The sequence below is a fragment of the Serratia sp. CY76391 genome, from assembly GCF_052166695.1.
Taxonomy (GTDB): Bacteria; Pseudomonadota; Gammaproteobacteria; order Enterobacterales; family Enterobacteriaceae; genus Serratia; species Serratia nematodiphila.
Window position 1 is genome coordinate 56,996 of sequence record NZ_JBJNOJ010000016.1, and the last position, 52,247, is coordinate 109,242.

Here is a 52,247-nt window from a genome sequence, read left to right on the forward strand (position 1 = left end):
ACTGAGGCCCCACTGCCTGCCCTGCTGCGCCGTCTTGTTCGCCTGGCTCTGCTGAATCTCGCTCAGGGTTGACTGGCTGTTATCGATGGCCGTCTGCTGCGCCGCCTGTGATAACGGGCTCAGCAGCATCAGGGAAATTACGCTGTATTTCAGTTTCATCACGCTCTCCTTATTGGGCGCTGACGGTCTGCAGGCGACCGTTCACACGAAACGTCGCCTGCCCGTAGCCGGCACTGACCAGGATCCAGCCGGCGACCGACTCCCCTTCCCCGATTAACCGCACCTGCGACAAATCACTGAACCCCTGCGGCGCCACAGCCGCAAAGGCCGACGTCCCGCGCTGCTCCACACCGGCCAGCACGAATGGTGCTTTGCGCGCCACACGAGGTCCCGCATTACGCGGGGAGGATTTAACTGGCGTGGGCTTGTGCTTTGGGGTGATTTTGGCGGTGGCTGAAGGTGCAGCGGGTACGTCCGTTGATGGGGCTACAGCCGGTACAGGTTTTTCAATCGCTGACTTTTTCACGGACTCAATGCTGTCTTTCAGCGCATTCAACTCAACCTGTTGCGCCTGCAACTGCTGCGCAAGTTTTTCCGGTAACCCATTGGTTAGCGTCAGCGCACCAATCTGCCGCGTGAGCGAGTCCTGGCGTTCAGCCAGGCTTTTAAGCTGTTTCGCCTGCGCCTGCAGCTCATCGGCCATAGAGTTCATGCCATCCTGCGGTGCCAGTGCTTTCTGTGCCTGCTCAAGCAGGGCAATACGCTGGTCGATATGCCTGATAGCCCCTGAACCGACGAGGCCTGCAACCAGGACAACAACAACGCCGGCCGTTGTCCCCCAGAAGGCCCTGCTGCGAAGCAACCCTTTTTTTGCCGGTGTCATCGGCATCATTTCATCATTTTGCTCAGTCATTTTTTCAGCCACCCGCCGGTTGCCGGTACCGTGTTAACGGGCTGAGGTACTATGACCGTCGCAGCAGGATGCGCTGAAACCGGTGCTGAAACCGCCCTGGCCGGCGTCACCGTCACTGGCGGCAGCTGTGTCGCCGGCAACTGATACCCGTCACGCAGGCTGTGGCAGACAACACGTTGCACGTCGTCTACCTCAAGCTGCCACGCGGGGCCTGCCAGTACCTGCAGCGCGGTACGCAAACGCATCGGTCCCAGTTGGTACTGCACCGCCGGCAACGCCTGCCGGTACAGCACGCCGTTTGCCGGTCCGGTCGCGCACAGGGAATAACCAGACTGGCGCAGTGCATAACGCAACGCGTCAGCCACCGTCGGTTTTACTGATGCCGGAATACGGATATCGATGATTTGCGAGAGCGGATCACGCTGAACGGCCGCCGGATCAGTGCTGACCAGTAAATAACGGTCGTAGCGCACCACCTCAGGCGCCTGCCCGTAGGCATCCGGGCTGACCGGCTGAACATTGCGGTTGACGGTGACCGAAGGCGTGACAGGGGAAATATCGCGTTGCTGCAGTGGCTGCTGAGTAACGCACCCGGTCAGCATGAGTGCAGCCAGGGAAGAGAAGAGAATTGTTTTTTTCATCCGGAAGATTTCCTGTTCAGTGACAATTGGCAGGTGTCACTGTGCGGTTACCGTCCAGGAGGCTCAATTAACAACTCTTTATTGCTATTCAAAAAAAAACGCCAACCCGAAGGTCAGCGTTTAGTGTCAGATGACGAGGCACAACATCAGGATAATGAAGGGGTACGAGTAATGCCTTTCGCTCCCATCAACAACCCTTCCGTACTTAAGTCCTCATCCAGATCTGGCCAGTGTATACCCATTCCAGCCCCGCAGAGTTCCCAGTTTTCCCGTTGTGCCTGCGTACCGGCCGCAAGCCGGGGATACCAGGCTAACGGTGCCGAAATAGTTCGGCCATCCATCAAATCAACCGACAAACGGTCATCATCGATGCGGACATTCATTACACGCAGATCATTTTCATTGCGTAAAGTAAGCATCCCAGGCCTCCTGTAAAAGTGTCCGATGTTCAGTCACCAGACGCTGCAGTATACGCAGTTCATGTGATGCAAGTCCCACACTACGCGCAATACTGACATCATGTAACCATATTTTAGCGGTTGCATTGCCCTTATCAATATGGACATGCGCCGGTTCGTTAGGTTCATGACTGTAAAAGTAAAAGCGAAAACCACCTACTCTAAGTATTGTCGGCATAATGTCTCCCGACGATCACAAAGCGTAAATGGCTGATTTTGCGATACCATAACCAAACCCAAGGAACGGTATGTCATCGTCAAAATACATCGGCGCGGCATTTCCACCCGATTGAGCTGGCTGGGGTTGCTGAGCCGGCGTACCGCTGTGCGAAGGTTGCGGTTGCTGAGGTTTCCCCCAACTGCCCTGGCCTGATTGTCCGGCGTTGGTAGGTTGCGAACGCCCCCCCAACATCTGCAGAGTGCCGCCAATGTTGACAACGATTTCAGTGGTGTATTTTTCAACACCGGCCTGATCGGTCCATTTGCGGGTCTGCAGGGAGCCTTCTATGTAAATCTGCGAGCCTTTACGTAAGTATTCGCCGGCAATTTCAGCGAGCTTGCCGAACAGCACGATACGGTGCCATTCGGTTTTTTCTTTCTGTTCACCGGATTGTTTATCACGCCAGGTCTCGGAGGTCGCGAGCGACAGGGTGGCAACAGAACCACCATTTGGCATATAACGGACTTCCGGATCCTGGCCAAGATGACCAATCAATATGACTTTGTTAACGCCGCGAGACGCCATAATCAAAACCTCATAGGGAATAGAGTTAGAAAGGGAAAAACGCCCCGAAAAATCGAGGCGTAGAGGGCGTTATCAGAAAGAGTTTTCCGCGTATTGTTGCTGAGCAGAACCTTGCTGAGGCGGCGTAGAGTCGGATTTCTCAGCCTGGAAGACCTTTTCCTGACCGATTTTGATCCAATCGACCTTGATAAGGCGGGCTTTGAGACTGACGCGCTGTTCACCGGCATGTTCGCCGCTGTTGAGCGTGAAGATGTCCGTTTTGGGATTGCTGAGCACAAAACCAATCAGGACCTTTTTGTCTTCATCAACCGATTTTTGACAGCGGTTTATCAGGCTGCTGGCTTCTTTACCGGCGACCGTTACATCGAAACGCGTGTAACTGGCGTTATCGGTAGGACCGGAGAGTCCATTGACGACACAGCTGATAAAGGTGCCATTCGGCCCATTGACTTGACGAATGTTGCTGAGGTACCCCATGCCCTTGATAGTCAGGTTGAAGTATTCAGTTTTGGTAGATGCTTGCTGAGATTGGGTAGACATGATGTTTTCTCCAGGAGTAAAGATTCGGTGACGGAGAAATACACCTTCCCTGACGGGAAAAGTATTTCCCGTCAGGAGCCAGGTATGGGTATACGCCATATCCTGACAGTCTGATCAGATTGAATAAGCCTTAATCGTTACGCAAAGTCGCGCTCACTATCAACGATATCTACTCTCAAAGGCGGGCAGATGTACCACGCAGCTAAGCTACGTACTCCCTCTCAGGCTAAGGAAGCGTTCTTTTGTTACCACCCGAAGGCGATCCTCTCAGGTAACGGGATCATTAGTGGCTGTCAATTAACAGCAGGGTCACCCGAAGGCGCTCATCACAGACCCACTGAGCATTGGTGGTTGTCCGAAGACAACAAGTAAGCCTGTTCATTTTTAGTTCAGGTGCTGCTGCTGTCAACCAGGAATATCAATTTTGTGAATTGAGGAAACAAAAACGGCACAGTCAAAGACTGCGCCGCGGAGTTTGCACCATAACTGGTAGTAGATCTCATCTGACTTCGAGGAGGGGTAGTAGACTCCTGGCGCGCTTTTCACGAAGTCGCATGCGCTTAATCAATCAACCTGAGTGTGGAGGCCATCGATACGGGCTGAAGCAGAATTGTCCATGCATTAAACTTTCCTGCCATCCGCAGCCACGGGGTGCTCTGCATCAAAGCTCGCCCACATTAGCAAAACTTTCAGCGATAAACATCAGACAATCTCTTACTCCGCACCGGTTGTTTTATTTTTAGCCGGTGATTTTGCTTTATAGCGCTTTGCCTTACGACCACCTTTTGCATCAATGTTGATAATGCCCTGGCAAGTGGGGTAATTACTGCAGCCCCAGAAGGCGCCACCGCCTTTCTTGCCTGCACGCCGGCGCATCGTCCCTCCGCATGTCGGGCACGGCGGTGAAGGAGGCGCAGTGAACTTCACCGCCTGCGTCTTCCCTTTCTCCACCAGATGGCCCGTCCACTGTGCCTGGCGGCTCATGAACGTCTCGAGTGTCATCTGTCCCTGGGCAATCTCGTCCAGTGCCTGCTCCCACAGCGCCGTCATCCCGGGGTTGGTCAGCGCCGTCGGTAACGCATCTATCAGTTCGCCGGCAATCGGCGTGGAGAGCAGGATTTTTCCCTTCTTCTCCAGGTAGCCGCGTTTAAACAGCGTTTCCAGGATACCTGCGCGTGTCGCTTCAGTACCCAGTCCCGCATTCTCTTTCAGCACCTTCTTCAGTTGCGGGTCACTGACGAACGCCGCAGCATTTTTCATGGCGGCGATCAGTGTCCCGTCAGTAAAATGCCCAGGGGGCTTCGTCTGCAGCGTTTTAAGCTCCGCGCCGGCAACCGCGACGGATTCATCTTTTACCAGCGCCGGCAGCCGGACATCATCCGTGTCGGCCGACTCCTCTTTCGCCTCGCTCACGTCATGCTGGAACAGTGCTTTCCAACCTACCACCGCCTCGACCTTGCCACGGGTGCGGAACAATTGTCCGCCGATATTAAAGGTAGCCTCAGTTACATCCACTTCATGTAACGGCAGGAACTGTGCCAGGTAATGCTGACGGATCAGCTGATAGACCTTCAGCTCATCGGCAGACAGCTTGCTCAAATCGAACGGCTGCTTGGTCGGGATAATCCCATGGTGCGCCGTGATTTTTTTGTCGTTCCAGATGCGGGAAACAAAGGCCCTGTCGAGCCTGGCCACGTTTTCGCTCTGCGTTGGATCCGTGCGGGTAACCGCACTCAGCACATCGGCAACCTCTTCCCGCATCGATGTCGGCAGATAGCCGCAATCCGTCCGGGGATATGTGGTCGCTTTGTGCGTTTCATACAGCGACTGCGCGATACTCAGCACCTGGTTTGCGCTCATCCCCCACTTGCGTGAGCAAGCCTGCTGCAGCGTTCCCAGGTCAAAGGCCAGCGGCGCGGATTCTTTCTTGCGCTCGGTCCCTACCTCAAGCACAACGGCATGACCTGTTTGCTGACACAGCTGCACGACGGCCTGCGCCACATTCTGCTGAATACAACGCTTCTCGTCATCACAGTAGTTAGCGGCCGGCACCCAGTTCGCAGGAAAAGTAATGCCATCCTTTTGCAGGTTCGCCCTGACTTGCCAGTACGGCTTGGAAATAAAGTTGGCGATTTCGCGGTCACGGTTCACGACCAGCGCCAGCGTGGGGGTCTGTACCCGCCCGATCGACAACACCTCGCCGTATCCCTGTTCCCGCGCCTTTAGAGTATAAAGTCGGGTCAGGTTCATCCCCGTCATCCAGTCAGCCCGGGCGCGTGCCAGGCCGGCCTCATACAGGGGTGCAGTCTTCTCGCCAGGGAGTTTGTTTGCCAGAGCATGCCGGATACTAGCCTCGTCCAGCGCTGACAACCAGAGCCGCTGGACTGGGCCGGTAAAGTGGCAGTGCTCCAGTAATTCCCGTGCGATCACTTCCCCCTCACGATCCGCATCGGTCGCAATCACTACAGAATCAACCTGCTTGAGCAACCCACGGATGACCGCAAACTGATCGGCAGTGTCTTTTTTTACCGTCATTTTCCACTGAGCAGGAACGATAGGCAGTACAGACTCCCGCCAGGGGTTACCGAACTGTTCACCGTAGGTCTCCGGCTGAGCCTGCTCCAGCAGGTGCCCTATTGCCCAGGTAACGATGACGCCGCTACCCGCCAGATAGCCCTGCTTACGCTGGGTCGCTCCGAGAATGGCACCGATATCTTTACCCTGGCTGGGTTTCTCACACAGGTAGAGCTGCATCAGATAACCTCCCTCAGCCCTGACCTTTGGCAACCTGCTGCAGCTGCGTCATCAGTCTCCCAAGGTAAGCGTCAGTCAGGTGTGACGCATCCGGTGAGCTGTATGTCACTTTCAGACGGCTGCCAACGCCGGACTTGACCACTTCGAGCTCAAGGCGATCATTGCCTTTCCATTCCTGCCCCATCTTGTAATAACTGCCCCGATTTGCCGACCAGACCGGACGTGCTTCATCAATGGAGCTCGCACTCCAGTCACCGTGCTGATCACGCTGGCGCAGACTTTCAAGCTCCTCGGAGGAGATGAACTGATAATGACTTTTCAGGCACGCCGCCGCGGTATCAACGTCCACCGGGAGGCTATACGAATGATGCACGTCCTGCCGGGGCCCGGAAATACCGGCTCGGGTCATCCAAGGCATGCTACCCTCACTGGAGCTACCGCTACCACCGCTTGCCAGCGAATGTGCAGCGTCACTGATTTTCTGGTTCCACTCGCCCAACGCAGTGCCTGCACACCCCGTTAACACCAACGCGGCGCAAAGAACACCTGGCATCAAAAAAGACTTTACCTGTCGATTCATACTCATGATTTAGCTCCTTTTTTAGAGGAAATTAATGCAGAGGTCTTGAGTGGTGGAGAGAAAGAGGAGCGTATTGCGCCCGACATAATATCTTCGTCAGGCATACCAAAACGGGTGATCGCATCCTTACCTGCGGGCGTTTCGAGACGAATATCATCTCGAGTCACCTTCGCGGGACGATAGTGTTGGACGACACCGTAAACGCTACGGATCCAATGCCCCCCTCGGTCCAATAGAGTGTCGCGTTCCGAACGTGATATAAGCCCATAGTGCCAGGCTTGAAAGGCTTTCATCGCAAGCTGGTCATAACCGACCAGAAGGAAAACACAGCGATATCCCACAGGAGTGCGACTAAATACACCAATATTTAGAGGAGACACGGAAGCAACATCTGAAAGAGAAATTTGTGCAGGGATGTTTGCCAGTGTTTTGTCCAGCTCGGCAACAGCCTGTTGAAGTAACTGCGTACCTTTATTTAAGGTCTCTTCCAGGGCGACCATTGCAGCATCGGCATAAGGGTTATCTTCACCAGAAGCCTCATTGATCTGCCCTGCTCGTAGAATAAAACGGGGCATACTATAAATATCAGGGCGTCGCTTCCCCGACGTTTCAGGATCAGCGTTTTGGCTACGTCGCCCTTCCCATAAACGAATGGCATAGAGGGTATGAAGCTCTACGGTAAGAGTGGATTTTAATGCACCAGCGCGTGCAGCCGCCGGTTTTTGTTCGTTATTCTTTGCTGATTCAACCATTAGAAGCATCCTTCCGGGAATGTGTGTGGCTTAAAATAGTCTCGGCAGTCACCATTAGCAGCAATCCAAAACTCTTTTTCATTTCCAAAGGAAAAGTGATGACATGAATTTTGCTCATTTTTTAGCCACTGTTGGCACTGCCAACAGTGGCCGCTTTTTAATCACACAAGTTTTAATCTGAGAGTGTCGAAAATTCTGGATACATACCCAGACCTTAGGTTGTTTATTTTTTAAGCGGTGTTGGCAGTGTCAACACTGTGTATTTTTTAAACACCCCTTCCTGTTTAGATTTATGACTTATTTTTTGCGCGTGCCATTCCCAAACGTAGCTTCGCAACTATGTCGCTGACATGCTCCCGCGACGCCAGGTGTTGACGGACCGAACCTGTTGGTTTTGCTGGCGCCGCAGAGCAAGGTATTTGGCGTCGCGGTACTGGCCTGGCAGGTTCTGGGGATTTGGCACTCGCATACAATTCACCGTTTCTGGCGCGCTTGATGACCGCCAGCAGCCAGCCAGTGGGATTATTCAGGTTACCTTTGGCCATTGCCTGCTCAAGACTCTCCAGCACCTGACGGGAAACCTCTGCAGGCAATGCCTTAAGCTGGACACCAATCTGCCGCTGATCATCCGTCGCTATGATGTTTTGCAGTTCGGCCGGCAACTCAGGTACGTACGTTGTTTTATTCACACTCTGTGTGAAAGAACGTACGTTACAGTTCGGTTTCGTTGATGCACCGTAAGTAACTGATTTCACCATGAGTTCGGAAAGCGAACTTGGTGTTTTACCTCCCTGTTTTACACTGAGTTCGGTATCCGAACCGGGCTTAATTTGACTCAGTTCGGTATCCGAACCCGGGGATTTTTTACTGAGTTCGGCGCCCGAACTGGGGATGTTTTCCTGTCGTTGAGACACTCTGGCAGCCATCTGTTGCGGGGTTTGTGGTGAGCCCAGTCGTTCAGCAATTGCCGCCATCTGGGAATGCTGATGACGCATTGTCGGATCATGCTGAATATCGGTCAGTACCGACCAGGCCGTCTGGCTAACGGTGCGGTTTTTATGCGCGCAGCCCATGGCGACCGTATCCAGCCAGGTCGGATCCAATGTCTCCGCATCACGGGCCGAGAGTGGTTCATCGTGTTGGGCATAGATGTTCCCCCTCACTCGCCCCTTGTCGTCACGCACACGCCGGCACAAACTGAGCCAGCCGGTCAGGCGTAACATCAGCAGCACGCGGCTGACGGTCTCGCGGGACGCCTTACCGTTAAACGGCGAGGCAAGCTGCAGTTGCAGTTCGTCATAGGTCGGGAACACGGCGCCCTGGTTCTGTTGTGCGTACAGGCGGATCATTATCCACGCGGTTTTATCCAGCGGTGACAGGCGGGTGTCCAGGAGCAACCGGCGGGGGATGGAATCATGCACATTGCCCATGTACAGCAGACCGCTGCGCAGATTCGTGACATCGGGACTCCCCGCGTGCTTTTCCGCGCCTATTCGTTCCGCCAGGCGGGCATTCATTTGTTCGAGCGTAAAGGTGATCAGGCTGTCATCAGGGGTTTTATTTATGCTCATCGATTTTGCGCATCCTTTTACGCTGCCTCCGCCTACAGGGCGAAGACATCAAGCGATTGTTGGCCCAACGGCACTCAGGCCTGTACCCGATACCAGGTACAGGGTGAATGTCATCACTTCCACAGTTCGTTGTTGTAGCGTTCATGGGTCAACAACTCCCAGTCATCACCACTGTTTCGGCTGAGCAGTCGCCAGCTGGTACCGATATCAATCTTCATCCAGGCTCGCCCGGGGGCGTGCTTGCCTTTGACATGAAGGTGCTTGTAGTTACGTTCCCCGCGGCGGAAACGTCTGACCTGCTCCTTCGCCTTTCTCTGGCAGGATGGTGGCGCCGAACGGGGGACCTGCAATCCCGGCATTAACATCACAGGCTTCATGCCAGCCTCCTTGTATTTCCTCCCGGCGTAGCGCGTGGCGTACGCACGGCCTGAATGGCTTTTCTGGCCGTCGCAGTTTGAGGGGCATCGAAGCTGCGAACTGCATGCCAGACAGCCGTCAGAGAAACATCCATCTGTTCGGCGGCCAGCATCATGACGTCCAGTCCATCCGCACTGGAGGCGTCATCGATGTCGGCTTTTTGCCACTGGCGCCACAATGCCGCATTCTCGTCGTCGCTGAGCGCTGCACAGCGCCCCTGGCGAATGTTGATACCGGTCATGCGTCGGCGGGCGGCAACTTCAACGGTCGAGAGGCCAAAATAGTGCTGCATCATTTCGATAGAGCCCCCCAACGCCAGTGCACGATCAATCCGCTGCATGCGCTGCTGCTCACGGCGCGCATGTTGCAGCATCAGAGAGAAATTCTCGTGATGGATTTGGAAGGTCAGCACCGATACCGAGCTGTTCATCAGGTAATGCAGGTCTTCAATGGTCAAACCGTGCAGCAGTTGCATCTCCTCCGTGGTCAGCCCCAGAGATTCACAGCGGCGGATATAGCCTGATTTAAGTTCCATTACGAGCTGGGTGAGCAGGCTGTTCGTCGCCTGAGACAAGCTATTACTCATAGTGAAGCCCCCCGAGATATGAAAAAAGGTCGAGATATAAAAAAAGGTTATAAAAAACAGCAAACAAGCAGGCAAATAACACCATTGAAATAAACAAAAAATAAGGACTCATGAGCTACGCCCTCCCTGATAACCAATGCCAGTGTTCACAGCCCCCTGAACACCCTGGTGTAAATGGGCGTTCTGGCCTGCTTCGAATCCACGTAAACGGGCAATATCATCACCGCGGCAGGTTTTCGGGGCGCGCGTTTGCAGCTCACCCATCTTTTGGCTTTCCAGCCAGGCTCCCATCAGCTCGCATTCCTGTTCTGTCACGGTAAACGTCGTGATGACTCTCCGAACGCCGGCAACCCAGCCAGCACGAAACTGCTCTGCTCGGGCACGGCGCGTGCTCATTTTCAGGCGCTTATTCTGGGTTTTCAGGTAGTCTGCAGTCGCATCTTTCAACTGCCGGCTCAGCACATCGAACGCATAAGCCGCAACGGCCGGCCGCTCACTGAAGCCGTAGAACGTCACGTTGCGGCGCGGGCCCGACGCGGTATCCCGCCAGGAAAAATACAAACGGCATCCAAAGGCGCGGGCAATCGCCCACGCCAGCCCGGACATCCATTCAGGCAGTTTTTGTTTCGCTTCGGAAGGTGCTCCCTGGCTCGGTGCCGTCTGAATAGATGACAGGCTGGCCTCCAGCTCGCTGATGCCGTATTTTTCCATCAGTTTTTGCGCCCGGGCTAACGCCAGTCCAGCCTCATGCGCATTACTGTTGCTGCGGGCCAGCTCAAGCAGTTTGCGCACCAGTTTCACCAGGCGCGCCTGTCGTTGTGAATGGCTCATCAGACTTCCTCCCCTGTTGCAGATAAATCACGCTGCAGTTCACGCAGACGGCGTAAGACGCGAATAAGGCGCATCAATTTCACGGCATGAATATCGTCAAGCAAAGGCCAGTCAGCCGCATTTTCCGAACCGATGAGGGCTTCATTGAGGGAGCTTGATGAGGCACCGTCCGGGTTGTTGCCGGCAAGGGTCAGGAGTAACGCGGTAAAGCGAGAGGGACGTTCGGCTGTCAATGCGTAGCCTGCAGCCAGCAAATCAGCTTTGTCGGCTTTGATTTCAGCCTCGCAGCCCGCCACTTCGGCCAGTTCGAATGCCAATCGGAAGGTGACCACCTGCAGGTGCTCGATATCGTCCTGCAGGGCAGAAATAGCCCAGATGGAGGAGACCGGCTCAAGTCCTACCTCAGCGAAGGACACCTCTGCAACAGGGGCTGCAGGCTGTGTCTCGGTATTGTTGTGAGGGGCGGTCGACTCATGAGCGCCTGGCAGAGGGGCTTCATTGACGGTGGTATGCTCACCGCCTAAAACCGTTTCAATGTCACCTGATAACACCGAAGGAGCACCGTATAAATCAGGTTGAGTTTCAACACGTGGTTCAGTTTTAGTTGTAGGCGTTACCTCTTCTTGAGTCTCTTGTGATTTATCATCAGCATCACCTGTCGATTCATGCAACGCGCTGTCCAGCACCAAAGAAGAGCCTTCTCTCTGTACTTCAGGTACCGTCGGTCCGCCGGTATTTCCCTGCTGCAGTGCTGGCGCCAGTTTGACAGTATTGCCTTCGTCTGACAGCTCAGGCGTTAATGCCGGCTCAGGCTCACCGAGGTGCTTGCGACGGTTTTGCTCTTTGGGATCGAGCTCCAGTAGCCAGCGGTCATAATTGAGCAACGGGTGTGGCAAAGCGTTGATGAGCGCACCAATCAACTCATCACGAAACATATCCAGAGAGTAGATTTCGGGGTCATCAAATTGGCGGCAAACTTTGCCAAAGACGCTATCAAACGGTTCTTGAACCTCGACAGTAACACTATGTTCCTCCCAAGTTTTTTCAGCTTCAGCTCGTAAAGCAAGCAATTGACGAATTTGGGGGGCTCCCAATCCCGATTTAAGAAGAGATGGCATGAATGGATATAGGTATTTCACCGTATCTTCCATACGGCTGATACTGGAGAAATGCACCGGATATCCATCGGCACTCATCAAACTTGAGAGCTCACGCAGAGAAACAGCTTTACCCAATTTTTCTTCATACAGGGCACGGGCATCCCGGATCCCCAGAGCTTTTTCGATAAACGCCAGATCTCCCCGTTGTTCGTTCTCGGCCAGATGGCCAAGAAGACAGGACAAACGACCGGGCCATGGCTTGAAAACACAAGAAATGCGGTAAAACCGTTCATCCCCTGTTTCTTGCCATAGTTCTTGCAAGATTGAATAACGGGTGTTGCCACCATCACTGAAAAAATAACCTAGTTCGGGTTGTTCAGGATCAAGAGTAACTAATGGCACAGTTCTCAGGCCGCGAACCCTAATCCCCGCCTTGATTTCATCATATTCAGGATTCCTCGAAATTCGTGGGTTATACGGCGATACGCTTAGCTGGTCGAGAGTAAGCACCAACGGCATATCACTCACTGGCAGTACAGATGATGTCGAAGTTACTGCATGAGTGCCTGCAGCTGTTTTTCCCTGCTGGAGCAAAGCACTATTCAGATCGAGAATCTTGGTTTTAGTACGCGCCATAGTTACGCTCTCCCCGAGTATTGGTCATACTGACCATCGTGGAAGTCACTGAACGCGGTGAATTGCCCTTCAAACTTGACGCGAACGGTGCCCGTTGCCCCCTGCCGCTGCTTACCAATGATAATTTCTGCCGTGCCGGCATCATCAGAGTCAGCGTAATAGACCTCGTCCCGGTAGATGAAGGCGATCACATCGGCATCCTGCTCCAGCGCACCGGAGTCTCGCAGGTCACCATTAAAGGGGCGTTTGTCAGCACGGCTTTCCAACTGACGGTTCAGCTGAGATAGCGCCACAACGGGACAATCAAGTTCTTTGGCCAACGCTTTCAGACTGCGGGAAATTTCTGAAATTTCCTGAGTGCGATTTTCCTGGCCAGGGCAACGCATCAGCTGCAGGTAATCGACCATGATTAAACCCGGATTACCATACAACCGGGTATAGCGCCGTGCCCTGGAACGCAGCAGTGCGGGGGTCAAATACGATTCATCGTCAATAATCAGGCGGTTTTCCAGTGGCAACAACCGCTCCATCGCTTTGGAAATACGCGCCCAATCTTCATCATCCAATTGGCCGCTACGCAACCTTGAAAGTTCAACCCGCCCGTCAACAGCAATCAGGCGTTGGAGCAACTGCTCGCGCGGCATTTCCAGGCTAAAGAAGAATGCCGGTTTCTCCGTGCCTCGAAGTGCGCTGGTGTAGGCGCTCAACGCAAAGGCGGTTTTACCCATCGACGGCCGTGCGGCAAGCAAAACCAAATCTCCCGGCTGCAAACCACACGTCATCACATCGAGCTCTGAGAAGCCGGTCGGGGTTCCTGTGATCCCATTACCGCCATTCACCGTCTCCATAGAGGTCACGACAGCATTCAGCCCATCGGTCAGGCTGACATTCTGCTGTGAGTGGGTTTGCTCTGAGAGCTGGAACAATTGCTGTTCTGCCCTTTCGGTCAGGGCGGCAGAATCTGCGCGGGGATGAGCAGCATCAGCGCTCAATTCACGTCCGAGCTGCAACAGGCTACGCAGTCGACTGCGTTCAGCGACAATCCCGGCATAGGCGACAATATTGGCTGCGCTCGGTGTGTTTTTAGACAACTCCGCCAGATAGGCAAAACCGCCGACCTGCTCGAGTTCACCATTTTGTTCCAGTGACTCATGGAGCGTAATCAGATCAATCGGCTGCTGAACAGCCATCAGGCGAGCCATGGCCTGGAAAATGCGACGATGTACCGCCAGATAAAAATCACGATCTCCAACTAATGGCAGAATGTCATCCCAACGCTCGTTATCCAGCATCAATCCGCCGAGAACGGCCTGCTCGGCATCTGAAGAATAAGGAATATGCAGATCAACCATGGCGCACCTCCGCCCCTTCACCGTCAGTTGTTAACGGGTGCCCAAGAAAAGTCGGGCAGCAAGAACAGACACCCAGCCCAGTTTCACGATTGACCTTGAGCCAACTGCATGGTTTGCTGTTTTTATCCAGGCAAGCATGGCCATCTGTACAACCGCACCCTACGCAAGTTGCCTCTTTTAGGTGAGTATTCTCGGCATCGGCGCCACAGATGTGCTCAAGTACCGCGGCGGCCTCATACGGAGCCTCGGCCATTTCGTGAAGACATTCAGCATCATAGAAGCTGGCAGCATGATTGGTTTTTGCCATCATCAACGCATGCATTTTCAACATGCGGCGCAGCGCATTCTCCGTGGTTTCCAAATTACGGTTAAGCACATTGACGTAAGCCAGTAGCTGTGGTGCTGCAGCGGCCAGATAACCATTAGCCCGTTGCTCCTCAAGACTCACATCACGGCTCCCACCGTTATCCGACCAGTGCTCAAGCCCAAGTTTTTCCCAGTCTGGAACAATCGCGACATTAGGGATTTCCACATGCTCGAAGCCGTTGGTATCCACGACAGTTACTGCATCGCTGTATAGCTCAAGAACCTGCCACGGTGCAGGTGCGGCTAACTCGCGCTGTTCATTAAGAAAAGTCACTAGCTGTTCAATATTCATTGATTTGCCTCCTGACGCAGAACGTCGAAGTCGGCAACCCAGTGAGGGAACAACTCGCAGGCCAGCTCATACATAGTGTCAGCAGCAGCGAGCGTTGATGTACGAGTGGTGGTTCTTTCAAGACGATGGACAGGTTGGCCGGAAGCATGCCCCATTTTGTAAATTTCAAGCTTGGGAATGATGGTGTCGAGAAGGGAGACGTCGAAGGTATCTGCACGCAGATACTGCCCGTTTGCGATAATGCCGCGCAGACTGTTCAAGGTCTGCCAATCCAGATTCGTGTACTCCATGCAGTTCGTCAGAATACGGATACGTGGTAACGCAATACCGTAGCTGGTCAGCGGCAATAGTCCTTCCATCAACCCCAATGTGCCACGCAGAAACTCACGCGTATCCGGCAATATAGGCTTGATAACACCGACAGCGAACTCCGTACTGGCAACCAGAATCAGTTCGAGCATCACAGACGCCGCGCCTTTGGAGTCAATGATGATGACGTCGTACTCGTTGAACAAAGGGTGCTGCAGAACATTTTTCAGCCGCATACGACCATCAGGGGCATGCAACATGGCAGAAGATAAACGGTCGTGGGGATCGTTAGAAACGATGACATCGAGATTAGGGATAACAGAACGGGAGATGATTTCTTCGGGTTGGTTGAGATCGACAGTCTTCATCAACAGTTCATACAAACCGTTGGGTGCCTCGTATTCCAGGGAGAAAATGCTGCTTGCGGTGGGTTGGGAGTGGTCACCATCTATGAGGAGAGTTTTTTTACCTGCATCGGCAAGGAATCCGGCAAGGTTGGCGCTTTGAGTAGATTTACCTTCGCCCCCTTTGGTTGAGACCATAGGGATAACACGAGGTGCCGGGTGGCTAACACCCATAGATGTGGATTTAGCTAATGTATGCATGTTTTACACTCGAATTTATCAATTCGCGTGTAAACGGTTAAATTATATATCCTTTAACAATTTTACAACAAGCACAGGGATTGAAAATCCCCGTGTCCTTGGTTCGATTCCGAGTCCGGGCACCATATTCAGAAGAACCCGCCTATGGCGGGTTTTTCGCTTTCTGGGGTACGGACTCTCCATCGAACTGCGTTCGATTATTCGCTCTCTCGTTTCCTCGGCGGAACCAGCCCAATCACTGCAAGTACGCAAGATTTAGCGGCCAACACCAGATTTAGATGCCCGGGGAAAGCGACGTTAACAAACCAAAAGACCAAGAAGACCGCCAGAGAAATAGGCCAGGCGAGCACGAAGAGCCGGGTATCGCATAGTCGCTGGGCGCAAAACAACAGCGTCAGCACGATCGCCAACAGCCCGAAAGGAAGATACAGAATCAGCCTCAGGTAAGAGGCGATAACGTCGGCGAACGAGGTGTTATTGATGACGGAAATCGTTAACTTCTGAAAGAACAACGTGTCGTTGTTATAGAGATCCAAAAGATTTAGCCACGCAAAGCTGAGCCCTATCGTTAACGACATCCATACTGCATACTCTTTTCGGGATAGGGGGTAGTGATCAAACTCAGTCTCGCATTCAAACAGCCGTTCCGAACCCATGATATAGCACAAATACGCTGAACCGGCGGTAAACGCGATTAAATGCGGCTCCCGTCAGCCACGCCTTTGTTGCCAAAGTTTATCGGCGCAGGCGGCGAATTTGCCGGTCTTGCCAGCCGGCGAACAGCAGCAAACCGTATAGCGCGCCGAGCAACGCGCAGAACATGTCGGACTGGGTATCCCACGGGTCGCCCTGGGTGCCGAGAAACTCGTCGGCGCCCTGGCCCAGCGCCAGCGCCGCCCACCATTCGATCAGCTCATACAGGGCACTGATGGCGAGCGCGATGCAGCACACCACGAAGCCCAGCATCTTGCGCCCCTGTACATAACCACCGCGCAGCAGGATCTCGCGCGCCGCCAGCGCCGGCACCAGCCCCTGGAAGAAGTGCCCCAGTTTGTCGTACGGGTTGCGATCAAGATCCAGCCACTGCTGCACCTCAAACCCCAGTGGCACGCGGGCATAGCTGTACATGCCGCCAAAAATCAGGATCAGCGCGTGGAAGAAAATCAGCGTGTAGAGCAGCGGCGTCAGCGGGTAACGGCGGTGGGTCAGCCACAGCAGCGGCAAAACGATCAAGACCGGCGCCACCTCCAACAGCCAGGTGGTGCGACCGTAAGGGCTGATGCCGCTGTGGATCAGCGCGGCCAGCAGCAGCAGAGTGATAACGGACAACAACAGCGGTGCGCGTGAGACGGGCATAACCAACGTTCCTTCGGGTCAATAAGGCAATCCACACTTTATACCGTAGATCGCACGGCGAAAAAAAAACAGGCGGAGCGTCGCCGCTTCGCCTGTTCGAGGGGGTTTACCCTGCGCGGGATTACTTCAGCGCTACGCGGATCACGTCGTCCGGCGCAGTCGCCTCTTTTTCGCGGCTGGAAGCCTGTTTGACGCTGACGTACAGCGTCTGGCCATCCGGCGACAGCGCCAGGCTGTTCGGGTGGGTCGGCGTCTTGATGGTGTTCAGCACCTTGTAGCTCTTGGCGTCGATCACGCTCACTTCGCCCGCCTGGCGGTGGGTGACGTAGACTTCATTGCGCGCCGGGTTGAACAGCACCGCCAGCGATTCCGGCACGTCGATCTTGCTCAGGATGTTGCCGTTGCGGGTATCCACCACCAGCACCTGCGGCTGCTTGGAATCGGTGATGAAGGCGCGGTGAGTGGCGGTATCCAGGCTGATGTTCAGGAAGAAGTGCTCTTTAGACTCATCCAGCTTCTTGCGCGACAGTACCTTGTTGCTCTGGGTATCGATGGTCACCAGCTCGCCGTCGGCGTTGGTGACATACAGGCGTTTGGCGGCGGCGTCCAGCGCCAGACCGGTGCCGTATTTGCCGGTGTCGGTCACGGTGGCGCGCAGGGTCAGATCCTTGCCGTCCACCACCCACACCACGCTGGAATCCCCCAGCCCGGTGATGTACAGCGTGTCGCTGTCGGCATCCGCCACCAGTTCGCGCGGCGCCAGCGGCTTGACGGTTTCGGAGCGCTGGCGCGCGTCCAGCACCAGGCGGCCTTTCACGTCGCCGGTCTTGGCGTCGATGGCGGTCACCGAGTTATTGACGGTGTTGCCGAAGAACAGCGTGCCGGTCTTGGCGTTGACGGCGGCGCCGAACGGCTTGATGTCGTTATGGATAATTTGGGTCACGTCCAGCGTGGTCGGATCCAGACGGTAAACGATGCCGCCCTTGTCCAGCTTGCGGCTCTGCGAGGTGGCCAGGTAGAGCGCGTTTTCGCTCGGGCTGTAAGCCATTTCATAAGCGCCTTTGCCGACCGGCTTGCGCAGCACTTCCGGCGCGGTTTGCGCCTGCAAGGTGTTGGAGAACAGCAGCGTGGACAGCAGCATCAGCGGAAATGCCGCGCGTTTTCCCTTGGTAATCAAAGTATTCATCAAAATCTCCTTATATCCTTCATACTTGCAGCTACATCGGCGTTGGCTGCGCTCGCTCGCCCCAGTCACTTACCTGAGTAAGCTCCTGGGGACTCACGTTCTTGCCGCCTTGATGCAGCTGCAATTATTTTGGATATGGCTCAAAAGAGCGGCGTTTTATGTCAAACCAGACGGCCGCCGCATTATCGTTATTAAAAATCAGGCTTTCTCTTCGGAAAGCAGCGCCCACCAGCTGTCGATGGTCGGGTTGCGCGCCAGCGCGATAAAGTCGATGTCGCCGCGGATCTTGCGCCAGCGGGTCGCCAACTCCATGATGCGCACCGAATCCAGGCCGTAATCGATCAGGTTTTCATCGTTGCCCATGTCCTCGCTGTCTTCGTCCAGCAGCGGCAGGATCTGCTGACGCAGCGCATCGATGCTGGCGATGCCGGCCGCCGGCAGCAGAGACGCGGTGGTCACCACCCGGCCGCAGCGGCCGGCGGTGTAGCGCAGCGCCATCAGGTGTTCGTCGCGCGAGAAGTCCGCCAGGCCGTCGGCCACCATGAACGGCTGGATGTTGCGCATGAAGGCGTCGATGGCGGTGGTCAGGCAGCCGATGTGCGCATACACGCCGCAGATGATCAGCTGATCGCGGCCGGACTCCTGCAGGATCTCCTGCAGCGGCGAGCGATGGAAGGCGCTGTAGCGCCATTTCACCAGCACCGTGTCGTCTTCGTCCGGCGCCAGCGCAGCGGTCACCGCCTGCTGCTCAGGGTGCTTGTTCAGGCCCGGCCCCCACATATCGTTCAACAGCGCGCGATCTTCATCGCTCTGCTGGTTCGGCTGCGCGGTATAGAACACCGGGATGCCCTGCTGTTTGCAGTAACGGCGCAGGTTGGCGATATTCTCCACCACCTGTTTAATCAGCGCGCTGTCCTCGCCCCAGAAGTTGAGGAAATACTGCTGCATATCGTGGATCAACAGCGCGGCGCGCTGTGGCTCCACCTGCCAGGTGACTTTATTTTGCGGCAGTTCGTCCGCCGTCGGCAGCGCGTAGTCATTAAGTTTTGGAATGGCCATCGATTAATCTCCCTGAGCCTGAGTCTGTAGTTGCGCGTCGAGCTGCTGGCGCAGCCGTTTTTTGTCCACTTTGCCGACCGGGGTCAGCGGCAGGCTGTCCACCTGAATAAAGCGATCCGGCAGCTTGAAGTCCGCCACGCCCTGCTCACGCAGGTGGCGGCGCAGCACCACCGGCTTCAGCGGCGCGTTGGCGATGATATAGGCGCAGCTCTTCTCCCCCATCAGCGCATCCGGCATCGATACCAGCGCGGCGTTGATCACGTCCGGATGACGCAGCAGCAGGTTCTCGATCTCCTCGGCGGCGATCTTCTCCCCGCCGCGGTTGATCTGGTCTTTCTGCCGCCCCTGCACGGTGATGTAGCCGTCTTCGCTGATGCTGATCAGATCGCCGGAGCAGTAGAAACCCTCGGCGTCGAAAGCATCGGCGTTGTGCGCCGGGCTCTGGTAGTAACCGCGGAAGGTGTAAGGCCCGCGCGTCATCAACCGTCCGACCTCGCCCGCCGGTAACGGATTGCCGTCGTCATCCGCCACCCATACCTCGTCGTCCGGCGACATCGGCCGCCCTTGCGTCGCCAGAATGTGGCGTTCGTCGTCGTCCAGCCGGGTGTAGTTCACCAGCCCTTCCGCCATGCCGAACACCTGCTGCAGTTGGCAGCCGATTTCGTTCTGAATGCGTGCCGCCAGCGTTTCACCCAGCTTGGCGCCGCCCACCTGCAGCAGTTTCAGGCTGGCGAGCTGGGCATTGCCGCCCCACTCTTCGATCGCCTGCAGCCACAGCGTGACCGCCGGCGGCACCAGCGCCGTCACGTTGATCTGGTGCTGTTCGATCAGGCGGAAGCATTGCCCGGCGTCCGGATCGGCGGCGAACACCACCAGCCCGGCGCCATAAAACACGCCCAGCACGCCCGGCGAACTCATCGGGTAGTTGTGCGCCACCGGCAGCGCGCACAGATAGCGGGTCTGCGCGTCGAAACGGCAGATCTCCACGCTGCGGCGAATGCTGTAGTAGTAGTCATTGTGGGTGCGCGGGATCAGCTTCGGCGTGCCGGTGCTGCCGCCGGAAAGCTGGAAGAACGCCACCTGATCGGCCGCGGAAGGCTGCGCGACGAAACCGTCGCTCGCTTCGTCCAGCCAGGCGGCCAGCGCCAGCTCGCCCTCGGCCTGGCTGCGCAGCGCCACGACGCGCAGCGAAGGATGCGCATCGCGGAAGGCGTTCAGGAATTGATCGTCGGCAAACAGCGCGTGCTGGCGATCGGCGATCAGCAGCGCCGGTTTGATCTGCTCGGCATAGGCATTCAGCTCGCTGCGCTGATGGCTGAACAGCGCGTTGACCGGCGCCACGCCAATTTTCAGCAGCGCGAAGAACACGATATAGAACTCCGCCACGTTGCCCAACTGCACCAGCGCGGTGTCGCCGGATTTTACGCCGCGGCGCAGCAAAGCGGCCGCCAGGCGATCGGAGCGCTGCTGCAGCTCGCGGTAGGTCAGGCTGCCCTGGGCGTCGATAATCGCCGGGGCGTCGTTGTTGGCCTGGCGGTCGAGGATCTCGGTCAGCGGCTTGTCAGTCCAGTAGCCGCGCTCGCGATAGCGGCTGGCGAACTCCGCCGGCCAGGGGGTAAAGGCAATGCTCATCTTGTCGTTATCCTTGATTTATACCAAAGGCACGCAGAATGGTGCTGAGTTTGGTGCCTGTTTCATGCCATTCAGATTCGGGTGAAGAGTCTTCCACGATGCCGGCGCCGGCGAACAGCCGCACCCGGTTGCCGTCAACGGTGCCGCAGCGGATAGTCACTACCCACTCGCCGTTGCCTTCGTCGTCGCACCAGCCGACGATGCCGCCGAACAGGCCGCGATCGAACGGCTCCAGCTTGCCGATCAGGGCGTGCGCCTCGGCCGTCGGCATGCCGCACAGCGCCGGCGTCGGGTGCAGCAGGCAGGCCAGCGACAGGGCGTTTTCGTCGGGAGACGCCGCCTCGCCGTCGATCGGCGTGGAGAGATGCCACAGCGTGGTGGTGGTCAGCAATTCAGGGGTTTGCGGCACGTTCAGGTAGCGGCAGCGGCCGGCCAGCACGTCACGCATGCTTTCGGTGACGATGCGATGCTCGTGGCGATCTTTCGCCGAGGCCATCAGCCGCTCTCCCACTTCGCGATCGCGCTGCGGGTCGGCCTCGCGCCGGGCGGAACCGGCCAGCGGGTTGGAATAAAAACGGCCGCCGTCCTGGCGCAGCAGCAGCTCGGGGCTGGCGCCCAACAGCGCGCCCTGCTCCAGCGGCACATGAAAATGGAAACCGTGCGGGTTCTGGGCAATCACGCGCGCCATCAGCGCATGGCGATCCACCGGCTGACGCGTTTCGATCTCCAGCAGGCGCGACAAGACCACTTTGTCCAACTCACCGGCCTTCATCGCGTCGACGGCGTCGCTGACCATGTTCATGAACGGCTGCTGTGGCGGCAGTTCCGTTACGCCGGCCAGCTCCGGCCCATCCGCCGCCGGCCTAACGCCGGCCATAAAGGCGGCGCGATCGAACCAGCGGCTCTGCTGCGGAATAAACAGCGCCGAAGGCTGCCGGGTATCGAACGGGATGGCGCCGCACAGCAGCGGTTTTTTGATGCCGGCCTGGCGGGCCTCGGCAAACGCCTGCCGCACGCTGCGCTGGAACTCGCCGTTCAGATCGGCGCCGTCCGCGGCCGGCAGGCGAATGCGGCTGAAACAACCGGTGGTGGTCAAGCTGCGGAAAGGAGAAGTAAAGAAGAAGCCCGACGCGGGAGAAAAATCAGCGGCGAACCGGTGTTCTTCGCGCTCCTGCATTTCCTTTCGATTGATGTCGTTCACGGCAGTATCCATCGCTTCGCCCTCAAGGATTTGAAGTGATAACCAATATAATAATGATTATCATTTGAGTTAATTCCGCGCTAAATTACTCGCCGATATTTGCTATGTCAATAAACGTAAGCACTTCTTTCATTTCGAAATCATGACATAAACGCTGTGGGTTTTACGCATGCCGATGATAAGCATTGCTATTTGATCCCACAGCGTTGTCTTAACGCGTTCGACTACTTTTCTGTGGCAGGCTGCGGCTCCGGTTTGTGCAGCGTAACCTGGCGCAAACCGGTCATGGCGAACAGCAGCAGGATGCCGAGCGCCGCCGCGCCGAAGCCGAAGCCGCTGGCGCTCATCGCCGGCAGCATAAAGGCGCCCATCGCCCCCAGCAGCAACGCGCCCAGCGCATCGCCCACCACGTTCTGCGCCGTCCACAGGCCATTGATGCGGCCGAGGAAGTTGTCCGGCGTCAGGCTCTGGATCAGACCGTATTGCAGCAGCGAGTTCAGCGCGCTCAGGTAGCCGAACGCCACCAGGCACAGCAACGCCAGGCTGTACCACGGCATCAGGCCGAACAGGCCAATGGCGGCGAACGCCGCGATCGCCGTCAGCAGCATCACCCAGCCGGGGCGCGCCACGTGCGCCACGCGCCCGCTGGTGAACGCGCCGATGGCCGCGCCGAGCGGCACGGCGGCGTACATATAGCCAAGGTGGGCAGCGTCGATGTGCCAACCTTCCGCCATCGCCGGGTACAGCACCCGCACCGCGCTGGCCATGGTCAGCAGCGCGCCGATCAGTGCCACCATGCCGATCACCTTGTTCTGGAACAGGAAGGCGAAACCGCCCGCCAGCGCGCGCAGCGGGTGTTCACGCGGCTGCGGCGGCGGCATCAGCTGCGGCAGGCTCAGCAGCGGCAACAGCGTCAGCAGGGTGCCGAACGCCGCCAGGCCGTAGTTCCAGGCGATACCCATATGGGCGATCACCAGGCCGCCGATCGCCGGAGAAAGAATCGAGCCGAAGCGCACCGTCAGCATGCTGATGGCGCCCGCCTGCACGATGTTTTCGCGGCCCACCAGCGCCGGCGTGGCTGCCAGCAGCGCCGTCACCCCCACCGCGCCGAAGAAGCCGTCCCACACCGCCAGCAGATAAATGGCCGCCAGCGAAGGCGACGGCAACAGGGCGTTGAGACACAGGCCGACAAAACCGACGCCGCAGGTGGAACGCGCAAACAGAATCAGCCGGCGTCGCTCATAGCGATCGGCCAATACGCCCCCCATCAGCAGCCCGGCGAACATGCCGCCGCCGGCCAGCGTCACCGCCAGCCCGACCTGCAGGGTGGAACCGGTCAACGCCTGGATCTGCACCGGGATGGCGATCGCCATCAACCCCAGCGCGACAATGGAGATAAAGCGCGCGCAGAACACCGCGCGGAAAGCCCGGTTGGTTTTCAGCAGGCTGAAATCAAGCAGGATGGAGGGTTTGCTACTCATCGGTTGTTCACCACATCTTTAAACGGGGATTCTGCAGTTGCGGGGCGCTATGCTAGCACAGATGACGAAATCAATAATGATAATAAAACTCATTGATATTCAATTGTGAGCGACCGCAAGAAACGCCGCCAAACGCGGGGCAATCCCCGTGCCTGGCGGCGGGATGAGGGCGTCATTACAGCGTGCGCAAGATCCGGTTCAGCAGCGGCCCCAGCACTTTGAACGACGCCGGCGAAACGATATCGACGTGCGCACAGTCCAGCTCGTGCGCCTGCAGCGCATCGACGTACTGCGACCAGGTTTGCTGCACGTCCATCCCTTCCTGCAGCGTGCGTTTGGCGACGAACAGCGTCGCCTGGCCGTGGAAACGGGCGGTCCGCGTGTGCGATAACAACCGCACCGAATCGGCGTAGTTGGCTTCAATATTGTCGAACATCGCCGTGCGCGTTTCGCCCAGCGCCGGATCGAGCGTGTCCTGCGACACCGCCAGGAACTGCTCGCGCTCGCGCTGCACTTCCTTCAACACGTTGTCGTCCAGCATCACGTCCCAGTTTTGGGTCTCCGGCGGATAGGTATCCAGCAGGCCGAGGAACGCCACCTGCTCGCCGCGCGCCTGCAGCCGGGCGGCGATGCCCTGCGCCAGCGTGCCGCCGAGCGAATAACCGATGAAGTGGTACGGCCCGTGCGGCTGCACCTGCAACACCGTCTGCAGGTGGGCCTCCACCACCTGATCCATATCTTCGCTCAGCGCCAGCGGGCCATCCGGCCGCGGCGACTGAATGCCGACCAGCGACCAGTGCTGGTCGAGATAGCGCGGCAATACGCTGAACTGCCAGGAGAAGCCGGATGCCGGATGCAGACAGAACAGCGTCGGCCCCTCGGTGACGCGCAGCGGCAATACGCTGTCGAAGCCGCTGCGATCGGCCTCTTCCTGCGTGCGATCCTCCGCCAGCAAGGCGGCCAGTTGCTCAACGCGCGACGCCACCATCACCTGGCCGACGGACACCGCCTTGCCCAGATCGCGGCGCAGCTCCGCCGCCAGGCGCATCGCCAGCAGCGAATGGCCGCCGAGCGCGAAGAAATCGTCGTCGGCGAACACCTGCTCGCGCTGCAGCAAACGGGCGAATACCGCCGCGATCTCGCTTTCCAACCCGGCCTGCGGCGGCCGCCCCGCCTTGCGCTCACCGCCCTGCGGCTGCGGCAACGCCTTGCGATCCAGCTTGCCGTTGGCGCTCAGCGGCAAATCGCTCATTTCCACCAACGCCACCGGCACCATGTGCGGCGGCAGGCGGTCGGCCAGCGCCGCACGCAAAACTTCCGCATCCCAGCTCGCGCCGGGTTGCATCACCAGATAGCCCACCAGCTGGCGCGCATCGCCGCCGGCGTCCACCGGCGTGCCCTGCAACACCAGCGCGTGCGTCACCGCCTGGCGCACGCCCGGCAGCGACAGCAAGGCGTGATCGATTTCACTCAGCTCGATACGCTGCCCACGGATCTTCAGCTGATCGTCGCTGCGGCCCAAATATTCCACCGCGCCGTCCGGCAGCCAGCGCGCCACGTCGCCGGTGCGGTACATCCGTCCGCCCTCGCCGAACGGGTCGGCGACAAAGCGGCTGGCGGTCAGATCCGGCCGGCCAAGGTAGCCGTGCGCCAGCTGCACGCCGGTCAGATACAGATCGCCCGCCACGCCCGGCGGCACCGGCCGCAGGCGCGCGTCAAGAATGCGCAGCCCGGTGTTCCATACCGGCAGGCCGATCGGCACGTTGGCGCCGGTCACCTTCGCCAGCGCGTCGCCGTAGGCCGGATGCCAGGTTACGTCCACCGCCGCTTCGGTCGGGCCGTAGAGGTTGTGCAACGGCACCGCCGTGCGGCTTTGCCACAGGCGGCACAGCTCCGCCGGCAGCGCTTCACCGCTGCAGAACACCTGGCGCAACGCGACGCAGTTCGCCACCGCCGCGTCGTCGTCCAGGGCGGCCACGAAAGCCGCCAGCATCGACGGCACGAAGTGCATCGTGGTAATGCGGTGTTGCGCGATCAGCTGTTGCAGCTGCTGCGGATCGCGGTGCGCCTCCGGCGGCGCCATCACCAGCCGGGCGCCGACCATCAGCGGCCAGAAGAATTCCCACACCGAGACGTCGAAACTGCATGGCGTTTTCTGCAGCACCGCGTCGTCCGCCCCCAGCGGATACTGATGCTGCATCCACAGCAAGCGGTTGACGATCGCCTGATGGCCGACCAGCACGCCTTTCGGGCGCCCGGTGGAGCCGGAGGTAAAGATGATATAGGCCGCATGATCCGGCGTCGGGCCCGCGATCGCCACCCCATCGGCGTGATCGGCCGCCAGCGGCGCGTCATACAGCAAGATTTCGCCCTTGTCGGCGAAACGCGCCTGCTGCGCCGGGCTGGTGATGACCAGCCGGGGCGCGGCGTCTTCCAGCATCATCGCCAGCCGCTCGTCCGGATAACCGGTGTCCAGCGGCAGGTAGGCGGCGCCCGCTTCCACGATCGCCATCAACGCCAGCGACAGGAACACCGAGCGCGGCAGCGCCACCGCCACGATGTCGCCCGGCCGTACGCCCTGCACAACCAGCTGGCGCGCCAGCGCCGTGACCTGTTCGCGCGTTTCGCGGTAGGTGAAGCTGAAATGCGCATCCGCCAGCGCCGGCGCGTTCGGCGTGCTTTGCGCCTGCTGCGCCAGCAGTTGGCTCAGCGTGGTCGCCGGCACGGGATGCGCCGTGTCGTTGACCCGCGCCAGCAGCGCGCGATCGTCGGCGGTCAGCATGTCGGCTTCGCCGATCGGCAACATTGCCTGCGCGGCGAACTGCGCCAGCAGCAGCGGCAACCGCTGCAGATGCGCCAGCAGTTCCTGACGGCTGTAACGCTCGGCGTTGGCCAGCAGCTCCACCTTCAGCTGATGGTGTTCGTCGATAAACAGCGCAATCTCCAGATCGCGCACCGGCCCGGAGGCCAGATCGTGGGTAATGCCTTCGATACCGGCGAAGTCCAGCTGGTAATCGAACATTTTGAAGTTGAAGACCGTGCCGTACAGCGGTTCGCCGTCGCCGATGCGCCCCAGATCGCGCTGCACCTGTTCGGCGTCGTAGCGCTGATGGCGGCGCACCGTTTTCAGCTCGCGGCTGATGCGGGCTGCGGCCTCATACAGCGTGGCCTGCGGCTCGAGGTGCATCTCCATCGGCAACACGTTGATCACCGGGCCGGCGGCGCACAGGGCGGCCGATCCGGTACGGCGCATGAAGATAAAACCGGCGCTGAAGCTCGGTTGGCCGCTCAGACGCGACACCCACAGCGCCACCAGCGCCACCGCCATATCGGCGGCGTTCAGCTTCTGCTGCGCGCCGCACTGCACCAGTTCGGCGAAGGCCTGCGGATCGCAGCGCTGTTCCAGCCGGTGGATGCGCGGCGTGGGCGTTTGCCCGGCCAGCGGCTGCGGGCAGAGCGTGGCCGGTGGCGGCAGCTGCCGTGCTTTTTCGAGCCAGAAATCGGCGTCGCGCTGCCAGGCCGGGGCCTGCCGGTAAGCCTGGTATTCCGCCACCACGTCGCTGAACGCCGTGAAAGGCGTCGGTTCCAGCGCGTCGCCGCGGCAAAGATGGGTGTAAATCGCCGCCACGCGGCGCGCGATGGCGGTGAAGCTGAAACCGTCCACCAGCAGATGGTGATAGCGCTGATACCAGAACCAGCGGTCATCCGCCAGACGCATCACCACATGACGATACAGCGGCGCGCCGCTGCCGGCGCGCAGATCGCCCGCCAGATCGATGTCCATCAGCGCGCGCGCGGCGGCTTCAGGGTCCGGCGACGTTGTCAGATCGACAAGTTCCGGCTCGTGCACCGCCAGCGCGTCGTCCAGCCATTGCACCGGCACGCCGTCGCGTTCCGCAAAACGCAGGCGCAGCATGTCCACCTCGCCCAGGCCCTGAATGATGGCCTGCAGCAGAGGCTCCACGGCGACAGGGCCGTTGAGTTCGATGGCGTGAGCCACCGCGTAGGCATTGCGATGCGGGGAGATTTGATCGGCGACCCAGATGCCGGGTTGCGCCGCGACCAGCGGCCATTCGCCCGCAAGCGCCGGGCCGCTGAGAGAGTTAGGGGTGTGTGACACTGCTTATTGCTCCCGTGATTACCTGGCGCCGGTCACGCCTCGCGTGCTGCGACCGGCAGAATATCTTGCCAATGCTGTTCCAGCCATTCGGCGCACTCGAGGCGCGCCGCCGGGCCAAAGACGATCGTCCACTCGGACGGAATGGCGCGGAAATCCGGCCACAAACTGTATTGTTGTTGTACGTTGCGCAGCACCAGGCTGCGCTGCTGTTGATCATCGAACGGATTCAGGCTTTCCATCATGTGTTCCTCGTGCCGTCGCCGATGCCGGGTAAGCGGTGGCGAAAGCGGAAGCCCATACCGCCTGCAGCCCATCGGTCAGGCCACTGCGCCAGCACAGCGCATCGTGCCCGCCTTCCACCACCCGGTAGTGCACCCGATGGCCGGCGTCGCTCAGGCGCGCCGCCATTTCGCCACTGACCCGATGCACCAGTTTTTCCTGCGAACCGGCTTCCATAAAGACCTTCAGCGCGCCGTGGTTGCCCAGGCCGTGGCGTTCGACCTGTTGCATCAGCCAGCAGGCGTCGTCGGGAATGCTCGGCAGCTGCAGCATGTCGCGCCGCGGCCACCAGTAGGAACCGGACTGGGTGATCACCGCGCCGAAGCGCTGCGGCCAGCGCAGCCCGGCATACAGGGAGGCCAGGCCGCCAAAGCTTTGCCCCGCCACCACCGTATCGGCCGGCTTGTCGCTGTGCGGCGCCCAGTCGGCCAGTTGCGGCATCAGTTCTTCCTGCACCGCCAGCCAGAAATCGTCCTTGCAGGTTAATTCTCGCGCCCGGTGCGGCAGATCGATGATGTCGATCAGCACATACACCGCTTCCGGCAACGCCCCCTCACGGGTCAGCTGCATCAGCGGCGCCCAAACCGGCATCTGCTTCGCCCAGAACTGGCCGTCGAGCAAGATCGCGAGCGGGCGCTCGGCCGGTTTGCTGTCGCCGGTGGTGTAGATCCAGACATCGCGGCTGTTGCCCAGGCGCTCGCTCTGCCAGGTATGACGCTGCAAACGCGCCGGCAGCGGCGGCGTGCAGCGCCCGCTGGCGATCTCATATTCGTCGAACGAACGCCATACCGGCTGCGGCGGCGCATCCGGCATGTGCAGCCCGGAGACGCTGTGACCGCTGGCGCTTTGCCAGGAGCGATACGGGTTGAGCAGATCGGGGGTAGCGCTGGCGAACACCTGGTGCCACCAGTGACGCAGGTTGTGCATGTTGGCGTACGCATCGTCGCCGCTGAACGCCGGCGGCCGCTCGTCAAAGCAGGGGATAAAGCAGTAGCTGCCGCGCCAGGCGCCGCTCAGTTCAGTCTGCCAATACCACACGTCGGTGCCGGCCAAACGCTGCAGGCTTTGCGGCGGATTCGGCTGATGGTGGTCGGTCAGGCAGTTAATGTTGATCCACACGCGACGGTAGGCGGAGGTCAATTCGCATCCCTGGGGATCGCGCCAGAAAAAGGTGGTGCGCCAGCGGCCGTTACCCGCCGGTTCTACCCATGGCGTGCCGCGTCGTGCCACCGTCAACCACCACCCTGGACTGCCCGCATTGCTGCTGGCCAATAATCTGCTGCTTTCTGACTGTAGTTCTGTATTCACAACGCCTACCCATTTTGTAGTTGGCGGCACCGGGAACGTCGACTTTTCCCTATCGCCGGCCACCGCCCGAACGCACTGTACGCCAAATACTATTGATAATAATTTGCATTTGCAATAGTGTGTAAGGCTTGGAGATCGTGCTGGTATTGCGCGCAACGGACAGGGATCGGGGATACATCAATGGCATCCCTTGCCGCAGCCGATTTTCTATTTCCGACTACACAAAAACTACAACCGCCCTTCCCCCCATTCGGCGAGGGATGGCAGCAAGGTAGGACACTCAGATGAAAAGCAAGCTATCACGTTATTCTTTAGCCACTCTTATCGGCTTGGGATTGGGCGCGTCCGCGTTCGCCAACGCCGCGCAGCAGGCTGATACCACCACCACGGAAGAGAACAGCGGCGCCACGGATAAAAAGCCGCGCGGCGAAGACACCATCGTCGTGACCGCCGCCCGGCAGAACCTGCAGGCGCCAGGGGTGTCCACCATCACCGCCGACGAGATCAAGAAACGCCCGCCGGCGCGCGACATCAGCGAACTGATCCGCACCATGCCCGGGGTTAACCTGACCGGCAACTCCACCAGCGGCCAGCGCGGCAACAATCGCCAGATCGATATCCGCGGCATGGGCCCGGAAAACACCCTGATTCTGATCGACGGCAAACCGGCCTCCAGCCGCAACTCGGTGCGTCAGGGCTGGCGCGGCGAGCGCGACTCCCGCGGCGATACCGCCTGGGTGCCGCCGGAAATGATCGAGCGCATCGAAGTGCTGCGCGGCCCGGCCGCGGCGCGCTACGGCAACGGCGCCGCGGGCGGCGTGGTCAACATCATCACCAAGAAAGCCGGCGATGCGCTGCACGGCTCGCTGAACGGCTACTTCAACGTGCCGCAGCACAAGCAGGAAGGCGCCACCAAGCGCACCGACTTCAGCCTGTCCGGCCCGCTGAGCGATTCCCTGAGCTTCCGCCTGTTCGGCGGCTACAGCAAAACGCAGGCCGACGCCTGGGACATTAACGAATCGCATAAATCCGAACGCGTCGGCGCCTACGCCAACAGCGTCCCGGCCGGGCGCGAAGGGGTAGTCGATAAAAACATCGACGCCCTGCTGCACTGGGATTTTGCCCATCTGCAGTCGCTGGAGTTCGAGTACGCTTACGGCCGCCAGGGCAACCTGTACGCCGGCGATACCCAGAACACCAACACCAACGCCCTGGTGCAGAGCAACTACGGCAAAGAGACCAACCGCATCTACCGTGAAACCTTCGGTCTGACCCATCGCGGCGCCTGGGACAACGGCGTGAGCACCAACAACTACGTGCAGTTCGAGCGCACCCGCAACACCCGCCTGAACGAGGGCTTGGCCGGCGGCACCGAAGGCATCTTCGATACCAAAAACACCGGTTTCGGCACCACCAAGCTGGACGACTTCCTGGCGCACAGCGAAGTCAGCGTGCCGTTTGAGCTGGGCGTCGCCCAGACCGCCACGCTGGGCACCGAGTGGACCCAGCAGCGGATGAAAGACGGCACCTCCACCAGCCAAACGCTGATGGGCGGCACCATTCCCGGCATGACTACCGGCACGCGCAGCCCTTACGCTTCTGCACATATCTTCTCGCTGTTCGCCGAAGACAACATTGAGCTGACCGAAACCACCATGCTGACGCCGGGCCTGCGCTACGATCTGCACTCCGAATCCGGCAACAACTGGAGCCCGGCGCTAAACCTGTCCCAGGAACTGGGTGATTACTTCACGCTGAAGATGGGCATCGCGCGTTCCTATAAAGCCCCGACGCTGTTCCAAACCAACGGCAACTACCTGCTGTACAGCAAAGGCCAGGGATGTGCCGGCAGCGATACCAAAAACGGCTGCTACCTGCTCGGCAACGACGATCTGAAAGCGGAAACCAGCGTCAACAAAGAGATCGGGCTGGAATTCCATAACGAAGGCTGGCTGGCCGGCGTGACCTACTTCCGCAACGATTACCACAACAAGATTGAGGCGGGTAACTCGCGCATCGCCACCAGCAGCACCGGCACGGCGGTCTATCAGTGGGAAAACGTACCGAAAGCGGTGGTACAAGGGCTGGAAGGCTCGCTGAACGTGCCGGTTAGCGAGACCGTCACCTGGAGCAACAACGCCACCTACATGATCGAGAACAAGAACAAGACCACCGGCGATTACCTGTCGGTGATCCCGAAGTTCACCGTCAACTCGACCCTCAGCTGGCAGGCCACGCAGGATCTGTCGATGCAGTCCACCCTGACCTGGTACGGCCGGCAGAAGCCGAAGAAGTACAACTACCAGGGTAAACCGGCCACCGGCGGCGAAACCCGCGAGGTCAGCCCTTACGCCGTCGTCGGCGCCAGCGCAACCTATGACCTGACCAAAAACGTCAGCCTCACCGCCGGCATCGACAACCTGTTCGACAAACGCCAGTTCCGCGCCGGCAACGCGCAGAACGTGGGCGATCCGAACACCGGCGCGATCAACATCGCCGGCGCGGGCGCGGCCACCTACAACGAACCGGGCCGCACCTACTACATGAGCATCAACACCCACTTCTGATGACATAACCCAACGACAAAGGGGCGCCGCGGCGCCCCTTTTTTTATCTTTCCGTTGCGTTACCTGGTGTGCAGCTGAATGCGCACCACGCTTTCCGGCTTGCCGGCCTTGGTGGAAGCGCCGTCGTTTTTCACCGTCACGAACAGCGCGTCGCCTTTCGGATCCAGCGCCAGGCTGTTAGGGTGCGGCGGCAGGTCTACGGTTTGCAGGCGCTTGAGCGTCTTGGCGTCAAACACCGTCAGCGTGCCGGCGCCGTGATCCACGCGCACGCCTTTGCGGTTGGCGACATACAGCCGCTGGCTGCGCTCATCGAGCAGCAGGCCGATCGGCACCTCATCCGTCAGCTCGCTGGCCAGCACCTTGCCGCTGTCCGCATCCAGCGCGAATACCCGGTGGCCGCTACTGCGCTTCACATAGTCGTGCCCCAGATGATGATTGCGGTAGTCGTCGCGATCGATGCCCTGATCGACGCCCAGCAGGCGATTGCTCGCCGGGTCATACACCAGGTTCAGCAGCTGATCGGCCTGTACTTCGTGCGTGGCGGTGATCGCCAGCGTGTCGGCGTTCAGGGTGATCACCTGCCCCTGCATGTTGGAGACGAATACCCGGCGGCCCTTCTCATCCAGCGTGATGCCCACCGCGTTGTAGCCGAAGCCCGGGATCACTTTCTCCAGCTTGCCGGCCTTGGTATCGACCACGTACAGCACGCTGTCAACGCCGAAACCCAGGCCCGGCAGGAACAGACGGCCGCTTTGCGCGTCATACTTGAGCTCGCGGAGGCGGTACAGGTAGTCCTCGGTGATTTTAAACTTCTTCAGCTCCGCCAACAGGAAATCCAGGCGCTTGCCGCTGATGCCCGCCTGCTTGTAAGCCTGCTCCAGCACCGTTTTGTCCAGCAGCTTGATGCTGCCCAGCGCGTGGTTGGTGGTGGTGTCCACCACCCCGACTTCGCCGTTGAAAGCCTGCGTCAGGTACAGGCGATTGCCCGCGTCGTTCAGCGCCACGCCGAAGCCTTTCACCTGCAGCGGGATCTCCGCCTTGATCGCCAGGGTGTTGGGATCCAGCCGCAGCACGCGGGAGCGCGCCTCTTCCTTCCAGTCCGGCGCGCTGACGAACAGCGCCTGTTGCGAGGTGCTGTAGGCCATCTCCACCACCGTCGACGACAGCGCCTGGCGCTTGATGTCCTGCGGTTTGATGCCGGCATCGTCGGCCTGCGCGGCGCCGGCGACCACCAGAGAGGCCGCCACCAGCAGCGACAGTAACGCGCGCGGGGTTGCTAGGGTTCCAGACATCCTTTTATCTCCTTGAAAATCATGCTTTCGGTTAGAGTGAAACAACGTCATGCCTGCGGCCCGGGCGGCAGCGCCGCCAGAGCGATATCGCCAGCGATGTGCTGCGCAAACTGGGTAAAGACGTGCTGAACGCCGTCGGCGATCAGATTGGCCTGCTCCCGGCTGTAGTGATCCTGGCGGTAGGTCATCATCACCCGCAGGGATTTCGCCCCCGCCAGATCGTCTTCCATCACCTCAAACTGCAGGCCGAGCAACGATTCGGCTTTCTCCGGCTCCACCTGACGGTAGGCGATCGCGCTGCCGTCCTGCAGCCGGAACTCGCCGTTCAGTTTGATGCGGCTGTGGATCTGGATGAACACTTCAAACATGTGGTTCTTGCGGTCAGCGTCCACGCCGAACAGCCCTTCCTCCACCAGATCGATCGGAATATCGGTGTATGGCAGCGAGCCGTTGATGGTGTTTTTCACCTGGCTGACCAAGCCGGCCACCGTCAGCCCTTCGTCGAAGCGCACGCGGTGCACCACCACAGTGGTGAAGTAGCCGACGGTATCGAAGAACTCGGCGTCGTTACGGCCGGAGGTCGAAGTGCCCACCAGCAGATCCGCCGGGCCGCCAAGCAGGCGCAGCGCCGAGGTAATCCCGGCATACACCACGTTGAACAGCGAAGCGTTATTGCGGCGAGCGAGCTGATACAGGCCTTCCGCCACGGCGGGATCGACCTCGAACTCCAGCCAGCCGCCGTTGACGTCCGCCGGCGCCGGCACCGCCGGGTGGGTAGCGGGTTCTTGCCGGAAGATCGGCTGGCCGACCGGCGCGCCGCGCAGCGCATCGAGCCAGTAGTCCAGATGTTGCTGCTGCACCCCGGAGGCCCGCTGCTGCCGGGCGAAGGTGTGGAACTGCGGCGGTTGCCCGCTCCACTGCGGCGCCTGGCCGACGACGCGATGGCGGTAGGCGACGCCCAGCTCATCCATCATCAGGTTGAGCGACCATTCATCCAGCACCACATGGTGGAACAGCAGCGACAGCAACTGCTGGCCGTTGTCCGCATCGCGCAGCAGCGTGACACGCAGCGGCAGCTCGGCGGCCAGATCGAACCGGTGCTGGCCGGCGTCGGCCAACAGGGCGGCGGCGTTGCCCGCCGGCGTCTCGTGAGAGAAGCGGAACCACTGATAATCCGGCAATTCTGCGGCCGGCACCACCACCTGCACCACCTCGCCCTGCTGCTCAACAAAGCGTGAACGCAGCACGGTATGGCGAGTCATGACGTCGATAAACGCCTGATGCAGCACCGTTTCATCCACCGCATCGAAGAAGCGCAGAGAGAACGGCAGGTTGAAAATCTCGTCATGGCCGAAGGCTTCATACACCTTCCACAGCGATTCCTGCGCCAGCGACAGCGGCGCCTGCGCCCGATCATGATCGTCGGCGGCGGCCACCGGGGCATTCGGCTGCGTGACGTTCAGGCGTTTGGCGTAGCCCGCCAGCCCACGCGCCGTCGGATGGCTGAACAGATCGTTAATGTTGATTTCGATCTGATGCAGGCTCAACAAGCGGCCGATCACCCGGGTGGCGACCAGCGAATGGCCGCCGCGATCGAAGAAGTCTTCATCCAGGGTCATTTCCGGCGCCACCAGCGCCTCACGGAACTCCTGCAAAATCAGCGGTGCAACGCTTTCGTCCGCCTCGCCGTTCGCCGCCGGCGCGGTAATCGCCGGGGAAGCGGCCTCAGCCGCCGGCAATGCGACGGCAATTCGCTGCCCGGCCAGGAAGGCGCTGAACTGCTCCAGCAGGAACGGCGCCGCGTGCGGAGACAGACGCGGGTCGGTGACCAGCTCCAGCGTCAGCGCTTCCGCCTCTGGCAAGCCCAACAGCAGCGCCAGTTCAAACGGCGTATGCAGCGGCGGCAACAACAGGCGTTCGGCGTGAACGCCTTCCATGCACCAGTCCGCAGCCAGATCGTCACGCCAGGCCACCAGCAGCTGCGCCCGCTGCGGATCCGGCTGTTCGGCCACGGCCTGCGCCAGCAGCCGCTGCCCGACGTCGCCCTCACCATGCAGCACGGTCAGGCGCATCAGCGGTGCCGCCGTCAGCCCCAGTTCCAGACCGATGCACTCCGCCGTCTCCGCCGCCGGCACGCACAGCTGCACCGCTTGCCCGCCGGCCTGTGCGGCGACGAACTCGGCAAACCGCGCCGCTACCGCCGCCAGCAAGGCCCGCGGTGTGTCGTTGGCGGGCAACAGCGAGCGCGCAATGCGCGTGACCACGCGCGCGCCCACCGGCGGCAAGGCTTCAGTGCGCGGCGCCGGGCTGCGGTAATCCTGCAGCGAGACCGCCTGGCGCGCCCAGGGCAGTTGCGGTTCCGGGATTTCCGCCAGCTCGACCGGCTGAGGGGCGAAAGACAGGGGCACTGCATCCCCGTTATAGCGAGCGGACAGCATCGCCGGCAGATGGCGCCACGGCAGCGTTTCCGCCAGGATGTCATGCAGTGCCACGCCCAAAATCACGTCATCACCCGGCGTGAGCAACAGCAGGCAGCGCAGCGGTGCTTCGCTTTCCAGTTCAAACGGTGCCGCCTGCGCTTGCAGCAGGCAGCCAATGGCGTGTTGTTCATCCGCCACCTGACGCAGGCTCACCGGCAACGGCGCCGAGCTGGCGGGGCGTTTCACCAGACCGTTTTCGTCATCAAAAACGTAGCGCATGTCCACGCCCGGCGTTTCCCGCACCAGCGCCTGCAGCGCCGCCGCCAGCCGGGCGATATCCACGTCCCCCGTCAGGCGCCAGGCCAACGCCCGCTGCCCGCGTGCGTCACCCTGTTGCAGATGGGCGAACCATGCCCGCTCTTCGGCTTCGCTCACCGGCCGCTCGCCGTTGGCCGACGCCGCGCCCAGCGCCTGAAATGCGCTCTCCAGCCGCTGGGCCTCTTCATCGCTCAGAATGCTGTCAAAATCACCGATCACTGCGTTATCTCCTTTGCCCGGCCGTGCCGGGATAGCGCATAAAACGGGGGACATGCGTCCCCCGTCATCGCGATAGCGTTAGAAATTCAGCTCAACCGCCGCGCCGACCATGCGCGGGCGCTGCTGCGTCGCGGTGTAGATGTCGTTGCCGCCAACCATGATGCGGCGCTCGGAGTCGAACAGGTTTTGCGCAAACAGCGTGGCGCGCCCATAGGCGAAGGTGTAGGCCAGTTGGGCGTTAGCCGACCAGTAGGAGCCGATGCGCCCGCGCGAATCGTTGTCATACGCCGAGTAATAGGAGTCCGAGAACGCCACGTTGGTGCTCACTTCCCACCCTTTCAGGAACTGATATTTGGCGCCCATGTTGGCGGTGTAAGCCGGCGCGCGTCCCAATTCATGCCCTTCCACGCCGCTGCCCGCGAACTTTTTGATCTTGGTCTTCAGCAGGCCGACGTTGCCAAACAGTTCGAAGTCCCAGCGCGGCTGCCAGGTGGCGCCGATTTCCGCGCCGTAGGTTTCCACCTTGTCGGCGTTGCGGATCACGCTGGAATTCTCACCCAGGTAATAAGGCAGCTGCATGTCTTTGTAATCGTTGTAAAACACGTTGCTGGTCAGCACTACGTTGGCGTCTTTCAGGTGATGGCGGGTGTACAACTCATAGTTCCAGACATACTCGGAACCGTAGGTGTAACTGACGATCGGGCTGCTGAGAGTAATGCCCGCACCGCCGGCGTTATAACCGCGAGCGATCTTGGCGCCGTAGGTTTGGGTGTCCGTCGGTTTCCAGGCCACGTCCAGCTTCGGCAGGAACACGGTGTAGGTTTCGTCGAAGTCGATGCGCACCGCCTGGCTGCCGCCGTTGCGTTGGCGATGTTCACGTTCCAGACGGCTGGCGGCAGTCACGTCCACCTGTGGCGTCAGCGCATAGGTCAGCTCGGCGAAGGCCGAGTTAGTGTCAGTTTTATCTTTAAACGTCGCGCCGCCGAAGATATTGACGAACTCATCCTGCTTGGCGTGGAAATAACGCAGCCCCGCCAACCCGTGCAGGCGGCTGTCCGCGCCGCCGAAGCGCACCACCGGTTCTACGTGCACCTCTTTGCCGCCGATGTCGGCGTACGGCAGCTTATAAGCCGTGGCGCGGTTAATGTTGAAATCGGTATAGATAACGCGGTTTTCCAACGCCAGGCCATCGGAGGCCTCCCAGGCCAGATCCCAGATCCCGCTGTTCACATTGCTTTTGAACACCGGCCGACGGATGTCGTGACGCGCACTCGCAGGATGCGGCTGCGGGTTGAGACTTTCGTTCTGCGGCGCAGTGCTGCCAAAGTGGTTAAAGGTCAGCTTGGTAGTCAGATCGCGCAAACCGGCCGGGTTGAACAGCAGCTTGGCGCGTGCGGTGGTGGCCTCCACCTCACGCGGATCGCCCACCGGTTCATAGGCCGGCAGGTCAGCGTCGCTGCGGCGGCGCTGGCGATCGACACTGACGCGGAACGCCAGCTGGTCTTCCACCAGCGGGCCGGACGCCATGGCGGCCAACTGCGAGGAGTGCTGGTTGCCGGCCCCGCCCTTGAAGGCGCTTTCCCATTCGAAGGTCGGGTCTTTACTGGCCATGACGATGGCGCCGGCGATGGCATTGCGCCCCTGAATATAACTTTGCGGGCCGCGGAACACTTCAACGCGATCCAGATCCCACAGCGATTGCGGTCCGTAGGCTTGTTCGTTATAGGTCAGCGAACGGCCGTCCAACGACAGGTTGAGGCGCGGCCTGGTGCCGCTGAGAAAAGCGCCGGCACCGGTGGTCGGGCCGGAACCGTCAACGCCACGCACGGTTGGCAGATCGTTGCCGATGCCGACATCCACCACGTTGGGTGTCATGCGCAGCAAATCGGGAACCTGTGTCGCATTAGGCATCGAGGCGATGCGGTTGCTGTCGAACACTTCAACGCTGGAGCCGGTGTCGAAAATGGAACGTTTGATCTTCTCACCGGTGACCAGCAGCGTTTCCGCATCCTGGTAGGTTTCGTTGCTCTTCGTTTCCGCCGCGTTGACGTTACCGATCGCCAGTGAACAAACCCCTAAAAATACGGAGGAAAACGCCCCAATGGCTTTCATCCCCGTCTTTTCCCCGTTTCCTACGCTTTCATGCCGTTGAGCCGCAAAATGCTTGCCCATAGATGTCTTCTCCTTTCATCCCAGAGGTGCACAAAATTTGATTTTTTTTTACACAACCTACATCGACACTCACACAGACCATGACGCTGCGGCCTTCCCGGCCTTGCTGTTGCTTATCCCTGCGGCAAACCCATGTCTTTCGCGGCCGAACGGGCGCGGCCCCGTCCACGGCCAAGCCGCCGGCGAAGCGGCCGGCAGCTTGTATAAAAACGTAAAATAGTGTTAAGAATGATAATATTTTGCATTTTTTAATGCAAATCATTATCAATAAAGGTGTGAGGCCGGGCGTGATCACCGCCAGAAACCCTTATATTTTCGCAGGAAAAACCAGCGCTGCAATAACAAGCAATCATTTCAATGCTAAGAATAATATAGATAAATTATTCACGCCTAACGCCCTGCCTGCCCGGCATCGCTCAAACCCCTTATAGATAGCACCTCCGCGCTAAATGGATCAAATAATAATAATTTTCATTCCTATTAACATTTGGATATATTCTTGCAGTCTCGTTGGCTGAATCAAAATGGATACCCGATGAAAGCTTTGACCACGATGCAGGCCGCCTATTGGGTAGGCCGACAGTCCGCTCCTCCTCTCGGCGGCATGGCCGCCCACCTGTATGCGGAATTCGACGGCGGCGAGCTGAACATCGCCCGGCTGCGCCAGGCCGTCGAGGCGCTGTATCTGCGCCATCCGCTGTTACGCCTGCGCATTACCGACGATGGCAGGCAGACGATCGCACCTCCCAGCTCCCGGCATACTTTGCATCTCGACGACTGGCGACACGCCGATGAAACGACGCTGGCGGCCGCGCTCGCCGCCAAACGCCAGGCGAAAAGCACCCAGTTGCTGCCGCTGGAACAGGGCGTTCCCTGCGATATCAGCCTGAGCCTGTTGCCGGAAGGACGCAGCCGCCTGCACGTCGATCTCGACATGATCGCCGGCGATGCCATGAGCTTTCGCTTGTTGATGGAAGATCTGACGGCGTTTTATCACCAGTGCCCGGCGGCACCCTCCCATGACACGCCGCCGGCCTACTTCGATCACCTCGAACGACGCGACGCCGACGTGGCGCTGCGCCAACGGCGCGAACGCGGCCAGCGTTGGTGGCGTGAACGCCTGGCGCAGATGCCGCCGGCGCCGCGCCTGCTGCGCACGCCGGACCGCTGCCGCAGCGATCGTTTGGCCATACAGCTGAATGCAGAAGAAAGCCGCGCGCTGGAAAACGTCGCCAAACGGCATCACACCTCCCTCTCGACGCTGTTTCTGGCGCTGTTCGCGCTGGCCGTCGGTCAGGGTTGGAACATGACGCGCTTCCGGCTCAACGTGCCGCTGTTCCACCGCGAGAGCGAACGGGAGGACGCACATCGCCTCATCGGCGATTTCTCTAACCTGGTGCTGCTCGGCGTGGAACTGAACCCGACGGAAAACCTGAACGCCTTCTGCCGACGCTTGATGACGCAGCTGGCGGAGCTGATCGAGCATGCGGATTACCCCGGCGTCAGCGTGATGCGCGATCTGTCGCGCCTGCACGGCAGCCTGCAGCCTTCGCCGGTGGTGTTTACCGCCGGTTTCGGCATCCGCGGCAAAACGCTGTTTTCCGAACGGGTCACCAACACCTTTGGCCGTCTCGGCTGGGTGATCTCTCAGGGGCCGCAGGTGGCGCTGGATGCGCAGGTCGCCCACGTCGACGACGGCATTCTGATCAACTGGGACGTGCGGCTGGACGCGTTCCCCGAGCACGTGCTGCCGCGCCTGCTGGCCTGTTACCGGGCGCTGCTGCACCTGGCCGCGCGGCAAGCGGGGGCATTCGATCGCCCGCTGTCGCAGCTGCTGGCGCAATGCACGCCCGATGTGCTGGCGCGGCAGGCGCCGGTGCGCCAGGTGCTGCACCGGCTGCTGGCGCGGGTGGCTCCCGAGGCCAGTGTGCGCGACCACGACGATATCCGCCGGTTGGCCTTGCCGGATGCCGGGGTGAACGCGCTGCTGACGGTGCTCAACAAGTATCTGGCGGCGGCGCTGACGGCGCAGGATCTGACGGCGCATCCCTCCCCGGCTGCGCTGGCGGCGTTGATCTGCCAACGGTCGCCCGAGGCAGGAAGGCATGCGAAAACGCTGCTCGCCGCGCTGGCGCCGCAGCACTGAGATCGGTTTCCGGGCGCACGGCGCCCGGCTCGTTTTAATCGGTTAGCGACTATAGGGAAGTACCATGGAGACACCATTAACCGCACTGCAGCAGGCCTACCTTCTGGGCCGCAGCGATCGATGGCCGCTCGGCGGCGTAGCGATGCACGACTTTCGCGAATACCGCGCCCGGCAGCAGGATGTACCGCGCCTTGAAGCGCGCCTGACCGAGCTGGTACAGCACTACCCGGCGCTTCGCACCTGCATCGATGTGCAGCGCGGCACGCAGCACGTACGCCCGGAAACCACGCTGCATCTGGATCGCCACGATCTTCGCGCCCTGGGTGGCGAAGCGGCGCAGCGCCAGGTCGAACAGCTGCGCGAGCGTTACTCCCACCAGCGCCACGATCCGAGCCAACCGCTGTGGCGCATCGCCGTGATCCAACTTGCCGAACAGCAGGATCCGACGGGATCGCCGTACGATACGCTGATCTTTACCAGCTTTGATGCCTTGATCCTCGACGGCCAGGGGATCTCCACCGTGATCGCGCGCCTGTTCGACGATCGCCCTCTGACGTCGACCGCCGCCGCACTGCCGCCCCCCGCCGCATCGGCGGCGCAGCGCCAGGCCGATGCCGCCTACTGGCGTGAAAAGCTGCAGGATGTCACCACCCCGTCGGCACTGCCGTGGCGCGCCCCGCTCGCCAATCTCACCTCATCACGCTATCGCCGCGCCACCTTGACGCTACCGCGCGATACGGTAAAACAGCTTGGCCGCCTGGGATCGCCGCATGCGCTGCTGCGCAACAGCCTGCTGTCGGCGCTGGTCCTCGATACGCTGGCCCACTGGACCACCGACGGTGAGCTGTGCGTCGGGGTGCCGGTAGCGTTCCCCGCCGCCGATGGTGCCCTGGGCAACGCCTCCAGCTTCGTGGCGGTGCGCTATTCCCGTCACGGCGAAGATTTTATCCAGCGCGCGCAAGCCCTGCAGGACGACGTGCTCGGCGCGCTCGACCACCTGACGTTTTCCGGCGTCGATCTGGCGCGGCAGTTGCTCGGCCAAAGCCAGGGCGGCCCGGCGCTGCCGGTGATCCTGACCAACTGTCTGGGTTGGGAAACGCTGCCGGCCGAGGCGCCGGTGCGCTTCCACGACGGCCTGACCCAAACGCCGCAGGTCGCCATCGATATTCGCCTGACGCTGGACAGCGAAAAAAACCTGCAGCTGTGCGTGGACTACGCCGAACAGGCGCTGCACGGCGAGCAGGTAGAAGCCATGCTGGCGGCATTACAGCGACGCATCCTGCGCAGTTGCCAACGCGCCGACCTGGCGATCGCGCCGCGAGATTTCATCGATCTGGCGCATTATCGCCACAATGACAGCGAAGCGAATTACGCGCCTTATCCTTATCTGGCGCAGCTGGCCGAGCGGCTGTTTGGCGCACAAAACGGCGGCAACGCGCTGATCTGCGGCGAACAGACGCTGACCTACCGCGAACTGGGCCAGCGGATCGCCACGGCGATCGCCAACCTGCAAAGCCGCGGCGTGCAACCGGGCAACGTGGTAGCGTTGTATCTGCCGCGCAGCCCAGAACAGATCATCTTCAGCCTCGCCTGCGCCCTGCAGGGGGTGATCTGGGTGCCTATCGATATCAACTCACCGCCGGAACGCACCGCCTACCTGCTGGAGAACTGCCGGCCGACGTTGGTGGTGCACGGCGGCGATCTGGAGACGCCGATCGGCGTGACGCCGGCGATCCTGCTGGCGCCGACGGATCGCGCACCTGCGCTGCCGGATGAACAGACGTTGGTGGAACGCAGCGCCAGCCTGGCCGCAAGCTACTACCTGTATACCTCCGGCACCACCGGCAAGCCCAAATGCGTGGTGCTCAACAACCGCGCCACCGCCAACGTTATCCACCAGACCCAGCAGCGCTGGGCGGTCACCGCCGACGACGTGTTCATTTCCGTCACGCCGCCGCACCATGACATGTCGATGTTCGATCTGTTCGGTTCGCTGTGCGCCGGCGCTACGCTGGTGCTGCCGGCGCCGCATCAGGAAAAAGACGCCATCAGCTGGAACCAGCTGGTGGAAAAACATCGGGTCAGCCTGTGGTGTTCGGTGCCGGCCATTCTGGAGATGCTGCTCACCTGCAAAACGGCCGACAGCCTGCGTTCGCTGCGTCTGGTGGCGCAAGGCGGCGACTACATCAAGCCGGCGACGGTGCAAACCCTGCGAACTCTGCGCCCGGATCTCGCGCTGTTCTCGCTCGGCGGGCCGACCGAAACCACCATCTGGAGCATCTGGCATCCTATCACCCCGCAGGAGAGCGGCACTGTGCCTTACGGCCGCCCGCTGCCCGCCAACCGTTATTTCATCTGCCATGACGACGGCAGCCATTGCCCGGCCGGCGTGGTCGGCCGCATCCATACCGCCGGGGTCAACCTGGCGTTGGGCTACCTGGAGCAGGGTGAGCTGAGGCAGCACGATTTCATCATCCTCGAAGGGCCGGACGGACAACCGCTGCGCGCTTTCCGCACTGGCGATCAGGGTTACTATCGCGCGGACGGCAACATCATGTTCGCCACCCGAGTGAACGGCTATGTGAAGATCCGCGGCGTGCGCGTCTCGCTGCCGGAAATCGAAGACGTGCTGCGCCGCCATCCGGCGATCCTGGATATGGTGGTGGTGGATTATCCCAGCGGAGAGAACAACGAGGCGGCGCTCGGCGCCCTGTATCTGACCCGCGACGGCAAACCGCTGCCGCTGTCCGAGATCCGCGCCTTCGCTACCGGCTATCTGCCCTGTACCCATATTCCCACGCGCTTTATCCATGCCGAGGCGCTGCCGTTGTCTGCCAACGGTAAAACCGACCGCCATCGCATCCGCGCCGACCTGAGCCACCAGCAAACCGCGCCGGCGTTAAACGCCTGCGCGGCCCCGCCGCCGAACGCGCCGCTGGCGCGCAGCGCCGAGATCCTGACCATTTACTGGCAGGCGATCGGCGTGACCCCGCGCCCGGAATGGGGGGAAGAGACGGCGTTTATCGCCATGGGGCTGAAGCTGCCGCATATCAAACAGGTGGCGTCGCGCCTCAATGACGCTTTCGGCACCCGTCTGGTAAGCAGTTCGCTCTTGCCGTGCAAGAACGCGCGCGAAGTGGCGGCGTTGCTGGCCAGCTGAAGCCCTGCCACTCGGGCGGGAGCATCCTCCCGCCCGCACTTTCTCAGGCGGGCAACGCCGTCAGGGCCGCCAGCGGTCGCCCCCAGGCTTCCCGCTGCAGCGCACGCAACAGAAATTCTTGCAGCGCCTCGCCATAGTCCAGCGCATCCTCCGTCGGAAACTGCTCCAGATAGATATCGATATCCACCTGCAGATCGCGGGCGTCGGTGCGGCCGCGATAAGTCAGGTTGAAACCGTCGCCCGAGCCGCCGGCCAATACGCTGCGCGTACCGCTGCAGCCGGTGAAACGGGGCGCATCGAAGGGTTGCACGTTGATGAAAGGGGAAATAAAGAAGCGCGAGTCCGGAGCCACTCCGCGATCGACGGCCAGTTGCCGCAGCCGGTAGCCGGCGTGGCTGCGCAGCTCCCGCAGTTGCTGCGTCAGAGCGGTGAGAAAGCTCCCCAACGTCTCCGCTTGCGACGATGACACCAGCAGCGGCAGGGTATTGACCGCCAGCGAAGGCACGTTGGTGGCGGCCTGCCCACGGCGATTCAGCGCCGGCATCCACATCGGCAGCGTATCGCCCTGCCGGGTACAGCGCGGCATCACCTGAAACAGCCAGGCCGCCGACAGCGCCACCAGCAAGTCGGGCCAATTGATGCCGCTGCGCTCCGCCAACTGCGCCAGACAGTGCGACACTGCCGCCGACAGCCGGTGATGGGTGCTCAAACGCCGTACGCCATAGGCCTCACCGCCCTTGCGTACCGTCGGCAGCGCCTGTGACGGCGGCAAATAGGTCTGCCAAAAGCGCCGATCGCGCTCGCATCGCTCAGAATCAGCGTAGGCCAGCTCGGCCTGTTGAAAGGGTCCAAATGCGCCCAGAGGGATACCCGCGTTGCCCTGGCCGAGGTAGTGCGCATATAACGCGGCGCAGCGGTGTTCGATCAGGGCCATACCGAAGCCATCAATCAGAATATGGTGCGCACGCACGTACCAGAGGTAGCGCTCCGGCCCCAGTTTGAGCAGCCAGGCTGCGGCTAGCGGCTCGCTATGCAGCGCCCGGCGCTGCGCGATATCTTCGCGCATCAGGCTTTGCGCCGCCTGCCAGGGATCGCCGTGTGTTTGCAGATCGATGCGTTGCAATGGCGGTGTGCACTGTGGATCGTAACGTAACGACGGAGGAACGTCGCCATGCCGCTCACCAAAGCGCAAGGCAAACGCCTGCGTCTCGGCGAGCGTGGTGGCGATCGCCCGGCAGAGCGTCTCTTCCTCTACCGCGCCACACAGTTCGGTGCAATGTGCGACGGTGGACAGAGTCTGCCCAGGATGCAAGGTGTGTTCTTCCCAGAAATCAAGCTGCGCTGGCGCCAGCGGCAACCATTCAGAGGCCAAAGCGGTGTCCGACATGTTACCTACCTTTGATAAGCCTGAATAAAGACGCCGAACGGGCGTAACCCCACCGTTCAACGGCTTTGCGTGTCTCCATACATCATCAAATGAAAATGATAATAACATCTATTATCATTTCTATTAATTTGGTAACACTTTAGATTCTGTTAAGCGGGGATGCAAGTCGCGCAGTAGGACAGAGAAAAGAAAGTGGCCGGTGAAGAGCCATAAAAAACAAAACGCCCCGGCACAACTGCCTGGGGCGTTTTCAACGTCAGCGATACTCGGTAATTAGGCCTGGTTGGCCGGCTTCACCTTCTGCGCCAGGAACTCCGTTTCGTAGGCCAGCGCCTTCTTGCGATCAAACTGGTGCTCCCATTTGGCGATCACCAATACCGCCAGCGCGTTACCCACCACATTCAGCGCAGTGCGCGCCATATCCAGGATACGGTCCACGCCGGCGATGAACGCCAGGCCTTCCAACGGAATGCCGACGCTGCCCAGGGTGGCCAGCAGCACCACGAACGAGACGCCCGGCACGCCGGCGATCCCTTTCGAGGTCACCATCAGCGTCAGCACCAGCACGATCTCCTGACCCAACGACAGCTCGATGCCGTACAGCTGGGCAATAAAGATGGCGGCGATGCTCTGGTACAGCGTCGAGCCATCCAGGTTAAAGGAGTAACCCGTCGGCACCACGAAGCTGGTGATCGACTTGGGCGCGCCATAAGCCTCCATCTTTTCGATGATGCGCGGCAGCACCGTTTCCGAACTGGCGGTGGAATAAGCCAGGATCAGTTCGTCTTTCAGGATGCGGATCAGCGTCCAGATGCGCAGGTTGCACAGCCGGGCGACCGCCCCCAGCACCACCAGGGCGAAGAACGCAATGGCGAAGTACACCAGCACCACCAGCTTGGCCAGCGGCAGCAGCGAAGCGAAACCGAAGTTGGCTACCGTAACCGCAATCAGGCCAAACACCCCGATCGGCGCATAGCGCATAATCATGTGGGTGACTTTGAACATGCTCTCGGACACCGCCTTGAACACCTTCAGCAGCGGCTCTTTGGTCTCTTTCGGCAACGACGACAGCCCCAGACCGAACAGCACCGAGAAGAAGATAATCGGCAACATGTCACCCTTGGCCATCGACGAGAAAACGTTCGACGGGATCAGCGACAGAATGGTCGCCACCAGACTGTGCGAACCGCTTTGCACCTGTTCGGTGGTTTTCTCGTACTGCGAAATGTCCACCGTGGTCAGCGTCGACATATCGATGCCGTGGCCGGGTTGGAAGACGTTGGCCAAGGTGAGCCCCACCACGATGGCGACGGTAGTGATCACTTCGAAGTAGATAATGGTTTTCAATCCGATGCGGCCCAGCTTTTTCGCATCCCCCACGCCGGCAATACCGACGATCAGCGTGGAAATAACGATCGGCACCACAATCATCTTGATCAGACGAATAAAGATATCACCCGCCGGGCTGAGAATATTGCTCACCAGCCACTCACGAGATTCGGTCTGGTTGTGCAATACCGCGCCAACAATAATACCCAGTACCAACGCGATCAGGATTTGCCAAGCCAGGCTAATTTTTACACTTTTCATACCCAAAAAGTCCTCAAAGACTCTTTGCGCCGTACAAAGTCGCAACACGGCGAAAAGAATACTTAATCATTTATTACAGGCTTATGTTAATTCAGTGGAAGCGTTCACCTGCCCTGGGTGCGACGCAGTATAAATCTGTATCATCCGGGCGGCATGCTCTGCAAGCCTTGATTTGTCAGGCCTGAGCGCTGAATCGAATCACAAAAATTTCGCGGAACTATTTCAAATGGCATAATTGCTTGTTATTAAAAACATAATTTTTCATATAATGAAGTACATAACCACGCCGACGACGATTTTTTGAACGCGATTAAAATGCGTTATTTTTCGCTCATTCTGCATATTTAATCCGCATCATATGTTTATATTTTGTTACTCAAAAGTCAAACAAATGAGAATTGGCCGAGTGACACTTTCGTCCATAAATGCAGCGCCACTTTATATTTCGATTAAAAATCGAACGATGCCGCAGGATGAATGCCACAGGGTATTTCCCGAGTTTTCATCAGGAATTAAGCGTTAATAAAACGTTATTTCACGCTGTGCAGTCCATCGTTATATCGTGCTAATGCCAACTTAGAATATTAATGGCGAAAAACACTCCAAAAAGATTTATAGCGAGAAATAATGGCGGCCCTGATCGTATCTATTAATTTCGCGGCAGTTGAGTCCGTTTTGGTTTATTCTTTTTTGTTCTTTATATAAGTGTTTTTGGTTAAAAACGTGGGTTTATGAGGATTTAAGCGCCAAAGAGATAGATACGCCCTGCAAATGCGACAGAACGATTACAAATCAATATCTTTGTTGCGTGATCTGCCGCGCAAAAAAGAAACAAAGAATCATAGCAAACTATACTTAACCTTCAGTTGACATATCATTAACAACTTCAAGGAGAAAAGCTATGAGCCAACTGCATAAACACGCTATTCCTTCTGCAATTGCAGAACGCGCCCTGATTAATCCGGCACAATACCAACAGTATTATCAACAGTCGGTTCAAGACCCAGAGGCTTTCTGGGGTGAGCATGGCAAAATCCTGGATTGGATCAAACCCTATACCAAAGTTAAAAATACCTCGTTCGATCCGGGCCACGTCAGCATTCGCTGGTTTGAAGACGGCACGTTGAACCTGGCGGCCAACTGCCTGGACCGCCATCTGGCCGAGCGCGGCGACCAAACCGCCATTATCTGGGAAGGCGATGACCCGACCCAATCAAAAAAGGTGACTTACAAACAGCTGCACCACGATGTCTGCCAATTCGCCAACGTGCTGAAACAGCTCGGCGTTAAAAAAGGCGACGTGGTGGCCATCTATATGCCGATGGTGCCGGAAGCGGCGGTCGCCATGCTGGCCTGCGCGCGCATCGGCGCCGTACATTCGGTGATCTTCGGCGGCTTCTCGCCGGAAGCCGTCGCCGGGCGCATTATCGACTCCAACGCCAAACTGGTGATCACCGCCGATGAAGGCCTGCGCGCCGGCCGCGCCGTGCCGCTGAAAAAGAACGTCGACGATGCGCTGAAAAATCCCGGCGTGGTCAGCGTGGCCAACGTGGTGGTATTCAAACGCACCGGTAAACCGGGCTACTGGCAGGAAGGGCGCGATCTGTGGTGGCATGAGCTGACCCAGGGCGTCTCCGCAGACTGCCCACCGGAAGAAGTGAACGCCGAAGATCCGCTGTTCATCCTGTACACCTCCGGTTCGACCGGCAAGCCGAAAGGCGTGCTGCACACCACCGGCGGCTACCTGGTCTACGCTGCGATGACCTTTAAGTATGTATTCGACTACCATGACGGCGACATTTACTGGTGCACCGCCGACGTGGGCTGGGTCACCGGCCACAGCTATCTGCTGTACGGCCCGCTGGCCTGCGGTGCCACCACGCTGATGTTCGAAGGCGTGCCTAACTATCCGGGCGTCAATCGCCTGTCGCAGGTGATCGACAAACACCAGGTCAACATTCTGTATACCGCGCCGACCGCCATTCGCGCGTTGATGGCCGAAGGCGACAAGGCGATCGAAGGCACCCGACGCGATTCGCTGCGCATCATGGGCTCGGTCGGCGAACCGATCAACCCGGAAGCCTGGGAGTGGTATTACAACAAGATCGGCAACGCGAGATGCCCGATCGTCGACACCTGGTGGCAAACCGAAACCGGCGGCTTCATGATTACCCCGCTGCCAGGCGCCACTGAGCTGAAAGCCGGTTCCGCCACGCGGCCGTTCTTTGGCGTACAGCCGGCGCTGGTCGATAACGTCGGCACGCCGCAGGAAGGTGCCTGCGAAGGCAACCTGGTGATCGTCGATTCCTGGCCGGGCCAGGCGCGCACCCTGTTCGGCGATCATGATCGCTTCGAGCAAACTTACTTCTCGACCTTCAAAGGCATGTACTTCAGCGGTGACGGCGCCCGCCGCGACGAGGATGGTTACTACTGGATCACCGGCCGCGTCGACGACGTGCTGAACGTCTCCGGCCACCGTCTGGGCACCGCCGAGATCGAGTCCGCGCTGGTATCGCACCCGAAAATCGCCGAAGCGGCGGTGGTCGGCATTCCTCACAACATCAAAGGCCAGGCGATCTACGCCTACATCACGCTGAACCACGGCGAAGAACCGACGCCGGAGCTCTATACCGAAGTGCGCAACTGGGTGCGCAAAGAGATAGGGCCGATCGCTACGCCGGATGTGCTGCACTGGACAGACTCGCTGCCCAAAACGCGCTCCGGCAAGATCATGCGGCGCATCCTGCGCAAAATTGCCGCCGGCGACACCAGCAACCTGGGGGATACCTCCACGCTGGCGGATCCGGCCGTAGTCGACAAGCTGTTGGAAGAAAAACAATCAATGAAAGTGCCGTCATAATTTACGCCGCTTCAGGCCGCTCATTCGGATAACGCGCCGTTGAGCGGCCCTGGCGCGGCGTACTCTCTCAATACCGACTGGAGACACTCTGATGAATGACACCATTTATCAAGGGATTGAAGAAAACCCGCGCTTTAAAGAGCTGGTGAGAAAACGCGGCCGGTTCGCCTGGCTGCTTTCGCTGATTACGCTGGCGCTGTACGTCGGCTTTATTTTGTTGATCGCCTTCGATCCGCAATGGCTCGGCACGCCGATCGCCGCCGGATCGACCATCACCCGCGGGATCCCGGTCGGCGTCGGGTTGATCGTGATCTCTTTCGTCTTGACCGGGATCTACGTGTTTCGCGCCAACGGCGAGTTCGATCGCCTCACCGCAGAGATTCTGCGCGAGGTGAAACAATGAAGCGCTTATTGTCCGCCGCCGCGCTGCTATTACTACCGGGCCTGGCCTGCGCCGACGCCATTGGCGGCGAGGTGCATCGTCAACCGCTGAACATCCAGGCGATCGTGATGTTTATCCTGTTTGTCGGTGCCACGCTCTACATCACCTATTGGGCGTCCAAACGCACCCGTTCTCGTCAGGACTACTACACCGCTGGCGGGCGCATTACCGGCCTGCAAAACGGCCTGGCGATCGCCGGTGACTTCATGTCCGCCGCCTCGTTCCTCGGCATCTCCGCATTGGTCTACACCTCGGGCTATGACGGGCTGATCTACTCCATCGGCTTCCTCATCGGCTGGCCGATCATTCTGTTCCTGATCGCGGAACGCCTGCGCAATCTCGGCCGCTATACCTTCGCCGATGTCGCCTCTTACCGTCTGCAGCAGAAACCGATCCGCACCCTCTCGGCCTGCGGCTCGTTGGTGGTGGTGGCGCTATATCTGATCGCGCAGATGGTCGGCGCCGGCAAACTGATCCAGCTGCTGTTCGGGCTCAACTACCACGTGGCGGTGATCCTGGTCGGCATTCTGATGGTGCTGTACGTGCTGTTCGGCGGCATGCTGGCCACCACCTGGGTGCAGATCATCAAAGCGGTGCTGCTGCTGGCCGGCGCCAGCTTTATGGCGCTGATGGTGATGAAGTCGGTCAACTTCGACTTCAATACCCTGTTCGCCGAAGCGGTGAAGGTGCATCCGAAAGGCATCGCCATCATGAGCCCCGGCGGGCTGGTGTCCGATCCGATTTCCGCGCTGTCGCTTGGCCTGGCGCTGATGTTCGGCACCGCCGGCCTGCCGCACATCCTGATGCGTTTCTTCACCGTGAGTGACGCCAAGGAAGCGCGCAAGAGCGTGTTCTACGCCACCGGCTTTATCGGTTACTTCTATATCCTGACCTTTATCATCGGCTTCGGCGCCATCTTGCTGGTCAGCGCCAATCCGGCGTTCAAAGACGCCACCGGCGCGCTGCTGGGCGGCACCAACATGGCGGCGGTGCACCTGGCCAATGCCGTTGGCGGCAACTTCTTCCTCGGCTTTATCTCGGCGGTGGCGTTCGCCACCATTCTGGCAGTGGTTGCAGGCCTGACGCTGGCCGGCGCCTCGGCCGTGTCCCATGACCTGTACGCCAGCGTGATTAAAAACGGCAAGGCGACCGAGCGCGATGAGCTGAAGGTCTCCAAGATCACCGTCGTGGTATTGGGGCTGGTCGCCATTGCCCTGGGGATTTTGTTCGAGAAGCAAAATATCGCCTTTATGGTCGGGCTGGCGTTCTCCATCGCCGCCAGCTGTAACTTCCCTATCATCATCCTGTCGATGTACTGGTCGCGTTTGACGACCCGCGGCGCGATGATTGGCGGCTGGCTGGGTCTGTTAACAGCGGTGATTCTGATGGTCCTCGGCCCGACGATCTGGGTGCAGATCCTCGGCCATGAGAAACCGATTTATCCGTACGAATACCCGGCGCTATTCTCGATGATCGTGGCCTTTGTCGGTACCTGGCTGTTCTCGATCACCGACAGCTCGCTGGCCGGGCAGCAGGAGCGGGAACGCTTCCGGGCCCAGTTTGTCCGTTCGCAAACCGGGCTGGGCATCTCCCAGGGCAGCTCGCATTGATCGAATAATAAGTGAAAAAAGCAAACACACCCTAATCAAAGGCCCTTCGGGGCCTTTTCTCTGGCTCGCTGGCGGAGAATAAGGAGGAGGGGGAAAACCGCGCAGCGTAGCTTAATGCTTGTCAGTTAACGTTTTTTTTGAAGTACTCGTGATGTTTTCGGTCGATAAATGAGAGGTGCATCATGAGACTCCTGCACCTCGACCGAGCCAGGGGCCGAAGGCGCGGCCCCTGGCAACCCGCGCCTTTGCCCTATCAGACGGTTGGCTTTGCCAACTCCCCTCCCTCCGCCATACCGCATTGAGGCCGGTTGCGACAGGTGTCCCTGCCTGTCTCACCTGAAACCGCCGTCCATGCCGGTTTCGCCTAATGCGCTATGCCTACGTTCGGCGTCTTCAAGGGCGTCCAATACCGTGTTCATCTCCAACTTCTCTACCACAACCTCATAAGCGACAGATTTCCCGGTAGCTGCCAGCTCAGGGGTTGACCTTTGGCGCGCATCACCGGCTGCCGAGCAAAACGGCGCTGTCAGGGGCAACCGGCCAGGGAAGGCCGGTTGAGGCGAGACTAACAGGGACGTTTGTCGCAGCCGACCCGCCCGACAGCGCAGACGCGGCGAGGGTATCCGCGTAGCGGACAGACGGTGTTAAGCGAAGGCGCGGGTGGAGGGGCCGCGCCTTCGGCCCCTCCAATTGCCGTTCATTGTGGTAACAGAGAAATTCGGGGTATTTACGGCAATTCGTCCTGCACGCCACGTACAGAAACTGGATAAAAAAATGCCAGTCGGGCTTAACTGACAAGCATTACGCAGCGTAGCTGCGCCTTTTTACGAATTGCACATAGCAAAAAGCCCTGAACGTCAGTTCAGGGCTTTCGACTTTATTTGATGCCTGGCAGTGTCCTACTCTCGCATGGGGAGACCCCACACTACCATCGGCGCTACGGCGTTTCACTTCTGAGTTCGGCATGGGGTCAGGTGGGACCACCGCGCTATTG

Annotated in this window: 39 protein-coding genes and 1 rRNA gene (1 of these 40 cut by a window edge); 6 read left to right on the forward strand and 34 right to left on the reverse strand. The window is 59.6% G+C overall.

Going from position 1 to position 52,247, the window contains the following annotated elements:
- The 28 genes from ACJ8PN_RS23750 to fes form a co-directional block, all read right to left on the reverse strand.
- Positions 1-159 carry the 5' end (the start) of a TIGR03759 family integrating conjugative element protein gene (locus ACJ8PN_RS23750; RefSeq protein WP_442535271.1) on the reverse strand. 552 nt of this gene lie to the left of the window's left edge, so 159 of the gene's 711 nt are visible here — the first part of the coding sequence; its start codon is at positions 157-159; its stop codon lies beyond the left edge, outside the window.
- A 10-nt stretch (positions 160-169) separates the two neighbouring features.
- Entirely contained in the window at positions 170-913 is a 744-nt protein-coding gene (locus ACJ8PN_RS23755; protein WP_442535272.1) for a hypothetical protein, read from the reverse strand.
- Positions 910-1,554, reverse strand: coding sequence for a PFGI-1 class ICE element type IV pilus protein PilL2 (gene pilL2 / locus ACJ8PN_RS23760; protein ID WP_442535273.1), 645 nt, complete (start codon positions 1,552-1,554; stop codon positions 910-912). Before pilL2 ends, ACJ8PN_RS23755 begins: the two co-directional genes overlap by 4 nt.
- A gap of 146 nt (positions 1,555-1,700) precedes the next feature.
- Complete coding sequence (locus tag ACJ8PN_RS23765) at positions 1,701-1,973, reverse strand: DUF2442 domain-containing protein (RefSeq protein WP_049209680.1); 273 nt, start codon at positions 1,971-1,973, stop codon at positions 1,701-1,703.
- Positions 1,954-2,190: a DUF4160 domain-containing protein gene (locus ACJ8PN_RS23770; RefSeq protein ID WP_442535274.1), complete on the reverse strand. Its 237-nt coding sequence runs from the start codon at positions 2,188-2,190 to the stop codon at positions 1,954-1,956. The genes ACJ8PN_RS23765 and ACJ8PN_RS23770 overlap by 20 nt, the downstream gene beginning before the upstream one ends.
- A gap of 15 nt (positions 2,191-2,205) precedes the next feature.
- Entirely contained in the window at positions 2,206-2,757 is a 552-nt protein-coding gene (locus tag ACJ8PN_RS23775) for a single-stranded DNA-binding protein (RefSeq protein WP_442535275.1), read from the reverse strand.
- Positions 2,758-2,829: 72 nt separating this feature from the next.
- The gene (locus ACJ8PN_RS23780) at positions 2,830-3,297 is read right to left on the reverse strand and encodes an STY4534 family ICE replication protein (RefSeq protein ID WP_195880171.1); all 468 of its coding nucleotides are present in this window, start codon (positions 3,295-3,297) and stop codon (positions 2,830-2,832) included.
- A gap of 714 nt (positions 3,298-4,011) precedes the next feature.
- On the reverse strand, positions 4,012-6,051 hold the full coding sequence (locus ACJ8PN_RS23785) for a DNA topoisomerase III (RefSeq protein WP_442535276.1): 2,040 nt from the start codon (positions 6,049-6,051) through the stop codon (positions 4,012-4,014).
- A 13-nt stretch (positions 6,052-6,064) separates the two neighbouring features.
- Positions 6,065-6,637 carry a hypothetical protein gene (locus tag ACJ8PN_RS23790; protein ID WP_442535277.1) on the reverse strand — a complete coding sequence of 191 codons (573 nt, stop codon included), beginning with the start codon at positions 6,635-6,637 and terminating at the stop codon, positions 6,065-6,067.
- A complete protein-coding gene (locus ACJ8PN_RS23795) occupies positions 6,634-7,383 on the reverse strand; it encodes a PFL_4669 family integrating conjugative element protein (RefSeq protein WP_160204623.1) in 750 nt (249 codons plus the stop codon). Before ACJ8PN_RS23795 ends, ACJ8PN_RS23790 begins: the two co-directional genes overlap by 4 nt.
- Before the next feature lie 290 nt (positions 7,384-7,673).
- A complete protein-coding gene (locus tag ACJ8PN_RS23800) occupies positions 7,674-8,954 on the reverse strand; it encodes an STY4528 family pathogenicity island replication protein (protein WP_442535278.1) in 1,281 nt (426 codons plus the stop codon).
- A 113-nt stretch (positions 8,955-9,067) separates the two neighbouring features.
- Complete coding sequence (locus ACJ8PN_RS23805; protein ID WP_043143926.1) at positions 9,068-9,331, reverse strand: ParE family toxin-like protein; 264 nt, start codon at positions 9,329-9,331, stop codon at positions 9,068-9,070.
- Positions 9,328-9,957: a DUF2857 domain-containing protein gene (locus ACJ8PN_RS23810; RefSeq protein ID WP_060558267.1), complete on the reverse strand. Its 630-nt coding sequence runs from the start codon at positions 9,955-9,957 to the stop codon at positions 9,328-9,330. The genes ACJ8PN_RS23805 and ACJ8PN_RS23810 overlap by 4 nt, the downstream gene beginning before the upstream one ends.
- A 108-nt stretch (positions 9,958-10,065) precedes the next feature.
- On the reverse strand, positions 10,066-10,788 hold the full coding sequence (locus tag ACJ8PN_RS23815; RefSeq protein WP_442535279.1) for a DUF2786 domain-containing protein: 723 nt from the start codon (positions 10,786-10,788) through the stop codon (positions 10,066-10,068).
- Positions 10,788-12,524 (reverse strand): ParB family protein, encoded by a 1,737-nt coding sequence (locus ACJ8PN_RS23820; protein WP_442535280.1) that lies wholly within the window; start codon positions 12,522-12,524, stop codon positions 10,788-10,790. The genes ACJ8PN_RS23815 and ACJ8PN_RS23820 overlap by 1 nt, the downstream gene beginning before the upstream one ends.
- 2 nt (positions 12,525-12,526) lie before the next feature.
- Positions 12,527-13,876, reverse strand: a complete 1,350-nt coding sequence (dnaB-PI, locus tag ACJ8PN_RS23825) for an SPI-7-type island replicative DNA helicase (RefSeq protein WP_442535281.1) — start codon at positions 13,874-13,876, stop codon at positions 12,527-12,529.
- A complete protein-coding gene (locus ACJ8PN_RS23830) occupies positions 13,869-14,534 on the reverse strand; it encodes a hypothetical protein (protein WP_442535282.1) in 666 nt (221 codons plus the stop codon). The genes dnaB-PI and ACJ8PN_RS23830 overlap by 8 nt, the downstream gene beginning before the upstream one ends.
- Entirely contained in the window at positions 14,531-15,448 is a 918-nt protein-coding gene (locus ACJ8PN_RS23835) for a ParA family protein (protein WP_197824270.1), read from the reverse strand. Before ACJ8PN_RS23835 ends, ACJ8PN_RS23830 begins: the two co-directional genes overlap by 4 nt.
- A 197-nt stretch (positions 15,449-15,645) precedes the next feature.
- A complete protein-coding gene (locus tag ACJ8PN_RS23840) occupies positions 15,646-16,026 on the reverse strand; it encodes a hypothetical protein (RefSeq protein ID WP_180548032.1) in 381 nt (126 codons plus the stop codon).
- A 157-nt stretch (positions 16,027-16,183) separates the two neighbouring features.
- Positions 16,184-16,804 (reverse strand): DUF2238 domain-containing protein, encoded by a 621-nt coding sequence (locus tag ACJ8PN_RS23845; protein ID WP_442535283.1) that lies wholly within the window; start codon positions 16,802-16,804, stop codon positions 16,184-16,186.
- Positions 16,805-16,925: 121 nt separating this feature from the next.
- A complete protein-coding gene (yncE, locus tag ACJ8PN_RS23850; protein WP_370456249.1) occupies positions 16,926-17,945 on the reverse strand; it encodes a 7-bladed beta-propeller protein YncE in 1,020 nt (339 codons plus the stop codon).
- 243 nt (positions 17,946-18,188) lie between these two features.
- Complete coding sequence (locus tag ACJ8PN_RS23855; RefSeq protein WP_004930014.1) at positions 18,189-19,049, reverse strand: isochorismatase; 861 nt, start codon at positions 19,047-19,049, stop codon at positions 18,189-18,191.
- A gap of 3 nt (positions 19,050-19,052) precedes the next feature.
- Complete coding sequence (locus ACJ8PN_RS23860) at positions 19,053-20,681, reverse strand: (2,3-dihydroxybenzoyl)adenylate synthase (RefSeq protein WP_033631553.1); 1,629 nt, start codon at positions 20,679-20,681, stop codon at positions 19,053-19,055.
- 7 nt (positions 20,682-20,688) lie between these two features.
- Positions 20,689-21,894, reverse strand: coding sequence for an isochorismate synthase (locus tag ACJ8PN_RS23865; protein ID WP_171453198.1), 1,206 nt, complete (start codon positions 21,892-21,894; stop codon positions 20,689-20,691).
- A 212-nt stretch (positions 21,895-22,106) separates the two neighbouring features.
- Positions 22,107-23,363 (reverse strand): enterobactin transporter EntS, encoded by a 1,257-nt coding sequence (entS, locus tag ACJ8PN_RS23870; RefSeq protein WP_033631552.1) that lies wholly within the window; start codon positions 23,361-23,363, stop codon positions 22,107-22,109.
- A 175-nt stretch (positions 23,364-23,538) separates the two neighbouring features.
- Positions 23,539-27,483: an enterobactin synthase subunit F gene (locus ACJ8PN_RS23875; RefSeq protein ID WP_351108746.1), complete on the reverse strand. Its 3,945-nt coding sequence runs from the start codon at positions 27,481-27,483 to the stop codon at positions 23,539-23,541.
- A gap of 32 nt (positions 27,484-27,515) precedes the next feature.
- Positions 27,516-27,722 (reverse strand): MbtH family protein, encoded by a 207-nt coding sequence (locus ACJ8PN_RS23880; protein ID WP_004930023.1) that lies wholly within the window; start codon positions 27,720-27,722, stop codon positions 27,516-27,518.
- Positions 27,697-29,070, reverse strand: coding sequence for an enterochelin esterase (fes, locus tag ACJ8PN_RS23885; protein WP_442535284.1), 1,374 nt, complete (start codon positions 29,068-29,070; stop codon positions 27,697-27,699). The genes ACJ8PN_RS23880 and fes overlap by 26 nt, the downstream gene beginning before the upstream one ends.
- A 284-nt stretch (positions 29,071-29,354) precedes the next feature.
- Here fes and ACJ8PN_RS23890 point away from each other — a divergent pair, with 284 nt between their 5' ends.
- Positions 29,355-31,637 (forward strand): TonB-dependent siderophore receptor, encoded by a 2,283-nt coding sequence (locus ACJ8PN_RS23890; RefSeq protein ID WP_411261860.1) that lies wholly within the window; start codon positions 29,355-29,357, stop codon positions 31,635-31,637.
- A 59-nt stretch (positions 31,638-31,696) separates the two neighbouring features.
- Here the strand turns inward: ACJ8PN_RS23890 and ACJ8PN_RS23895 are convergent, their stop codons facing one another.
- The 3 genes from ACJ8PN_RS23895 to ACJ8PN_RS23905 form a co-directional block, all read right to left on the reverse strand.
- Complete coding sequence (locus tag ACJ8PN_RS23895; protein ID WP_442535285.1) at positions 31,697-32,929, reverse strand: YncE family protein; 1,233 nt, start codon at positions 32,927-32,929, stop codon at positions 31,697-31,699.
- A gap of 47 nt (positions 32,930-32,976) precedes the next feature.
- Complete coding sequence (locus ACJ8PN_RS23900) at positions 32,977-35,886, reverse strand: condensation domain-containing protein (RefSeq protein WP_442535286.1); 2,910 nt, start codon at positions 35,884-35,886, stop codon at positions 32,977-32,979.
- A gap of 78 nt (positions 35,887-35,964) precedes the next feature.
- On the reverse strand, positions 35,965-38,058 hold the full coding sequence (locus ACJ8PN_RS23905; protein WP_171453194.1) for a TonB-dependent receptor: 2,094 nt from the start codon (positions 38,056-38,058) through the stop codon (positions 35,965-35,967).
- Positions 38,059-38,593: 535 nt separating this feature from the next.
- Here ACJ8PN_RS23905 and ACJ8PN_RS23910 point away from each other — a divergent pair.
- Positions 38,594-40,204 carry a condensation domain-containing protein gene (locus ACJ8PN_RS23910; protein ID WP_442535287.1) on the forward strand — a complete coding sequence of 537 codons (1,611 nt, stop codon included), beginning with the start codon at positions 38,594-38,596 and terminating at the stop codon, positions 40,202-40,204.
- 64 nt (positions 40,205-40,268) lie between these two features.
- On the forward strand, positions 40,269-43,364 hold the full coding sequence (locus tag ACJ8PN_RS23915; protein WP_351108735.1) for an amino acid adenylation domain-containing protein: 3,096 nt from the start codon (positions 40,269-40,271) through the stop codon (positions 43,362-43,364).
- 43 nt (positions 43,365-43,407) lie between these two features.
- Here ACJ8PN_RS23915 and ACJ8PN_RS23920 read toward each other — a convergent pair whose 3' ends face one another.
- Entirely contained in the window at positions 43,408-44,751 is a 1,344-nt protein-coding gene (locus tag ACJ8PN_RS23920) for a condensation domain-containing protein (RefSeq protein WP_351108732.1), read from the reverse strand.
- 273 nt (positions 44,752-45,024) lie between these two features.
- A complete protein-coding gene (gene gltP, locus ACJ8PN_RS23925; RefSeq protein ID WP_015376334.1) occupies positions 45,025-46,341 on the reverse strand; it encodes a glutamate/aspartate:proton symporter GltP in 1,317 nt (438 codons plus the stop codon).
- Positions 46,342-47,242: 901 nt separating this feature from the next.
- Here gltP and acs point away from each other — a divergent pair.
- From acs to actP, 3 genes are all read left to right on the forward strand, one after another.
- On the forward strand, positions 47,243-49,201 hold the full coding sequence (gene acs / locus ACJ8PN_RS23930) for an acetate--CoA ligase (protein ID WP_004930044.1): 1,959 nt from the start codon (positions 47,243-47,245) through the stop codon (positions 49,199-49,201).
- 91 nt (positions 49,202-49,292) lie between these two features.
- Positions 49,293-49,604, forward strand: coding sequence for a DUF485 domain-containing protein (locus tag ACJ8PN_RS23935; RefSeq protein ID WP_004930047.1), 312 nt, complete (start codon positions 49,293-49,295; stop codon positions 49,602-49,604).
- Positions 49,601-51,253 (forward strand): cation/acetate symporter ActP, encoded by a 1,653-nt coding sequence (gene actP / locus ACJ8PN_RS23940; RefSeq protein WP_171453190.1) that lies wholly within the window; start codon positions 49,601-49,603, stop codon positions 51,251-51,253. The genes ACJ8PN_RS23935 and actP overlap by 4 nt, the downstream gene beginning before the upstream one ends.
- A gap of 886 nt (positions 51,254-52,139) precedes the next feature.
- Here the strand turns inward: actP and rrf are convergent.
- Positions 52,140-52,247 (reverse strand): 5S ribosomal RNA (gene rrf / locus ACJ8PN_RS23945); the annotation flags it as partial.

Bases quoted from the DNA above. Each gene is read 5' to 3' on its own strand.
- ACJ8PN_RS23795 (WP_160204623.1), bottom strand. From the start codon at position 7,383: ATGGTTGAATCAGCAAAGAATAACGAACAAAAACCGGCGGCTGCACGC.
- ACJ8PN_RS23910 (WP_442535287.1), top strand. From the start codon at position 38,594: ATGAAAGCTTTGACCACGATGCAGGCCGCCTATTGGGTAGGCCGACAG.
- ACJ8PN_RS23805 (WP_043143926.1), bottom strand. From the start codon at position 9,331: ATGAAGCCTGTGATGTTAATGCCGGGATTGCAGGTCCCCCGTTCGGCG.
- ACJ8PN_RS23845 (WP_442535283.1), bottom strand. From the start codon at position 16,804: ATGCCCGTCTCACGCGCACCGCTGTTGTTGTCCGTTATCACTCTGCTG.
- actP (WP_171453190.1), top strand. From the start codon at position 49,601: ATGAAGCGCTTATTGTCCGCCGCCGCGCTGCTATTACTACCGGGCCTG.
- yncE (WP_370456249.1), bottom strand. From the start codon at position 17,945: ATGCTGCTGTCCACGCTGCTGTTCTCCAACACCTTGCAGGCGCAAACC.
- ACJ8PN_RS23890 (WP_411261860.1), top strand. From the start codon at position 29,355: ATGAAAAGCAAGCTATCACGTTATTCTTTAGCCACTCTTATCGGCTTG.
- ACJ8PN_RS23855 (WP_004930014.1), bottom strand. From the start codon at position 19,049: ATGGCCATTCCAAAACTTAATGACTACGCGCTGCCGACGGCGGACGAA.
- ACJ8PN_RS23775 (WP_442535275.1), bottom strand. From the start codon at position 2,757: ATGGCGTCTCGCGGCGTTAACAAAGTCATATTGATTGGTCATCTTGGC.
- entS (WP_033631552.1), bottom strand. From the start codon at position 23,363: ATGAGTAGCAAACCCTCCATCCTGCTTGATTTCAGCCTGCTGAAAACC.
- ACJ8PN_RS23815 (WP_442535279.1), bottom strand. From the start codon at position 10,788: ATGAGCCATTCACAACGACAGGCGCGCCTGGTGAAACTGGTGCGCAAA.
- ACJ8PN_RS23895 (WP_442535285.1), bottom strand. From the start codon at position 32,929: ATGTCTGGAACCCTAGCAACCCCGCGCGCGTTACTGTCGCTGCTGGTG.
- ACJ8PN_RS23880 (WP_004930023.1), bottom strand. From the start codon at position 27,722: ATGGAAAGCCTGAATCCGTTCGATGATCAACAGCAGCGCAGCCTGGTG.
- ACJ8PN_RS23835 (WP_197824270.1), bottom strand. From the start codon at position 15,448: ATGCATACATTAGCTAAATCCACATCTATGGGTGTTAGCCACCCGGCA.
- dnaB-PI (WP_442535281.1), bottom strand. From the start codon at position 13,876: ATGGTTGATCTGCATATTCCTTATTCTTCAGATGCCGAGCAGGCCGTT.
- ACJ8PN_RS23935 (WP_004930047.1), top strand. From the start codon at position 49,293: ATGAATGACACCATTTATCAAGGGATTGAAGAAAACCCGCGCTTTAAA.
- ACJ8PN_RS23820 (WP_442535280.1), bottom strand. From the start codon at position 12,524: ATGGCGCGTACTAAAACCAAGATTCTCGATCTGAATAGTGCTTTGCTC.
- ACJ8PN_RS23800 (WP_442535278.1), bottom strand. From the start codon at position 8,954: ATGAGCATAAATAAAACCCCTGATGACAGCCTGATCACCTTTACGCTC.
- ACJ8PN_RS23770 (WP_442535274.1), bottom strand. From the start codon at position 2,190: ATGCCGACAATACTTAGAGTAGGTGGTTTTCGCTTTTACTTTTACAGT.
- ACJ8PN_RS23865 (WP_171453198.1), bottom strand. From the start codon at position 21,894: ATGGATACTGCCGTGAACGACATCAATCGAAAGGAAATGCAGGAGCGC.
- ACJ8PN_RS23920 (WP_351108732.1), bottom strand. From the start codon at position 44,751: ATGTCGGACACCGCTTTGGCCTCTGAATGGTTGCCGCTGGCGCCAGCG.
- ACJ8PN_RS23915 (WP_351108735.1), top strand. From the start codon at position 40,269: ATGGAGACACCATTAACCGCACTGCAGCAGGCCTACCTTCTGGGCCGC.
- ACJ8PN_RS23905 (WP_171453194.1), bottom strand. From the start codon at position 38,058: ATGGGCAAGCATTTTGCGGCTCAACGGCATGAAAGCGTAGGAAACGGG.
- ACJ8PN_RS23785 (WP_442535276.1), bottom strand. From the start codon at position 6,051: ATGCAGCTCTACCTGTGTGAGAAACCCAGCCAGGGTAAAGATATCGGT.
- ACJ8PN_RS23755 (WP_442535272.1), bottom strand. From the start codon at position 913: ATGACTGAGCAAAATGATGAAATGATGCCGATGACACCGGCAAAAAAA.
- ACJ8PN_RS23830 (WP_442535282.1), bottom strand. From the start codon at position 14,534: ATGAATATTGAACAGCTAGTGACTTTTCTTAATGAACAGCGCGAGTTA.
- ACJ8PN_RS23790 (WP_442535277.1), bottom strand. From the start codon at position 6,637: ATGAGTATGAATCGACAGGTAAAGTCTTTTTTGATGCCAGGTGTTCTT.
- ACJ8PN_RS23780 (WP_195880171.1), bottom strand. From the start codon at position 3,297: ATGTCTACCCAATCTCAGCAAGCATCTACCAAAACTGAATACTTCAAC.
- ACJ8PN_RS23765 (WP_049209680.1), bottom strand. From the start codon at position 1,973: ATGCTTACTTTACGCAATGAAAATGATCTGCGTGTAATGAATGTCCGC.
- pilL2 (WP_442535273.1), bottom strand. From the start codon at position 1,554: ATGAAAAAAACAATTCTCTTCTCTTCCCTGGCTGCACTCATGCTGACC.
- acs (WP_004930044.1), top strand. From the start codon at position 47,243: ATGAGCCAACTGCATAAACACGCTATTCCTTCTGCAATTGCAGAACGC.
- ACJ8PN_RS23840 (WP_180548032.1), bottom strand. From the start codon at position 16,026: ATGTCGTTAACGATAGGGCTCAGCTTTGCGTGGCTAAATCTTTTGGAT.
- ACJ8PN_RS23860 (WP_033631553.1), bottom strand. From the start codon at position 20,681: ATGAGCATTGCCTTTACCCCCTGGCCGGCGGAGTTCGCCAGCCGCTAT.
- ACJ8PN_RS23810 (WP_060558267.1), bottom strand. From the start codon at position 9,957: ATGAGTAATAGCTTGTCTCAGGCGACGAACAGCCTGCTCACCCAGCTC.
- gltP (WP_015376334.1), bottom strand. From the start codon at position 46,341: ATGAAAAGTGTAAAAATTAGCCTGGCTTGGCAAATCCTGATCGCGTTG.